Raw genomic sequence first — 55,698 nt, 5'->3', positions numbered from 1 at the left:
ATTCCCGGGGTGGCCATCCCGGGAATCGCATCCAGCCTCAGCGCCAATTAAGCATGAAACAAACAGACAATTCCTGTGCTTGTCACAGGAATCCATGCCTCAACGGTGAAGTTGCCGCACCCGGCAAAAAAGTATCGTTCCATCCAAAAGTGAAATGCCCTAATTCCGGTGCGCGCGTATCACCTTCAGGAAGGCATCGCCATAGCGCTCCAATTTCGACTGACCGACACCTGAGATGCCAAGGAGCGCATCGCGGGTCGTCGGTCGCTCGGTGGCGAAGGCAACCAGCGTCGTGTCTGGAAAGACGACATAGGGCGGAACCGAGAGCTCCTTGGCGATAAGCATTCTGGCCGCGCGAAGCGCCATGAAAAGCTCCATATCAGCGCCTTCCAGCGCGGCTTTGGCGTTTTCTGAACGCAGTGACCCGCCCTTCGCTGCCTTCCTCCCCGTGGGCCGGTCCTTGCGGAAGCGAACCTCGCGCTCGCGCTTGAAGACGGCGCGGGCCCCCGGCTCCAGTTTCAGCGCACCGAAGGCGCCATGATCGACGCTGACAAGGCCGGCAGCCAGGAGCTGGCGGTAGACCGACTGCCAGGTCTTGGACGCAATATCCTTACCGGCCCCGAAAACCGGCATGGTAGTATGGCCGAAGCGGGTGGTCTTCTCGTTCTCATTGCCGAGCAGCACGTCGATGAGGTGGCCGGTGCCGAAGCGCTCGCCGGTCCGGTAGATCGCCGCCAGCGCCTTGATGGCGGCATCCGTTCCGTCCCAGGTCTCCACCGGCTTGAGGCAGGTATCGCAATTGCCGCATTGACCCCCATGCGCCTCGCCGAAATGCGCGAGAATCGCCTGCCTGCGGCAACCCGGCGTTTCGCAGATACCGAGCAGCGCATTGAGCTTGGCGCGTTCGACGCGCTTGATATCGTCGCCTGAATTTCCTTCGTCGATCATCCGTCCGCGCTGGATGACATCGGCCATGCCATAGGCCATCCAGACATCCGATGGTAGCCCGTCCCGCCCGGCGCGGCCCGTTTCCTGATAATAGGCTTCGACGGAGCCGGGCAGGTCGAGATGCGCAACATAGCGCACATTCGGCTTGTCGATGCCCATGCCGAAGGCCACGGTGGCGACGAGGCAAAGGCCCTCCTCCTTCAGGAAGGCATCCTGATTGGTATCGCGAACGGCGCGGTCCATGCCCGCATGATAGGCAAGCGCGTATATCCCCTGCCCGTTCAGCCATTCCGCCGTGTCCTCCACCTTGGCGCGCGACAGGCAATAGACGATGCCGCTCGAACCCTTGTGGCGCGAGAGGAAACGCAGGAGTTGCTGCCGGGGCTGGTCGCGCTCGACGATTTCATAGGCGATATTCGGACGGTCGAACGAGGTGGTAAAAACTTCCGCCGAATGCAGGTGGAGCTTGTCGATGATATCTTCGCGGGTATGCGGATCGGCTGTCGCCGTCAGCGCCATCCGCGGCACGCCGGGATATTCCTCGGCGAGGTGGCCGAGTTCGCGATATTCCGGGCGGAAATCATGCCCCCATTGGGAAACGCAATGCGCCTCGTCTATGGCGAACAAGGCGATCCGCGCATTGCGGACCATGTCCTTGAAGGCGGATGTCACAATGCGTTCGGGTGTCACATAGAGAAGATCGAGTTCGCCATCGGCAACCGCCCGGCGCACCTCGACGAATTCCTCGCGCGTCAGCGAGGAGTTCAGCGCGGCGGCGCGCACGCCAAGTTGCTTGAGCGCTTCCACCTGATCCCGCATCAGCGCGATCAAAGGTGAAACCACAATCCCGACGCCATCACGACAGAGCGCCGGAATCTGGTAGCAAAGGGATTTTCCTGCACCGGTCGGAAACAGGACGACCGCGTCGCCACCCGACACGACCCGTTCGACGACATCGGCCTGCTTGCCACGGAAGGCGGGGTAACCGTAGACGCGCTTCAGGACGGCAAGCGGCTCTTTCGCCGCCTCGCCGTCAAATTCTGGATCGAAACGGGTATGTATCTGCACCATGGAATCGCTCTCTAGGGAAGGCCATCCTTATGGCATTCCGTAGCGCACGATTGAAGGCTGTGCTCAAGCATATTCTGCTGCCCACGAACCGTCTGCCTTCATTGGCTGACATGCTTTTCTCGACACGCGTTGCAACGCGGAAATGCAGAGCATTATATTTACCGCGGAATCCTATGAGGGGCTGCAGGAAAAATATGAGGAACTCCGTGAATGGGTAAGGGCCACGACCTCTTGGCAACATGCGGCAGCCACAAATGACGCTTTTGCTTGAGCGGCCATTTCGCACGTACTGGGTCTTCAACGAGTTTGCATATTTCTCAGTCTGGATGAACACAGTTGCGATTGGCTGGTCCATGACCCAGATGTCGGCGTCGACGTTCATGGTAGCTTCTGTCCAAGCGGCAGCGTCGCTCCCCGTCGCTTTCGCGGCGCTTCCCGCCGGCATCCTTGCCGATCGCTGGGAAAGACGCCGATTCCTCTTTTGGGTCAACGCCTGGATGACAGCGGTCGGCGCCGCCATGGTCATAACTTACGCAATTGGAGCGGTCACTCCCGCAATTCTACTCGTGTTCGCGGCCCTGATGGCAGTTGGCATGGGGGCAAATTTTCCTGCCTCGCAAGCAATGTCTGCGGATATCGTCGAGCCCCCAAAAATCATGGAGGCTGCAGCATTGAACACACTCGGCTCCAATTTGGCCAGGTCTTTTGGTCCCCCTGCGGGTGCGGCAATCCTGACGATCGCGGGTCCAATAGCCGTATTTGCCTACGGGATGTTATCGAGAGCTGCATTGGGAATTATGTATTGGTTTTGGCCCGCCTCTGAAAGTCGCCTTGTTGGGTTCGATGACCGAAAGCAACCGCCAATGAGTTTTGGCGGTATACTCAAGCAGCAGGCGTTTATCCCCACACTCTCGGTCACATTCTTATTATTCCTCAGCGGAAGCGCTTTTTGGGCTCTTCTGCCAGTCTATGCGAACACAACAATGCCGGGCGAATCCGCAAACTTGTTGGGTTGGTGCATGGGATCTACTGGGCTAGGTGCGGTCGTAGCGACGGGATTTCTGAAGCGGCTTAGGATGCGGATGTCGGACGGCTGGGTCGCATTTTTTCTTTGTATCGCGTGCGCTCTCGGTCTGGCGGGGTTGACGAAAGGAACCGGATTTTTGCAGGCGTTGGGAGCATGTGGGCTGTTCGGTATCGGATGGGGCGCGATGGTGGCTATTCTGAATGGTAAGACGCAGTCGATCTTTTCTTCCCAAGTCCGAGCAAGAGCCATCTCTCTTAACATCTTGGCAATGTATGTCGGTATGGGACTCGGTAGCTTGATAGTCGGCGTTTTAGCTGACCAGTTCGGGATATCATCATCCCTTCTAAGCGCGTCCAGCTTATTAGTCGCCTTGGCGCTGATATCAGCGTTTGTGCTTTAGGCATCGGATGACCGCTTGAATGGCTTTTCGCAGGCAGCCGGCCTCACGCGCGTACAGCTTTACTCATTCATTAAAGATGCCTAAAGCTGCTTTGCCTCACGGACAATTGAAGCGCAAACTGGTGCCAGGATGGTTACGGACGAAAAGTCTCCGCTGCTGCATATGCTGACCCTGCATTATGCCGATCTGGTCAGGCATCTGACCAGAAAGCTCGGCAGCGCCGCCTCGGCGCGGGACGTTGTGCAGGATACGTATCTGCGATTGCAGCACCTGCCAGCCGAAACGCCGGTTCACAGCCCGCGCGCGTATATCTTCCGTGTCGCCAACAATATCGCCGTCGATCATCTTCGCAGCGAGGCCTCCCGCGCCCGCTACTTCACCTCCGCGCTGGCTCCCGATCAGGCGCTGGACGAGCCGCCTGCCGATAGCGTCATCGATTATCGCCAGCGGCTGGAGATTCTGGAAAAAGCCGTTGCCGAACTGCCCGACCGGTGCCGCGAGGTGTTTCTGATGCACAAGTTCGACGGCTTGAGTCATATGGAAATCGCCGGCGAACTCGGCATTTCGCGCAGCATGGTGGAAAAACACATCATGAAGGCGCTTTCCCATTGCCGTGACCGCATGGCGGATCTTCTCGATTAATTTTAGCGACGGCGTGAGGGAAAGCGCCTCCGCAGCCGTCTTATTCTCAAAAGCGACCGAAAATTTCGGCTCCGCTCCATTTCAAACCCGGTTTCCGATGGCCAGAAGCACCAACACTATTGTCCGTGACGCGGCGCTTGCATGGTTCGTGCGGATCAATTCCGGTGACGCCACGGCGCAGGAGCACCGGGAATTCGAGCGCTGGCGTGGCCTCGATGCCGCGCATGTCCAAGAATATGAGAAGCTCGCCGGCGTCTGGTCCACTTTGGACGGCATCGCCGACCCCCGGCGAGTCACGCACACCCCCCTCACCTCGCGGCGGATGTTCCTGGGTGGGGGTGCGCTTGCGCTGGCGGGGGGTGTCATGGCGCTTAACGGCATGCCGGACTTTATCGCCAGCGACCACTATACCGGCACATCCGAGCTGAAATCGCTGACGCTGGCCGATGGCAGCGTGGTCGATCTGGATGCCGACAGCGCCATCTCTGTCAATTATACGGCGTCGGCCCGGCGGCTTCGGTTGCAGCGGGGACGCGCCTTCTTCAAGGTGGCAAAGGATGCGCACCGCCCCTTCATCGTCGAAGCCTCGGGTGGAAGCACCGCTGCCCTCGGCACGGAATTCGTCGTGCATCTCACCGATGACGACGTCATCGTCGCCGTTGAAGAAAGCGCCGTTTCGGTGGCGCCATCGCCCGGAGCGATGGATGCGCGGCTCCAAGCCGGCGAAAGCGTTTCCTACCAGAATGGCCGCCTTGGCGATATCAGGAGAGCAACATCGGCGGAAACCGCATGGCGGCGCGGCAAGCTGATTTTCGACGACCAGCCCCTGCGCCGCGTGATCGCCGACGTGAACCGGTATCGCCGCGGCACGATCCGCATCCTCGACAAAAGCCTGCTGAACTTGCGCGTCAGCGGCATTTTCGACATCCGCAATCCCGACGGCGTGCTCGACGCCATCACCGGAACGCTGCCGGTCAGAAGCACCACATTGACGCCCTATCTGGTGCTGCTTCGCCCGGCGTGAGCCACTAGAAACGCGGGCGCTAAGTACCCCCCTCTGCCCTGCCGGGCATCTCCCCCTCAAGGGCGGGAGATTACGCCTTCATGACCGCTCTCGCACCAATCGCAAACGTCGAAGTTAAGCCAATCTCCCCACCTGACGGGGAGATGCCCGGCAGGGCAGAGGGGGGTGAGAACGTGAAGCTATTCCATCAAAACAGCGCCCTCTCGACTTATCATGACTTTTATTTTCATATTTAGGTGAGGGACTCCCCGCCCGGACTCGTCATGCCATCGACAGGCGCATTTTGTTGCGCCACGGGGAACGTGTTCAAGAGTTTAAGAGGGACGGCATGCAGGGGACTGGAAGAGGTTTGACTGGCGCGATCGGCGCAACGCTGGCGCGTTTGAATGTGGCGCTTCTGGCAACGGCGGCAATCTATCCCGCCATGGCAAACGCCCAAACGGCGCAGCAGGCGACCACCAACCGGGTCAGCTACGCCATTCCCGCTACATCGCTCGGCAATGCGATTGCCCAGTTCGGCGAGCGCAGCAATCTGCAGGTGCTTTACCCCGCCGATCTCGCCCGAGGCCGCAATTCGCGCGGCGTTTCGGGAAGTCTCACGCGCGAGCAAGCCTTGGGCAAACTTCTTAGCGGTACAGGCCTCAGCTACCGCTTCACCAATGCCAAAACGGTGACGCTCATCGAGACGACCGGCGCGACCACGGGGGATACCGGTGCGGCAGCCGAGGGGGCGATCGTTCTCAACCCCATTACCATCGATTCCCGCATCGAGAGCGCCTGGGGACCGGTCAAGGGTTATGTCGCCAAGCAGGGCTCCACCGGCATGAAGACCGATACCCCCTTGATCGAAACGCCGCAGTCCGTCTCCGTCGTCACGCGCGACCAGATGGACACGATGAACATGGACAGCCTCAACAGCGTGCTGCGCTATACCCCCGGCGTGAACGGCAATGTCTACGGCACGGACAATCGCGGCATGGGCGTGCAGTTGCGCGGTCTTTCCAGCGCGCATGGCGTCTTCTACCGCGACGGCCTGAAACTGAAGGAAAGCCAGTATGTGTTCTTCACCGGGCTCGATCCCTTCGGCGCGGAGCGCTACGAGATCCTGCGCGGCCCCGCTTCCGTGCTCTATGGACAGACCGGTCCGGGCGGCATCATCAACTATGTGAGCAAGCGGCCGACCGAGGAGCGGATCAACGATGTTTCGTTCAGCGTCGGCAACTTTAACCGCAAGGAAGGACGGTTCGATTTCAGCGGGCAGGCGTCGCCGGAAAGCGACCTGTATTACCGCTTGGTCGGGCTTGTCCGAAAGGGCGATACCCAGATCGATTACGTCAATGAAGATCGCGTCTTCATCGCCCCATCGGTGACCTGGAAGCCCGATGAGGACACCAAGCTGACGGTCCTCTCCAACTACCAGCGCGACCGGTCGGGCTGGGCGATGCAATATCTGCCCGCCGACGGCACGATAAGGCCAAGCCCGCACGGCTTCGGCAAGCTGCCTTCGAGCCGTTTCGTCGGCGAGCCGGGGTTCGATACCTACAACAACACGCAGGCCTCCATCGGCTACGAGTTCGAGCATCGTTTCAATGAGACGTGGCAGATCAAGCAGAACGCCCGCTATGTCTGGATGAAGCATGATGAGGAAGGTGTTTTCGGTGGCGGACTGCAGGAAGATGGCCGCACCTATGACCGTTATGCCGATGCCGGCGGCAGCCGCTTGCATGGCGTGACCATCGATACGCAAGCGCTCGCCGATTTCGAGACCGGCGCTCTGGAACACAAATTCCTGATGGGGCTGGATTATTCCCGTTACAAATACCGCGATTTCGCCGCCGAGGGGACAGCTGAGCCGCTCGATATCTGGAATCCGGTCTATGGCAGCCCGATCGGTGAGTTGACGCCCTATCAGAACACCACCACCATTCAGGAGCAGATCGGCCTCTACGCGCAGAACCAGATCACGCTCGACAAATGGCACCTGACGCTTGGCGGACGTCAGGACTGGGTGAATTCCGAGGTAAGCGATCCGATTGCCGACCAGCATATAGAACAGAAGGACAAGGCCTTCACCGGCCGCGCCGGACTGGTCTATCTCGCCGACAATGGACTTGCCCCCTATATCAGCTACTCGGAGTCCTTCCTGCCGGAGGCCGGGTTCGATAGCGCCGGAAACCCGTTCGAGCCGGAAACAGGCCGGCAATATGAGGTGGGCGTAAAATATCAGCCTGTCGGCTGGAATTCCTTCATCACGCTTTCCGCGTTCGAACTGACCCGCCAGAACGTCATGCGCTCCGCCGGCGACGAGGTCTTCCAGACCGGTGAGATCACCTCTAGGGGCATCGAGTTGGAGGGCGTCGCCAGCGTTGCTTCAGGCGTCGATCTGCGGCTCGCCTATACCTATCTCGATACCGAGATTTCGAAGGCGACCACCGTCAACGAGGACGGATCGAGCAATCAGGGTAACACGCCATTCGGCGTACCCACCCACAGCGCATCGCTCTGGGCGAACTATAAGGTCCAGAGCGGCGCTCTCGAAGGTCTCGGGCTTGGCGCGGGCGTGCGCTATGTCGGATCCACTTATGGCGACGACGCGAATACGTTCAAGGTGCCTGCCGTGACCCTGGTCGATGCTTCTGTCAGCTACGATTGGAAGAACGTCCAATTGCAGCTCGGCGCCAGCAATCTCTTCGACAAGACCTACGTCGCCTCCTGCTTCGCCGAAAGTTTCGGCTGCTTCTATGGCGAGGGGCGCCGGGTGACCGGCACGTTGAAAGTTAGCTGGTAGGTTCGTGACTGCGTTCGAGGCACCCCCCTCTGGCTTGCCAGCCATCTCCCCCTCAAGGGGGGAGATTACGCCTTCACCGACGGTTGGTGCCAATCGCCAACATTGCTGGATGGGTGCGGTGAGCCATGCCAGCCAATCTCCCCCCTTGAGGGGGAGATGCCCGGCAGGGCAGAGGGGGGTATCTCCAGTCATCACAAGGCGGGCATTTCTTGGCGGGTTGGCGCTGGCATCGTTCGGCGGCAGTCCCGCCATTGCAGAAACGCGTCCGCGCCGTGTCGTGTGCCTCGAATGGACGTCGGCGGAGATGGTGATATCGCTCGGAATAACACCCATCGCCGTTGGTGACATAAGAGGCTATCGCGACTGGGTGGTCGAACCGCAATTGCCGGCATCCGTCATGGATCTCGGATCACGCAGCGAGCCCAATCTCGAATTGCTGGCGGAGCTTCAACCGGATCTCATCGTCGGCGCCTATGGCTATGGGCTGGACGCGAATGACTTCATCCGCTTCGCGCCGGTGTTCAATATCCCCTTTTATGACGGCACGTCTTCGCCCTACGCACAGGCCGTCGCGGAAACCCGGCGGCTGGGGACCGTGCTGGACCGTGAGCGACAAGCGGACCAATTGATTACGAATGTGGAAAATTCCATTGCCCAAGCGCGGACGAAGCTTGCCCCCCGCGCGGCGCGTCCGCTTTGCGTGGTCAGCATGTTCGATGACCGCCATGTTCGCGTCTACGGTGCGGGGAGCCTGTTTCAGGATGTGATGGACAGGCTGGGGCTCGCCAATGCGTGGGTTCGGCCAACCACGGATTGGGGCTTTGCGCAGGCCGGCATCGAGGAACTGGTCTCGATCGGCGATGCCACCCTGATTTCGCTCGATCCCATCCCGCGACATGTCCAGATCCGCATCGACAACAGCTCGCTCTGGAACAACCTTCCCTGCGTCAGGAACGGCAAGGTCATCAGGATTGCGCCGGTCTGGCCCTTCGGCGCCCTCCTCGCCGCGCAACGCTTCGCGGCACTTCTGGCGAATATATGAGCATGGCATCCCCTTCGATACCGCTGGCAGGCAAACAGAGAAAGCTGACCGTTCTGGTCGCCCTCCCCGCTTTGCTCGCGGCGGCCCTGACGATATCAGGCCTTTTGCAACTCCTGCCGCTGGGCCTCTGGTGGAACGCTGTTGCTTCAACCGATCTCAACAATCCGCAGCAACTGCTTTTCCGATACGCCGCGCTACCACGCCTTTTCATCGCGCCGCTCGTGGGCGCGGCTCTGGGATTGACCGGGGTGCTCCTTCAACAGATCCTGCGTAACCCGCTGGCGGAACCGACCACCATCGGCACCAATGCCGGGGCAAGCCTCGCCATAACGGTTGCCACGCTTTATGCGCCCTCAATGCTCGACGGCGGCAGGGTCTGGGTCGCGCTTCTGGGCGGAGCGGTAACGACGGCCATCGTCTTCATGACGGCACGGGGCCGTGCTTTCTCGCCGGTCGCCGTCATCATGTCAGGCTTGATCGTCAGCCTGACCTGCAGCTCCGCCGGCGCCTTGCTGATGGCGCTCAACCATGAATATTCCGAGGAACTGTTCATCTGGCAAAGCGGATCGCTCATCCAGAACGGCGATGCCGACGTCATATCCCTGATCCCCTGGCTCGCCGTGAGCCTCGTTGCAGCTTCCGCGATGCTGCGCCCGCTCATCCTGCTCGAACTTGGCAGCGAAAGCGTGCAGAGCCTGGGCTCTCGTCCCGCCTTGATCCGCATGGCGGGCTTGGGTGTGGCCATCGTCTTGAGCAGCGTCGTCGTCGCCTATGTCGGCGTCATCAGCTTCGTCGCGCTTGCCGCGCCCGCCCTCGTGCATCTCCTGGGCGCGCGATCCCTGCGTAAGCGGCTGATATGGGCGCCGCTGACTGGAGCCTCGCTACTGTGGCTGACCGACCGCCTCGTGCAGATCGCCCCTTTCCCCTCGGAAGTACCCACCGGTACGGCAACGGCCCTGCTCGGCGCGCCGCTGCTTCTGTTTCTGCTGGCGAGGCTGCGCACGATTCCCAGTCCGGCTCAATCCGCTGATGCATCCGTGCGGCGCGGCACATGGAAACATATCTGCATCGGTATTGCCGTACTCGTTGGTACGCTCCTCATTGCCCTGGCATTCGGCCGGGGCATCGGCGGCTGGCATTGGATCTTTTCGGCTGAGCTTTTGGAACTGCGGGCTCCGCGCGTCTTCACCGCGTTGGGCTGCGGCATCATGCTGGCGCTCGCCGGCACGCTGATGCAGCGCATGACCGGCAACCCGATGGCCGCGCCTGAGGTCCTCGGCATATCGGGAGGCGCCACCATCGGCGTGCTCGCGCTCATGCTGTTCACCGGGGGCATCGATCATATCGCAATGCTCGCAGCCGCTCTCGCCGGCTCATTCGCCGCGCTTGTCACATTGCTGGCAGTCGGTCGCCGCAACCATTTCTCCAGCGACCAATTGCTGCTTGCCGGCGTTTCGCTGACGACCATCGCCTCGACCTTTTCGGCGCTGTTCATCGCGTCCGGCGATCAGCGGGTCGAATATCTGCTGGCATGGATGGCCGGCTCGACCTACCGCGCCACATGGCCCGACGCCATCACTGCCGTGACAACAGCGCTCCTCCTTCTCGGAGTACTCCCCCTGACCGCCCGCTGGCTGGACATCCTGCCGCTCGGTGAAACCAGCACACGCGCCTTGGGCGTCACGCTGAAACGCACGCGCCTGATCCTCATGCTGCTGATCGCCATCCCGACCGGCGTCGCCACCCTGCTCATCGGCCCATTGAGCTTCGTCGGTCTAATGGCGCCGCACCTTGCTCGCACACTCGGCTTCCAGCGCGCCCTGCCCCAGCTTCTCGCCTCGGCGCTAACAGGCGGTTTCATCCTGCTGGCCGCCGACTGGCTGGGACGAACCGTGATCTTTCCATGGCAGGTGCCGGCCGGCCTGCTCGCCGCCTTCATCGGCGGACCGTATTTCATGATACGACGTTGGGCAAAAAGCGAATAAGGTTGCTTACATACTCCAATAATTAGCGCCATGGACGGACCGGCCAAAAACGCGGACTTAGGCATCCGATGGCAGTGCAACATATTCACTCTTGCCATTTCAACAATCGCCGATATCCTATTCAACCATGATGCGCCTGCTTCGCTCCTTTTTGATTCTCATGATCGCGCTTGCCTTTTCGGCAACGAGCACGAGCTGGAGCGTTGCGGGCACCTCCGGGGCATCGAACGGTGGCGCGGGACATCACGCGCTGAGCGCGGATAGTCACCCCCATGGGCTCTCCGGCGGGCAGCACGAACATGGCGAGCAGAAATCGGCCAAGAAGGCGGAATGTGTTCAGGCTGATCCCAATTGCGCCGGCAAGCACAAGCGTATCGATCTGACGAGTTCCTGCTGCGCTGCCGCGTGCCACACCGTCATTCCCGCCTTGGGATGCGATATGGCGGTCCTCGTCTTTGCACGTACCGTCGATCGCCCGCTGCTGGAAGCCGGGCTGGAGGAAGCGCCCTCCACGCGCCTCGATCGTCCCCCGAGATCGCTCGACGCCTGATCGTCGGCCGATCCCCTTTCACGACTACCGACTGCTGATGGATTTGTTCCGTCTCCGTTCAGAGCATGATTCCGAAAAGTCGCAGACTTTTGGAGTGATCATGCGCTGAAACAAAGCTGTCACCGGGTATCTGCCGACGGCCTTCACCGCTGCGCCATGCGCCGCTGAAGTATGCTGTTTAACGTCGCGCGCGCTGCCGCTCGACCGAACCGGCCGATTCCGAGGATACAATGAAGCCCATTTTACTGACGGCCGTCGCCGTCACCCTGTCCGCATGTTCAAGCCCGCCCCTCATCAGCGCCGGGGCCGATCCGTCCGACGCGGCCATACCCGTGCCCGCCATGCGGCATATGTCCGTGACGGCGGGAACCATCAATTATCGGCCCGTCGAGCCCAAGCCGTGGATCGAGCGCAATGAGCTGGTCGCTCCCAAAAAGGGGGGCGAATGATGGCGCAAATCAACGCATTCGCAGCGCTGCCATGGAAGCGGTTCGCCGCAATCGGCGCGGTTGCCGCCACGCTCAGCGGCTGCGCCAGCTTCACGCCGGATGGCGGCATGAGCCCGGTTGCGAGCCAGGTCAGCGCCGCGATCGGCAAGGACGCGGTCAAGATTACATCACCGGCGGAAGCCGCCGCTGTTCAGAGCCGCGTCAAGGCTCTGCTGGCGAAGCCCTTGACCGCCGACGGCGCCGTCCAACTGGCGCTCATCAACAATCGCGGCCTGCAGGCCGAATACAACGCGCTCGGGATTTCCGAAGCGGCCTATATCGAAGCGAGCCTGCCGCCGAACCCGGTTATCGGGGTGGAGCGGCTTGCAACGGGCGGCTCGCTGGAGATCGAGCGCCGGCTGGTTGCCGATATTCTGGCGCTCTTCACGCTGCCGAAACGCAGCGACATTGCCAAGACGCAGTTCGAGGCGGCGCGGCAGAAGGCGATCGAAGCCACCTTCCGCACCGCAGCGGAGACGCGTCGCGCCTATTACAACGCGGTCGCCGCCCGGCAAACCGTCTCGTTCCTCGAGCAGGCGCGAGTCTCGGCGGATGCTGCCGCAGACATCACCCGCAAGCTTGGCGAGACCGGCGCCACGAAAAAGCTCGACCAGGCGCGGGCCGGAGCTTTCTACGCGGAAGTGTCGAACGAACTGGCTCAGGCACGCCTGAAAGCGGGCACGGAGCGCGAGGCCCTCACCCGTATGCTGGGTCTATGGGGAGCAGATCTGGACTACAAGCTGCCCGCACAGCTTCCGGGTTTGCCGCGCATCCAGACGGAAAGCCAAGTCGAGGCGGAAGCGGTGCGCAAGCGCGTCGATCTGATCGCGGCACGGCTTGAGCTCGACGCCATGGCCAAATCGCTCGGGCTCACCCAGGCGACGCGCTTCGTCTCCATGCTCGATGGCGGCTGGCGCGGCAATACCGAGCGAGAGACCGTGGATGGCGAGCGGGAAAAGTCCTCACCGAAGGGCTTCGAGCTCGAAGTCCAGATCCCCATCTTCGATCTCGGCGAGACCAAAACCCGTCAGGCGCGCGAGACCTATATGCAGGCAGTCAATCGGCTGCTGGAGAAGGCCGTCAATGTGCGGTCGCAGGCGCGTTCCGCCTATCTCACCTATCGCGGCACATACGATATCGCCCGGCAATACCAGAACAGCATCCTGCCGCTGCGCCGGACGGTCAATGAACAGGCCATGCTCGAATATAACGGCATGCTGATCGATGAGTTCGAGTTGCTCACCACAGCGCGCGAAAGCATCGCCAGCAATGTCGCGGCGATCAACGCCAAGCGCGACTTCTTCATCGCAGACGTCGATTTCGAAACCGCGATCATCGGCGGAGGCGGCTCCGCCGGCGAAGCTGGCGAAGGCGCTGTCGTCGCTGCGGGCGGCGAGAGCGGCGGGCATTGAACAATGAGGTACGTAATATGACAGTTTCCCGTCGCAATTTCCTAGGCGCAGCGGCGCTGATCAGCGCGGGCGCGGTTTCGGGCCGCGTCCAGGCGGCTTCGATTCCCGAGGCCGCCACGATGAAAGAGCCCACCATGCAACCGCCCCTCGTCCCATTGAGCGGCCCGGATTACCAGCCGGTCGTCACCCTCAATGGCTGGACGCTGCCATGGCGGATGAATGGCGACTGGAAGGAGTTCCATCTCGTCGCTGAACCGGTAGTTCGCGAGATGGCGCCCGGCATGGTCGCGCATCTCTGGGGCTATAACGGCCAGTCGCCGGGTCCTACCCTCGAGGCGGTCGAGGGCGACAAGGTGCGCATCTTCGTCACCAACAAGCTGCCGGAGCACACCACCATCCACTGGCACGGGCAGCTTCTGCCCAATGGCATGGACGGCGTCGGCGGGCTGACGCAGCCGCATATCAAGCCGGGCCAGACCTTCGTCTACGAGTTCCAGCTCCAGAAGAGCGGTACCTTCATGTACCATCCGCATGCCGATGAGATGGTGCAGATGGCGATGGGGATGATGGGCTTTTTCGTGGTGCATCCGAAGGACCCCGCCTTCCGCCGTGTCGATCGGGATTTCGTGTTTCTCATGGCGGCCTACGACATCGACCCCGGTTCCTATGTGCCAAAGGTCGCCGAGATGACCGACTTCAACCTGTGGACCTGGAACAGCCGGGTTTTCCCCGGCATCGACCACCTCGTCGCCGCCAAGGGCGACAAGGTGCGTGTCCGCTTCGGCAATCTCACCATGACCAACCATCCGATCCACATGCATGGCTATGACTTCAAGGTGTCATGCACCGATGGCGGCTGGGTGCCGGAGGCGGCTGCGTGGCCGGAGGTGACGATCGACTGCGCCGTCGGGCAGATGCGCGCCTTCGACTTCGTCGCCGATGCGCCCGGCGACTGGGCGATCCACTGCCACAAGTCGCACCACACCATGAACGCCATGGGCCACAACGTCAGGAACTTCATCGGCGTCGACAAGAAGGAGATCGCCAAGAAGATGCGCAAGCTCGCGCCGGACTACATGCCGATGGGCTCCGCCGGCATGGCCGACATGGGCGAAATGGAAATGCCGCTGCCCGACAACACCCTGCCGATGATGACGGGCTTTGCCCAGTTCGGCGCGGTGGAGATGGGCGGCATGTTCTCGGTGGTCAAGGTCCGCGAGGGCCTGCCCAGCGGCGACTACAAGGATCCGGGCTGGTTCAAGAACCCGGAAGGAACTGTCGCCTTCGAGTGGAAGGGCGAGAGCAAGGCCGCCGTGCGGGCACCGGAACCGAGTTTCGACCCCGCGAAGACTACGGAATTTCAGGTGGTGAAACCGGGAAAACGCGCCAGTGGCGGCCACGACAACCACTAAAGTTCACGACAAAAAGGAGAAGACAATATGCAAGCAAAACGCTTTCTGCTCACGCTGATGGTGAGTGCGGCCTTGCTCGGACCGGCTCTCGCCAGCCCCGGACATGGGTCCGGCGAAGGCCATGACGATCGCGCCTATGGCGAACCGGGCAATCCGAAAAAGCCCGCGCGCATCGTGCAGATCACGATGAGCGATGCCGATGGCAAGATGCGTTTCATCCCCGATCGCATCGCCATCAAGAAGGGCGAGCAGGTCAAGTTCGTCCTGCGCAATGGCGGCGAGATGGATCATGAGATCGTTCTCGCCACGCTCGACGAGAATCTCAAGCACGGTGAAGAGATGGCCAAGAACCCCGACATGGAGCACGACGACCCGAACGCAAAGCGTCTGGCTCCAAGCAAGACGGGAGAAATCGTCTGGAAGTTCACCAAGGCGGGCGAGTTCGACTTCTCCTGCCTTATCCCCGGCCACCGCGAATCCGGCATGACCGGAACGATCGTGGTCAAGTGATCGAACGAAGGAAAAGGAATAAAACGATGCGTAAATTCTTGATGACGGCTGCAATCGCCCTGTTTTCGACCGTCGCGCTGGCGCAGGCCGCGCCGGTCGACGGGCAGGTGACCAAAATCAATGAAGCCCAGGGCAAGATCACCCTCAAGCATGGGCCGATCAAGAATCTTGACATGGACGGAATGACGATGGTTTTCGCCGTCGGCGACCCGGCGATGCTGAAGACCGTCAAGGTCGGCGACAAGGTCAAGTTCGAGGCCGACCGCGTCAACGGTCGTCTCACCGTGACGAAGATATCCAAAGCGAAGTAAACCCACCTCAGGGATGCGTGCGAACAGCGCATCCCTGTTTTAAGGAGAAACCGGCATGAAAATAGATCGCAGACGTTTATTGCTGCTTACAGGCGCAGTGCTCATCGCGCCGACGGGTGCAAGGGCAGTCAATCGTCCCCTTGTCACCATATATAAGGACCCGTCCTGCGGATGCTGCGGCGCCTGGGCCGAGCATATCAAGAAGGCCGGATTTCCGACAAAGATCATCGAGGAAGCCGATATCAGCGCGCTAAAGGAGCGGCTGGGCGTGCCATCCGCTGTCCAGTCCTGCCATACGGCCGAGGTGGACGGTTACATTCTCGAAGGACATGTGCCTGCGCAAGCGCTGGAGCACCTGCTCGCCACCCGGCCATCCATACGCGGCCTCGCCGTGCCGGGGATGCCCGCGGGATCGCCGGGCATGGAAGTAACGGGCACCGAGCCCGCGACTTATGATGTGATGGCGTTCGGTACGGCGGCTCCGACAATGTTCATGCGCTTTCGCGGCGCAAGCCCGGTGCGGAACTAGAGCATGATCCCGAAAAGTTGCAGACTTTTCGAACAAGATCATGCAGTTAAAACAAAGACTTAGAGCGGGATGCCCGATTCGGCTTAATTACATACCGCTCTAAGAGAGCCCTCTCCGGTCAGAAACAGTGTTTCCCCGACAAAGAGGCTGCTGACGCCACTCATGGCGCCTACAAGCTCGAATCCGTTCAGCCCCATATCGGTGCTGATGCCGTGGAGTTCGGTTTCCCGGCGGATTCGATGCAGGATACCGGCACAGTCAAGACCGAGGGCGCGCGCGAGCCAGTAATCCGCAATCATGCCATGACACAGGCATAAGGAGGGCTGTCTCTCGCCCAGCCGGGCAGTGACTATCCCCATATCGGCCTCATAGACATCATCAGGAATATAAGGCCGGCATTGCAGCCGCGAAAAACCTATTCCCACGGTGCCATGACACCAGGACGTGTTGCACCCGCCACCTTTGTCCAGCCGCCGCCAACCGGCATCGGTCCGGTAACGGGTCTCATGGGCAATGTGGCGCATGATCGTCGCGACCGCCTCCGGATCGTGTTGACCGAAATACGTCATATACTCGGCAAGCACCGCGGAAACCCCGGCTGTCCCGTGAGCGAAACCGAGCAACGTTTCATCATTGAGAAGAACCGGGGATTTCTCCTTTAAAAGCTCGAATGCGAAACCTGAGAGCTTCTCGATGACATCGGCAACGGGAAAGTCTCGATAGATACGGTGCAATCTCAGAAGCATCTGCAGCATACCCGCCACGCCGCCGATGATATCCAGATCCTTATAATCGATCCATTCGTTCGTGATGAGATGGCGGGACAAATTGGCGAGCTCGCGGTCAAGCGGCGGCAACAGTTGGGGCAGCCGATCCGATTGGGCGACACTCGCCGCCCACAAAACTCCGATGGTACCGGAGTAAGCACCCGGCGTGGCGTTCTTCACTTTCTCAAGCGCGCGGATCGTCTGGTTTGTCAGCACGCGTGCGAAATCGAGGAACCGTTCGCAGGATAGCCATCGTCCGACGGCATGGAAGGCAAGCGCGAGGCCGGCGGTGCCGTCATAGAGATCGATACCGCTCAGCCCCATGCGCACCGTGCTTTCGTCCACCATATCGACATTGCGCCAATACCGATAGTCTTCCAGAACCATCGCCCTGTCCATCAAGTGACCCAGCACGATACGTCCGAGTTCACCGAGCCACCGGTCGTCCGGGACGCCGGCAAGATTGTCATAGGCTGGTCCAAGCGCCACAGCGCCCTGCCGCTTGTTGGCGCGATAGATCAGGAAAGAAAAGCGGATATCTTCCGTCACCTGGTCGATGAATGCCCCTGTCAGACGCGAGAGTTCATATTCAACGTTCTGGCGTGGCGAGTGGAATACCGGCGTCGCCAGCGCTCGTCCGCGACCATCGAACAGAACGGCTTCGTCAAAGGGCATCTGAAAATAAGGGACATCTCCGCGCTCCAGCTCCTCCAATTCCGACGCCAGGATATCTCCGTCCTTCATATCGCAGGTTAGCGCGCGGATATCCCGGCGCGCTTCCTGATAAGCGAGGGATTCCGGGTGATAGACATTATTCAGAACCTTGATGTATTCCGCCGTCGCGCGGCGGACGATGCGAACCCAGGCGCCGCTCATGACCCGGGTGAGGATCTCCTGAAGGCTGGCCCGGTTTTCGTTGAAATAATTTAGGGTGTCGCGCAATCCCTCGACCAGACAGTCTTCGTACTGAACAAAGTCGACCGTCTCGCCCACAAGAAACACCTTGGAGCCGTAATCTCCCGTGACCCATTTCCGGGATTCCATCTTGAGCGCGCTGCTGCGCCGCTGTGGGTTGGCAAGCACCTCGATCGTCGTCATCGTGTTGGCTTGAGCGCCAAGCGGGCTGACCTCCATTTCGTCTTCGCTGAAACGGGCCGGCAAAAGCAGGGACGAGTAGAGATGATGAATTGCTGGGCTATGCTGTTCATATGCCAGCGTGCATGAAAACAGCGTTTCGAGATCGACGATAACAGGGTATTCGCCGCTGGCGATGATATTTTCCATGTGAAGATCTCTCGCGGCAAAGATTTGAGCGAAAGCCAGGATGGACCCGTAGCGACGATAAAAGGCGCGAACTTGATCCTGGTTCTCGCATTCCTTCCGGGGGATGGCTTCGGCCCACCCGTATTCCCCGCGGTTCAGAACACGCGGAGCGCGATGTTCGATCGGAGCGTGCTGGTTCCACCACGCGATGAAGTTGAAAAACCCCTCATCGATGGCGAGGTTTCGGGCCTTGTAATAGACTGTTCGGGCTTTCCCCTCGCCATCGGCATAGTCTATTCTCGCCGATTGCTGCATGCCTCGGTGCGGGTCTCCGACCAGACTGATTTTTCTGACCTCGCCGATGGATTCGTCACCGTAAAACTCCCGCGCAACACGTCCGATATCTTGTTCGATACGCTCGATGAGTTGGACGAGAGCTGTCGTATATGTCGAAATGTCCCGCTGCCATTGCTCCTCAAGGCCGGGATATTTGCGCAAGAGCAGGGCAAAATTCTCCGGCTTCATAACTTCGTCCACGAAGAATTCGAAGCGCTCGGCTTCCGTCCTTCCCTGGAGCAGGCCTTCCTGATCAGCGAAGTTCATTTCAACCATGAACAAGCGTTCCCACGCTTTGCGCGCGAGCGGCACGAAGGCCGTTTCGGCAAGGTCTTGCAGCGTCGCCTCCGGAACAAGCCGGGTTCGAAGCCGCTGGAGTTGATTGTAGCCGTCGATAATCAGATGACGGTAGAGGTCAGCAAAAACCTCCTGTTCGAAGGGGGAATCTGTCGATGGCATCTGCCTTCTCCTTTCGTCCCCCTTCTCTCCTCTCCAAAACTCAATTGGACGCTGGAATTGGGCTTGTTTCGATATCCCACGGAGCCTCATGAGGACTGAAAATCTCGATGGCGACATTGAAAGCAGCCTTGCCGTCGTTCACCGTGCCGTCGAAAGTGCAAACGGCTTTCCGGGGAGAAAGAAATTGCATGTCGTAGGTTGACTGCAGCCTGACAGGACGGCCAGGCCTGATCGGACCGGCAAAATTCCACCGGATGCCCTTGATGAACAGAAACTTGAATTGTCGTCCTTGCTGCTGGAGAATATAGGCAGATACGGCAAAGCCCAGGGATTGCAAAATTCTATCCAGCAACAGCAAGGAGACATTCGTCGGCTCGTAGCTATCGAGATCGACAATGCAGGACACGCTTTCAGCGTCGATCAAAAACTCCCTAAACGAAAACGTCTCATCCCTGAAATGATCGGTGAAATAGTCGTATTGGAATATCTGGCCGGCGATATCGACGGGGGCAGAGGATGCCCTCATAATTTCCATGGTCATGATAGACCTCGCTCACCATTGCCCGCGGATCTGAAAAATCCTTGTCAGTTCCTGCGGGACTGTAAACAGGCATTCCAGCAATAAGTATGATCGCCGGTACAAAGCGGGTTGTTTGCAGCGACCCGCTGACGGCGGCCGATCACCGCCTCGGCCAATTTGTCGTTGAATTTTGTCGAAATCATTTTTTTCTCCATTGTTCGCATTCTCGATTGTTCGCATGTGATGCGTGCCGTCAGCCGCGCTGGGTACCAGGCAAGACTAACGGCACGCACACCCTAGACACTCAAGATTCATGAGGACGCTTTGTTCGCCTCACCAATCCTGGCCTGATGGCAACGCCCCGCCTCTGTACATCCCGTGCTACAACCATCGCTGCAGAGCGCATTGTTTGTTTCAATCTGCATGCGGCGCCCAATGACGCTTGCAGCCAACTGTCTGTTGAAAGTGTTCGAGATCATTTTTTTACTCCGTTTCTCGGGCGTGATCGTGCGTTATTCGCCGATACGTCGGTGTCGGTGAGTAAACGACACAGTACACGCACATTATTCCGCCGCAGGACCGGATACTTCGCTCCGGATAGTGCGGCGGAGACATACCCTTTACTATGAAAGGGGAAACCATCTTCATTAATGAATCGGACCGAACAATGGCGAATATATGGTTTTAATAATGCGCCCTTGCGGATGAACTGCCCATGGATGTGGAAGCATGTAATGGCGGTCTTGACGCCCTCTCAGTCTTCGTCGCCGACGAACCGATAACCGACCCCCGGTTCGGTGCGCACAACCTTCGGATTACCGGGATCGCGTTCGATCTTGCCGCGCAACTGGCCGATGAAGACCCTTAAGTAATGCAAATCATCGCCATGCGCCGCCCCCCATATCGAAGTTAAAAGCGTCCTGTGCGTGACCACGCGGCCCGCATGGCGCGCCAGCATGACCAGGAGGTCATATTCCTTTGGCGTCAGCCGCAATGCCTCACCGTCGCGGGTCACGATACGCTTGACGATATCGATAGAGAGGCCATCGGCGATGAGCTGCGCCTGACCTCCCTCCATCTGGATGCGATGGCGCAACGCCGCGCGGATGCGCGCGGTCAGCTCCCCGATTCTGAAAGGTTTTTCGATATAATCATCAGCGCCCAGGTCGAGCGCGGCGATCTTTTCACTTTCCCGGTCGCGCGCCGAAAGGATGATGATCGGCACCTGTGACCAGGCCCGGATATTGGCGACCACATCCTTACCGTCCATGTCGGGAAGGCCGAGATCGAGGATAACGATGTCGGGTGCCGCCGTCGCGGCTGCCTTGAGGGCCTGCGTACCGTTTTCCGCCTCCAGCACTTCATAGCCTGCGGCGATAAGCGCGGGACGAAGGAACCGTTGGATTTGCGGTTCGTCATCCACGACAAGTATGCGTTCGGTCGTCATCGGCGCTCCTTGGTCTCGGCAACAGGAAACCGCATGGTCATACGTGTGCCGCGACGCTTCCACGCCGGACTCTCCGCCTTGATGCGCCCGCCCATCGCCTCGACGAAACCCTTGGCTATCGAGAGGCCAAGGCCCATACCGGGCGAGCGACCATCGGGTTTTCCTTTCCGGAAGAATCTATCGAAAACATGGCCAAGATCGGCTGGCGGGATGCCTTTGCCAAGATCGGTCACGGAGACCACGATCTCGTCCTCATGCCGCCGCGCATAGATGCTGACCGGCTCATCGCCGCCGAACCGGTTGGCGTTATCGAGCAGGTTAAACAGCACCTGACCCAAAAGCACGCCGTCGCCGCGCATCAACGGCAGATCGGGGGAAAGGCTCGTCTCGAAGACGCGGCCGGGGAAATATTTTCGCGCCCGCTCGACAGCCCCGTGCACAACATCGGCAACATCCACCCAGTCACGCCGGGCATTGATCGTTCCGGCCTCGATACGGGTCATGTCGAGCAGATTGGCGACAAACCGCATGAGCCTGTCCCCCTCCTCCTCGATCGATTTCAAAAGATCGTCGCGGCTCTCAAGAGACATCCGCTCGCCGAACTGGCGCAAAGTCGTCACCGCTCCGGTGATCGTCGCCAGCGGCGTTCGAAGATCGTGGGAGAGTGAGGAAAGCAGCGCGGCGCGGAATTTCTCCCCCTCCAGCCGTGCGGCCTGATCGAGACTTTCGCGTGAAAGCCGCGCCCGGTCGATTGCGATTGCGGTCTGGTCGAGAACCGCCGAGAGAAGGCGTTCCTCATCCGGCTCCAGCGGCTTGCCGTCCTGTAAAAATCCGCACACGCCGGCGATGCCTTGCGGGCTTTTCAGCGGCCTGAACTGAAATGGGCTGTTCGGCAGCGTGCCGGTGTCGTTCCCGGCCGCTTCCTTCTTTTCGAAGGCCCAGCGGGCGGCGGTCATATCGGTGACGCTTAGTTCGGTGTCCGGCGGCCAGGCCGCCATCACGGCGACGTCGCCATCTTTCGGCAGTAGCAACACCGCGCTGCGCCGGAAGGTCGTATGCATCTGGTTTACCGCTGCCCAGAGCACGTCCTCCGCCTTGGCGGCGCCGGAGAGTTTGCGGGAGAAATCGTAAAGCGCCTGCGCCGCCGCCGCCCGCCGCCGCGCGGTCGTAGCCTGTTCGCGGACGCGCGAGGCGAGCCCCCCGGCAAGCATCGCGGCGGCGAGGAAGATGAAGAGCGCGAAGACCTCGTGCGGCTTGGCGATGGTGAAGGTACCGACCGGCTCGATGAAACAGAAATTATAGGCCAGGGCCGATATGATCGCCGCTGAAATGGCCGCGAGATAGCCGGCATAAGCCGCCGAGACGAGCACGGCCAGCATATAGAGCAGCGAAATGTTCTGCAGCGGGAGGAACCGGTCGAGTCCCAGTCCCAGCGCGGTTGCCACGGTGACGGATGCTATGGCGATAGCAAGCGCGCGGGCGCTACCGGCGGCAAGGACCCTTTTGCCGCGCCTCGCCTTTGGTTTTGAAGCGGCGTCGCACTTATCGGTGACGAGATGGATACCGATTCCCGGGACCCGTGCCGCCAGGGCGTCAGCGAGAGAGCGGCGGAAGAGCCGATAAGGCAAACGGTCGCGCCGCGCGCCGATGACGATCTGCGTGGCGTGTTCCCGCCGGGCGAGCTTCAGTATCTCCTCGACAAAATCACTCCCGGTTATGCGACGTGTTTCCGCGCCCAATTGTTCGGCGAGGCGAAGAGTCTCATCAAGCTGCCGCAGTCCTTCGCTGCTTTTAGGCGCCGCCTCCACATGCTCCACCGACACGACAATCCAGTCGGCGTTAAGGCCGGATGCGAGCCTGGCAGCCGTCCTCACAACCTTTTCCGACAGCGGATCGGGGCCTACACAGACAAGGAGCCTTTCGCCCGTCGCCCAAGGGCCTTCGATGGCATTCTGGCGCAAATAGTCGACCATCTGGTCATCGACCCGGTCGGCGGTGCGCCTGAGAGCCAGTTCGCGCAGAGCCGTAAGATTGCCCAGCCGGAAGAAACGGTCGGTGGCGCGCCTGGCATTGTCAGGCAGATAGACCTTTCCTTCTTTCAGCCGCTCGATCAGCTCAGCTGGTGGCAGATCCACCAGAAGCACGTCGTCGGCGCGCTTGAGCACGGTATCGGGAATACGTTCCCGCACGGGCACCCCGGCGATCTGTGCGACAACATCCGATAGGCTTTCCAGATGCTGGATGTTGAGCGCCGTCCAGACATCGATGCCGGCGTCGATGAGTTCCTCGATATCCTGATAGCGCTTGGGATGACGGACCTCTCCCAGATTGGTATGCGCAAGCTCATCGACGATGATAATGCGTGGGCGCCGCGCCAGCGCGCTATCCAGATCGAATTCCTGGAGGCACTTTCCGTTATGAATCACCTCCCGGCGCGGCAGAACCTCCAGCCCGTGAAGCAGGGCAGCCGTTTCACTGCGCCCGTGGGTTTCGACAAGGCCGATGACGATGTCGATGCCCTCTTGCCTCAAACGCTGCGCGCGCATCAGCATGGCGTAGGTTTTTCCTACACCAGGGGCCGCGCCCAGAAAAACCGTAAGCTTCCCCCGCCGGTCCTGTTCGGCCAGCGCCAGCAGGGCATCGGGGTCGGGGCGGTTCGTCGGGTCGCGGTCAGCCATCAAGGTTTCGGTTCAGCCTTTGCAGTATCCAAAACGAGGTTCAGTCTTAGCACATTGACGCGAGGCTCGCCTATGATGCCCAATAGACGGCCTTCCATCGTGCTCTCAACCAGAGCGGCGACCTGGGTCTCCGGCAAGCCGCGCGCCTTGGCGACGCGGGCAATTTGAGCCTTTGCGAATTCCGGCGAGATATCCGGGTCGAGGCCGGAACCTGAAGCCGTTCCGGCATCGGCGGGAATTTCCCCCGCTACGCCTGCAGCGCGCAGCCGTTCGATGTCGGCGGCAACGCGCTCCTTCAGCTTGGCGGAGGTGGTGCCGAGGTTGGAGCCACCAGATGCGCTGGCATTGTACGGTTCCGGCCCCGTCGCCGATGGGCGTGGCCAGAAATATTTGTCCGACGTGAAGTTCTGCCCGATCAGTTCGGAGCCGATGACGGCGCCGTCTTCGCGGATGAGGCTGCCATTGGCCTGCGACGGCATCACCGTTTGCGCCACACCGGTGATCAGCAGGGGATAGGCGAGCCCGGTAATGACTGTCAGTGCCAGTGTCAAAACGATTGCAGGGCGGAGTTGTTGAAGCATGATCACACCAGATTGAGAGTTGAAACGGCAAGATCGATCAGCTTGATCCCGGCGAAGGGCAGGATCAGGCCGCCAAGGCCGTAAACCAGGAGATTGCGGCGTAGCAGGGCAGCCGCGCCGACGGGGCGATATTTGATGCCCTTCAACGCCAATGGAATGAGCGCAATGATGATCAGCGCGTTGAAGATAACGGCTGAAAGAATGGCTGACTGAGGCGAAGCCAGCCCCATGACGTTGAGGGCACCGAGCGCCGGGTACGTGGTTATGAACAGCGCCGGGATGATGGCGAAATACTTCGCCACATCATTGGCGATGGAGAAGGTGGTAAGCGAGCCGCGCGTCATCAGGAGTTGCTTGCCGATCTCGACGATCTCGATCAGCTTCGTCGGGCTGGAATCGAGGTCGACCATGTTGGCGGCCTCGCGGGCAGCCTGGGTTCCGGTCTGCATCGCAACGCCCACGTCAGCCTGCGCCAGCGCCGGCGCGTCGTTGGTGCCATCGCCGCACATGGCGATAAGCCGTCCGCCTTTCTGTTCCTTGCGGATATAGCCGAGCTTGTCCTCCGGCGTCGCTTCGGCGAGGAAATCATCGACACCGGCCTCCGAGGCGATTGCCGCCGCGGTGATCGGGTTGTCGCCCGTCACCATCACGGTGCGGATGCCCATGGCGCGCAAGGCAGCGAAACGTTCCTTGATATCAGGCTTGACGATGTCCTTCAGGTGGATAACGCCAAGCAGCCGGTTGCCGTCGGCAACGGCCAACGGCGTGCCGCCGGTGCGGGCGACCCGCTCGACCGACTGCCTGAAGGCGGCCGGAACCGTGTAATCGGTGAGGCCTGCAAATTTCAGCACTGAATCCACCGCGCCCTTGCGCAGACGGCGGCCGGCATGATCGACGCCGGAAAGCCGGGTTTCCGCGGCAAAGGGCACGACCGTGTCCATCTCGACGTCAGGCGCCTTGCGACTGAACTCTCCCGTGGCCAGCGCCACAATCGAGCGGCCTTCGGGTGTTTCGTCCGCGAGGCTTGCCAGCAGCGCGGCATGGCTAAGCTCCTCCTGCGTAACCTCAGGTACGGGCAGGAAATCGCTGGCCATGCGGTTGCCGAAGGTGATCGTGCCGGTCTTGTCGAGCAGCAGCGTGTCCACGTCCCCCGCCGCTTCGACCGCGCGGCCGGACGTGGCGATGACGTTGAAACGCACCAGCCGGTCCATGCCGGCGATGCCGATGGCGGAGAGCAGTCCGCCGATGGTGGTCGGGATGAGTGTCACAAGCAGCGCCGCCAGCACCGTAACCGAGAGTACGGTTGCGGAATAACCGGCAAGCCCCCAGAGCGTGACCACGGCAATGAGGAAAATCAGCGTCAGGCCGGAAAGCAGGATCGACAGCGCGATCTCGTTCGGCGTCTTCTGACGCTGCGCGCCCTCGATCAGCGCGATCATGCGATCGACGAAAGTGGAACCGGGAGCGACGGTGATGCGGACCTTGATCCAGTCGGAAAGAACCTGCGTACCACCGGTTACGGCGGAGCGGTCGCCGCCCGCTTCGCGAATGACAGGCGCGGATTCGCCGGTAATCGCGCTTTCGTTGACCGAAGCCACGCCTTCGATGACCTCGCCATCGCCGGGGATCAACTCGCCCGCCTCGACGAGAACGAGATCGCCGACCTTCAGCATCGTCGCCGGTATCGCTTCGGTCTCGCGCGAATTTTGCGACGCGAGCTTGCGGGCGGTCAGTTCCGATTTGGTGCGGCGAAGGCTATCGGCCTGCGCCTTGCCGCGCCCTTCGGCCACGGCTTCCGCGAATGTCGCGAAGAGCACGGTGAACCAGAGCCACGCGGCGATCTGGCCCGAAAAGAGCGGATCCCCACCTGCGGAAACGAGGTCGCGGATGAAGAAGACGCTCACAAGCGCCGCCACCATCTCGGTCACGAAGATCACCGGATTGCGGATAAGTTGGCGCGGGTCGAGCTTGACGAAGGCGCCTTTGATGGCCGGAACGAGGATCGACGGGTCGAACAGGCCGGGTGCGACGGGTTTATGGGACATGAGCTGAGTTCCTTAAAAAGTCTGGCCCGCGAGCATGGCGAAATGCTCGATGATCGGACCGAGCGCGAGCGCCGGGAAGAACTGGAGCCCGCCGAGAATGAGGATGATGCCGATGAGCAGGCCGACGAAGAGCGGCGTGTCGGTCGGGAAAGTTCCCTTCGAGGCCGGGGCACGCGTCTTGGCGGCAATGGAGCCGGCAATGGCCAGCACCGGAACGGCATAGGCGAAACGGCCAAGCAGCATCGCGATACCCAGCGTCGTGTTGTACCAGGGCGTGTTGCCGGAGAGGCCGCCGAAGGCCGAGCCGTTATTGCCTGCGGCGGATGTGTAGGCATAGAGGATTTCCGACAGCCCGTGCGGGCCGGGTGTGCCTATGCTGGCGACCGCCACGGGCAGGACAGCGGAAACGGCGGTGAAACCGAGGATGACGAGCGGCAGGATCAGCACGGCCAACATCGCGAATTTCATCTCGCGCGCTTCGATCTTCTTGCCGAGCAGTTCCGGCGTGCGCCCGACCATGAGCCCGGCCACGAAGACGGCGAGGATCGTAAAGACGATCATGCCGTAGAGCCCTGAGCCAACGCCGCCCGGCAGAACTTCGCCGAGCTGGATCAGGAACATCGGAACGAGACCGCCAAGCCCGGTGAACGAGCCGTGCATGCCGTTGACGCCGCCATCGGAAAGACCGGTCGTGACCGTGGCGTAGAGCGCCGTCATCGCCTGCCCGAAGCGGACCTCCTTGCCCTCCATATTGCCGAGCGCCGGATCGAGGCCTTGCGCGGACAGGATCGGATTGCCCTGCGTTTCTGCCCAATAGACGATTCCAGAACCGGCAATCAGGAAGATCGCGGTTACAGCGATGAAGGCCCAGCCCTGGCGGCGATTGCCGACGAGCTGGCCGAAAGTGTAGAGCAGCGCCGCCGAGATGGACAGCATCGCGAAGATGTTGAGATAGTTCGAAAGCGCCGTCGGGTTTTCGAACGGATGCGCGGCATTGACGTTGAAGAACCCGCCGCCATTGGTGCCAAGCTGCTTGATGGCCTCCTGGCTGGCGACCGGGCCAAGCGCAATCGTCTGCCTGGCGCCTTCGAGCGTGGTTGCATCGACGGATGCGCTCAGCGTCTGCGGCAGGCCCATCGCCACGAAGGCGAGCGCCACGACGATGGCGAGCGGCAGGAGCACATAGAGCGTCGCGCGGGTAAGATCGACCCAGAAATTGCCGATTGTCGAGACGGCGGAACGCGCGAAGGCCCGCGTGACCGCTAGCGCGATGGCAATGCCGGTGGCGGCCGAGACGAAGTTTTGAACATTGAGGCCCATCATCTGGCTGAGATGACTCATCGTCGTCTCGCCCGCATAATTCTGCCAATTGGTGTTGGTGACGAAGCTGACGGCGGTGTTGAACGCCAGATCCGGCGGCACATTGCCGAAGCCTTGCGGGTTCAAGGGCAAGAACGCCTGCAGCCTCAAAATGGCATAGAGGAGCGCAAAACCCGCGACGCTGAAGACAAGCATCGAAAGCGCATAGACGAGCCAGCCCTGCTCCCTTGCCGGATCGATGCCAGCGGCCTTATAGAGGCCATGCTCGACGGGAGCGAAAACAGGCGAAAAGATAGTGCGCTCGCCGGAAAAGACCCGCGCCATATAAAGCCCGAGTGGCTTGATGACGAGGAGGACGGCGACAAAAAGCAGGCCGATCTGCAGCCAGCCGATAACGGACATGATAATTCTCCGAGGAAGGGAGCGGTTAGAACCGCTCCGGGCGCACGAGCGTCACGATGAGATAGGCCGCGAGCGCGATGGCGACGGCAAGCCCAATGAGAGCTTCAAACATTGGAGCCTCCTAAAGCCGGCTCAGTACGCGAGCATAAAGGCCAAGGACGGCAAGGCTGCCGATGCCGGTCGCGAGAAAAAGAAAATCAGACACGGGTATTCTCCAGATCTTTCGAGATCCGGATGATGCACGCTCATCGAGTCAATTATCGATTGGGATGGTTCGGCGGCCACATAAGGAAAAGATAAAGAACGGTATTGTCAGGATGACCGGCGGGGACGGAGAAGGAAGACATCATTCCGACCGTTATTTCCGCCACCCGATCAGCCAGGCAAGATAGGGCGCGCCCGCCAGGGCGGCGAACAGGCCGAGCGGCAGCTCGTAGGGGAAGGTCAGCGTCCTTGCGCCAAGATCGGCAAGCGTCATCAGGAGAGCGCCGATCAGGCAGGCGGCGAGCACTTGGTCTTGCGCTCGGGCAAAGCCCGCTTTCAGGGCGATATGCGGGCCCATCAGGCCTACGAAACTTAAAGGACCGACCAGCATGGAAGCGGCGCCCGTGGCCAAACCTGCAACTAGGATGATCGCAAGCCGCGCCGGTCGCAGGGGCACGCCGAGCGCGGGAGGAACGGCTTGCCCCAGCGGCAATACGGAAAGCCAGCGCGCGAGCAGGAGGCTGATTGCCAGCACGAATAAGGCGAGCATCGCAAGAATGAGGGCGGAGCCCGGCGTCGCCGCCGAAGCCGAGCCGCCGAGCCACGCCAATATCTGCCAGGAACGCTGATCGCCGACCGCCAGCAGCGCGCTCAGCACGGCTGACGTGAATGAACTGACCGCGATGCCGGCAAGGAGAAGCCTCTCCGGCGCCAGGTGCCTCTGACTGGCATAGAGCAGCACGACGCCCATCACCAATATCGCTCCAAGGCCGGCGCCGGTGAACAGCGCCGCCATGCCAGCGGCGGGGAAGATGGTGATCGCCGCCGCAAAGCCGATGCCGGCGCCGCCGCTCACTCCGATGACCTCCGGGCTCGCCATCGGATTGGCCGTCAGGCGCTGAAGCAGCGTGCCGGCCATGGCTAGAAGACTGCCCGCCGCAGCCGCAGCGAGCAGCCGGGGCCAGCGCAGGGGGAGAAGATCGCGCACTTCCGTTGCCGGCAATATCTGCCAGCCATGCGCCATCTTTCCGATCAGAAGTCCGATGGATGCCACAGCCAGCAACAGGATGAGGGGCAGGACAAGCGCGCTGCGCCTCCGCCGGTTGATCGAAACCGCCCCGTTCTGCGGAACCGCGACGATGCTTATCCTGGGGAGAAGCCAGAGCAGGAGTGGAGCGCCGAGCAGCCCGGTTATCGCCCCTGTCGGGAAGGTCTCACTCGTCGTCGCCGCCAGCAACTGCACCACGCCGTCGCAGAACCATAGCAGTATCCCGCCAGCCGCAGCTGAGGCAAGAAGCACGGCAACGGGCCGCCGCAAGCCGCAGCTTCTGACCAGCGTCGGCGCGGCGAGCCCGATGAAACTGACCAGCCCGACGCTTGCCGCGACACCGGCTGCGAGGCAAACGGCGAGCGATGAGACCGCGAGCCTAAGCCAGGTGAGCGATATGCCGAGCGAACGAGCGCCCGTATCGCCAAGGCTGAGCAGATGGAGCGGGCGCGCCAGCAGAAGCGCGATTGCGCCGCCGATGACAAGTTCCACGGCAAGCCGTTGCGCAACCGACCAGTCCTGCTGGCTGAGCGCGCCGCCATTCCATGTGACGAGCGACATCAGATATTCCCCTTGGGAGAGCGTCAGTGCCGCCGACAAGGCGCTTGCAGTGATGCCGACCAGCAACCCCGATACGACCATCGAGACCGGATCGAAGGAGCGACGCCAGCCAATCGAAAAGACGATACCGGCGGCTATTGCAGCGCCGCCGAGCGCGACGAGTTCACGATGGCCGTCCAGCACCGAGGGAAAGAACAGCGTGGCGGCAACAATGGCAAGCTGTGCTCCCGACGAGACGCCTAAAGTTGACGGGTCGGCGATCGGGTTATGAAGAAGTTGCTGGAGAAGCGCTCCGGCGAGACCGAGCGCTGCCCCTGCCAGAACCGCCACCGCCGCTCTCGGAAAAAGACCATAGGCAAGGATGATCTGCTGCGTCGTCATCCGGTCCGGATCGAAGGGGAATGCGGGCCAGCTTGCCATCGGCAGCAATGATATGGCCGCATGGCCAAGCAGCGCCGCCGCCCCGATGGAAATAAACAGCGGGAGCACCCAATACGCGGCGGGTCTCAAATGGCCTCTCCGCTCGAAAGCAGGGCCTCATGCAACAATCCGGCAAAACGCATGCCAGCAATGATCCCGCCATAAGGATTGATGTTGGCGAGACGGATAACGCGGTTTTCTTTAACGGGCATGAGAGAGCGCCAGATCATGCTGTTCTCAAGGCCGGTGCGGGCCTCCACCGGAATATCGGAGACGATGACGATAATGGCATCCGGCTTGGCCGCCAGATTCTCCAGCGGCACGGGTGCGGCGAAAGTATAGCGGGAGCGGTCGGTCCATGCGTTCGCAAGGCCAAGGCGCTGGAGAACATCGCCAAACATGCTGTCGGCGCCGAAAGCACGGAAATGCCTGGCATCGCCGATATTGATCACATAGACAGGTCTTGTCGCGAAGGGCACGAGCGCTGCCTTGATGGCGGCGAGCGTCTGCTCCTGTTGTTGCAGCACCGCAGCGGCTTGCTCGCTTCTTCCGAGCCGGGCCCCAAGCGCCGATACCGCTTTCAGCGCTTTCTCGAAGGGCGGCTCGCCCTTGGCATAAAACGGAAGAGAGAAAACCGGAGCGATCGCCTCCAGACGCGATTGGTGGCGTGTATAGAAGGGTGAGATGAGGATGAGATCGGGTTTCAGGAGATAGAGACGCTCGAAATTCGGCGAGCCGCGCAAACCGAGATCGGCAACGCTACCCGGAATCACCGGCTCGACCGCGTCCTTCCGGAACTGGATGAGCTCGGTGGCCGCAACGGGCGTAACGCCCAGCGCCATCGCGGTCTCCAGCATGGCCCAGTCGATGGCCGCCATCCGGCTTGGCACGGCTGAACGCGCCGGCGTTGGAAATGCCAGGGCGGCAAGCAGGCCAAGCATCCGCCGCCGTCCCATCGCCATGGACATCATTCTCTCCGTCATGCTTCAAGTCTTTGTAGCCGCATGATCTTACCTGGAAGTCTGCAACTTTTCAGGATCATGCTTCAGCGCTCACCGGACCCCCTACCACCCGAAGCTCACCTTGCCCATCACCTTTCGCCCCTCGCCATAGAAACAGCCGAAGCTGCTGCAGCTCGAGACATAATCCTTGTCGGCAAGGTTGGTCAGATTAAGGGAGGCGCGAATGCCGTCCTTCTGATAGTGGAGCGCCGCATCGACGAGGGTGACGGGATCGAGGTCGTAAGTGTTGGCCGTGTTCCCATAGCGTTGGCCGACATAGCGGACACCGCCACCGATGCCGAAGCCTTCAAGCGCGGATCCTTCCTGGAACGTATAGTCGAGCCAGAGGCTAGCGGCATGTTCGGGAGCATTGTCAGGGCGATTGCCGTCATCGGCGCCTTCGACGATCGTGGCATCCATATATGTGTAGGCGGCGTGAAGATCGAGCCCTTGCGCAAGGCTGGCGACGCCCTCCAGTTCCAGCCCCTTGACCTGAACCTCGCCAATCTGGCTGCTCACCGGGTTTCCGTTGACGACCGTCGTGGTCAGCACGTTCTTCTGCCTGAGATCGAAGACAGCCGCCGAGAAGAAGCCGTTCCAGCCCTCCGGCTGGTATTTTATACCCAGTTCGATCTGTTCGCCGGTTGTCGGCTCCAGCAATTGCCCGCTTGCCGGCACAGGCACCGGTTCGAAGGACGTGGCGTAGCTGATATAGGGCGCAAGGCCATTGTCGAAGACATAGCTGAGCCCCACGCGACCGGTCGGCTTCCGGTCGTCCTTGTCGAGCGAACGCGTGACGCCGGCGGCATTGGTGGAGCCGCCGCCTGTGCTCGCCCAGTCATGCCGCAGCCCAAGCGTGGCGCGCCAATTCTCATAGGACATCTCATCCTGAACATAGACGCCAACCTGCGTCATGTCGGAATCAACAGCCGCATAGAGCGTCCTCGGCCCCAGATTAATCGGCCCCCCATATACGGGACTGAATGCATCAATCGGCGTTGCCGTCCAGAATTCGGTCGTCACATCATTGCTGAAATAGCGATAATCGAGCCCCATCAGAACGCTATGATCGATGCCTCCGGTCGAAAACTCCGCCTGCAAATTGTTATCGATGTTGAAGGTCTTGAGCCGTTCGTCCTGGAATGTCGCATTGCGGCGAATGGTGTGTCCATCAGGCGCCAGCCCGGCGGTCGCCATGCCGAGCGCCTGATATTGCCAATCAAAATCAGAGTAGCGGGCATTCTGCCTGAAGGTCCAGACATCGCTGAAGCGATGCTCGAATTCATAGCCGATATTCGCCAGCGTCCGGTCGGATTCGTCGAAGCTCTTGTCGCCGACGAAGAAATCGCGTCCCAACCGCTTGCCATCAGCATTCAGCGTCAGTTGCGGCGGGAGCCCCGATGGCGAGCTCGGATTGTCATGCTGCAGGCTCGTCAGGATTGTCAGCGACGTGTCTTCGTCCGGTTTCCATGTGAGGGCCGGAGCGATGAAATAGCGGTCATTGTCGAGGAAATCGGTCTGCTCTCCACCCTTTCGCGCCACGCCCGTCAGGCGATAGGCAAAGTCCGGGCTCCCGGCGAGCGGACCGCCGAAATCGAAATAGGTGCCATAGGTCTCAAAGCTGCCGCCCTGGACGCCGATCTCGCCGAAGCGCTCGAAGGTCGGGCGCTTGCTGATCATGTTGATCATGCCGCCGGGATTGCCCTGGCCGTACATCACCGAGGCCGGCCCGCGCAGGACCTCGACCCGTTCCATGCCGTAAATATCGAGAGCCGGAGCACCGGCCGTGCGCATCATCTTGAGGCCGTTGAGAAACTGGCTCTGCCGGCTGTCGAAGCCGCGGATCTTCGAAGAATCGAAGCGCGGGTCGGCGCCGAAGGGTGTTCCAACCACCCCCGGCGTATAACTGAGCGCCTGTCCGAGATTTTGGGCGCCTTGCGCCTTCATCTCATTGGCCGTGATCACGGAAATCGACTGCTGCGTTTCGAGAAGCGGCGTCCCCGTCTTCGTCGCCGTCGTGCTTGATCTGGCCACATAGCCCTTGATGGGCCCCTTGGGGTCTTCGTCCGCATTGCCTTCGACGACGATCGGCGCCAGCGTGATCGTGCCGCCGCTTTCCTGCGCCAAGGCGATTGAACAATGAAAAACCGCCGTGCAACCGGCAAGCGCCGTGGCTGCCAGCGTCGATCCCAATCCTGTAGTCCGCTTCACTCGTGCGACCCCTCGCATGATAAATATGACAATAATAGTCATCTTTAGAGGGTTGGCGCTGCCAAATCCAATAAGCGATTGGAGCAATTTTCAGAATTATCGCTTATGAAACTTGCGGTGTCTGATAGGCTGCACTATCGACCAGTCATGAGCATGATCGAGACACCCCGTTCCGCAGGCTTCGAACTCCGCCATCTTCGCTATTTCGTCGCCCTGGCGGAAGAGCGGAACTTCGAGCGCGCGGCCAGCCGCTTGCGGATCGCGCAGCCCGGCCTGAGCCAGCAGATATTGAAGCTCGAGGCGATCCTCGGAGTTTCCCTGCTCGACCGGAGCAAGCGTCTCGTACGGCTGACGGCGGCTGGCGAGGTTTTCTTCGCGGAGGCAAAGAAAGTGCTCGCCCAATCCAATGCGGCGCTGACCGCTGTCACCCGGACTGACCGTGGCGAAAGCGGACGGATTTCCATCGGCTATGTCGCCTCGGCGGCCTATTCCGGCGCGCTCGTCGGTTCTATCTCCTCTTTCAGGTCCGCCCATCCGCACGTCGAATTGCAGCTCACCGAAATGGAAATGCGGCAACAGCTTGAGCATATCCGCGATGGAGTACTGGATTTCGGCTATATAAGGCCGCCTATCGCGCTTCCCGACGGTATCGCCACGACAATCATCCTGAGAGAACCGATGGTTGTCGCCCTGGCCGAAACGCATGAATTGGCGAATGCCGGGGAAATCGATCTCGCCGCGCTATCCGGCGAAACCTTCATCACGCCGCGCCAGCCATCGGATGTCGGTTTTCACAGCAACACGATTGCCGCTTGCCGGGAGGCCGGTTTTCAACCGGCGGTCAACCCGCTCGGCCGGGATTTCACCGCGATCGGCAGCATGGTCGCCCTCGGCCTCGGTATCGCGCTGGTGCCAAAATCGCTCGATTGCCTCCGCTTGCCGGCAATCGCCTATGTCCCGATCTCGAAATCGCGCACCACTTCGGACCTCGCCGTCGCTTATCGCAAGACGGAAACCTCGCCCGCCATACGCGCATTGATCGCCCATTGCCGCCGCGCTCATGCCCTGCCCGCGCACCGGGGAATTTAACGTTTGCGGACGAACTCAGTGCGCAAGACCAAGCCTTTAATCCCCTCGAAGCGACAGTCAATTTCCTCCGGATTGGCTGTAAGCCGGATCGATCGGATCACCGTGCCCTGTTTTAGCGTCTGGTTCGCTCCTTTGACTTTTAGATCCTTGATAAGAGCAACGGAATCGCCGTCGGAAAGAACATTGCCAATCGCATCTCGAACGACCACTTGGCCCGTATCGGAGGATTCTGCTATCTCCGAAGCCGGACGCCACTCACCGGTTACTTCGTCGTAGATGTAATCATCGTTGTCGTTGGCCATGCTACCTCGGTTCGAAAGGAATGGTTTACTGCCGCCGTTCCGGAAGCGACCGGTACGACAACCATGGGGCAATACGCATCTTGAGATAGAACGTCAATCGCGGGCCAGCGCCACGACTGGATCGAGTTTCGAGGCATTGCGGGCTGGAATGAAGCCGAAACCGATGCCGATGAGGCTGGAGCAGAGCAGCGCCACGACGATGGACGTGGGCGAATAGATGAGATGGAACGGCGATCCGAACTGCGCGAACAACAGGCCGAAGCCCGCTGCCAGCAGGACACCGAGCACGCCGCCGATAAGACACACCAGAACGGCCTCGATCAGAAACTGCTGGAGAATATCGCTCTGCCGCGCGCCGATGGCCATGCGCACGCCGATTTCGTTGATCCGTTCCGAAACGGCGACGAGCATGATGTTCATCACGCCGATGCCGCCGACGAAGAGCGATATGGCCGCAATGCTGGAAACGAGAAGGGAGAGCATCGCCGTCGTCGCCTGAACTGCTTTCTGCAACGTTCCGGTGTTGAAGATCGAGAAATCCTTCTCTCCATGCCTTTTGGTCAAAAACTCCGTTATCATCTTTTCGGCTTCGGCGGGGTCCATCGTATCGGCGACGCGGACCATGATCATCTGCAGCGAACGCGAGCCCGTCATGCGGGTCTGGACGGTCGTATAGGGAAGATAGGCTTCCAGCGTCGTGGCACCGCCCATCCCCCGTTCCTCAGCCTTGACCACGCCGACGATACGCACGGGCACCTTTCCCAGAAGGATGATCTTGCCGATCACCGAACCGGTTTCATGCGGGAAAAGCGTATTGCGGGCTGTGTCGTCGATGTCGGCAACCTGCGCCAGATCTTCGACGCTGTGCTGGTCGAAGAAGCGCCCCTCCAGGAGCTTGCTGTTGCGGGTGGCGAAATATTCGGCGCCGACGCCATTGACCGAAACGCTGACCTCCTTGTCGCCGACACGGATGGTCGAGGACGTCGTGTTCAGCGGTGTCGCGGCCAGCACATAGGGCAGCTTGGCGATTTCGCCGGCGTCGCTCAAGGTCAGCGTGGTGATCTGCGCGGCTTTCAGATCGCCGAAGCCCTTGCCGGGGCTGATATAAAGCGTATTCGTGCCCAGATCGCTTATCTGCTTGAGAATTTGCTGCTGCGAGCCCTGCCCGAGCGCGACGACGCACACGACCGATGCGGTGCCGATAATGATACCGAGCATGGTGAGGAAGGTTCGCAGGCGATGCGCGTTCATCGAACGCAGGGCCATGGCGAAGGCCTCGCTGAAGCGATCGCGAATGCCGCCAAGGAACCGGGGCTTTTTGGGCTTGCCGTGCTTGACCGGACCTTCGGGCGAACTTTTTGAAGTATCGCCCTTTCTCGTATCGGAAATGATCTCGCCATCGCGAATTTCGATGATGCGTCCCGCCCGCGCGGCGACGTTGCGATCATGGGTGACGATGACGATGGTGTGGCCTTCGCGGTTCAACTCCTGAAGGATGCCGAGAACTTCCTCGCCGCTATGGCTATCGAGCGCGCCGGTCGGCTCGTCGGCGAGAATGACATCCGCGTCGTTGACCAGCGCGCGGGCAATGGAGACGCGCTGCTGCTGGCCGCCGGAAAGCTGGCTTGGCCTATGGTGCGTCCGGTCGCTCATGCCGAGCCGATCGAGAATGGTTTCGGCTTTTTCGCGTCTGGCGTCGCGGTTCTGCCCCGCATAGATCGCGGGGATTTCCACATTGCCGACCGCATCCAGTTCGCCCAGCAGATGGTACCGCTGGAAGATGAAGCCGAAATGCTCGCGCCTCAACTCCGCCAGTTCGTCGGGCTCCAGCTCGAATGTGGGACGGCCGGAGATGAGGTACTCCCCTTCGGAGGGCCGGTCCAGGCAGCCGAGAATGTTCATCAGCGTGGATTTGCCCGAGCCGGAAGCGCCGATGATGGCGACCATTTCGCCGCGCTCGATGGCGAGATCGACATGGTCGAGCACCGTCGTGAAGCCATCGCCGGATGGATAATGCCGGGAAACGCCCTTCAGCGAAATGAGTGGAGCTTTTTTCATGTCACAGCATCAGGGCGCCGCGCGACGAGACAGGCGCATTGGCATCGACGACCACCTTGTCGCCCTCCTTCAGGCCCGACAGGATTTCCGTGTTGATCTTGTCGGTAATGCCTGTCTCGACGGTTCGCTCTTCGAGCTTGTTGCCCACCAGCACCTGAACCGTCGCCTTGTTCGGCTGATCGGTGTCCTTGAGGGCGGAAACCGGTGCGATCAGGACATTCTTCGCATTGGCAAGAATGATATGGACCTCAGCCGTCATATAGGTTCGAAGCAATCCATCGGGATTGGGAACGTTGAAAATGCCCTTGTAATAGATGGCCGAAGCGGACGGCGAAGCGGAGGAGGCAACCGAAGCCGTCGTGGAAAAACTCTTGTCGTTGACGATGGAATCCGGCGCCGGCTCGATCTTTTCAAGCTTGGCGTCGTAACGCTTGAAATCCTGGCCGGCTATCGTGAAATAGAGCGGCATTCCTACGCGAACCTTGGTTATGTCCGCTTCCGAAATATCGGCTTCCACGGCCATGGTATCGAGCTGGCCGAGGATCGCAATGGTCGGAGCGCTCTGTTGGGCGTTGACGGTCTGGCCCTCCTGAACGACGGTTGCGAGGATCGTTCCACCGATCGGCGCCGTTATGCGCGTGTAAGTGAGGTTCGTTTCCGCGATCTGCACATCGACCTGGGCAGCGTCGATCGCCGCTTCGCTATTGGCAACCTGCGCCTGCTTGGATTTCACCGTGCTGACCGCCTTGTCGTAGTCCGCGCGCGCGACGGCATTCTTGCCGATCATCATCTGGTTCCGGGCGAGGTCCTCTTTCGCAAGTTCCAGATCGGCCATATTTTGATCGCGGGTGGCTTCGTTCTGGCGAAGCGTCGCCTGCGCCTTGTTCAGCTGGTTCAGCTGATTGGTCGAGTCGATCAGCGCGACGACCTCACCGGCCTTGACCTGCTGGCCCGGCTGCACCTTGAGCGACAGGATGCGCCCCGTCGCCTGCGCGCCGATGGCGACCAGCTTCTTCGGCCGCAGCGTGCCGGTGGCAAGCACCGAGCTTTCGATGTCGCCGCGCTTGATCGCGATTGTCGGCGGCAGCGGTTCTTCCCTGGTCAGGGAGCGGACGATAAAATATCCCGCGACCAGCAATGCGGTGAGGACGGCGAGCCAGAGGCGCCAGCGAAAACGGCGTTGCGGCTTGCGCTTCATAGCGGCCTCTTATCGGTTGCAAGCAGGGGCGCCGGAGCCGGTTGGACAATGTGCGGACCGGTAGGGCCATCGACGACTTCAGGTTTTTCGACGTCGATGAAACCGTCCCAGCCGCCGCCCAGCGCTTTTTGCAAGGCCACATAATTCACCACCATGTCCATTCTGGCCTGGCTCAGATTGGTTTCCGCGCTCAAGAGATTGCGCTGTGCGATCAGGACATCGGAAAACGCCTTGGTGCCGGCCTTGTACTGGTCGATGGTCAAGGCGACGATCTTGCGGTTATTGGCGACGATTTTCTGTAATTGCGCTGCCCGCAGGCGGTTCTGATTGAGCGAAACGCTGGCATTTTCCACCTCGCTCAGGGCCGTCAGAACAGCCTTGCGATAGGCAATCAGAGACTGATCGCGCACGGCCCGCGCGGCATCTACGTTAGCACTCAGTTGACCGCCATGGAAAATCGGCACGCTGAGGCTCGGTCCGAAATTCCAGCTGATCGTGGACAGCCTGGCGAGATCGCCGAAATTGGAACCGCCCGTATTGATGTTGCCGGTCAGCGAAACGCTCGGATAAAGCAGGGACTGCTTCTGCCCGACACTGGCCGTAGCGCTCGCATAGGCGCGTTCAGCCGCGCGAACATCCGGACGGCTCAGAAGCATATCGGCGGGGAGCCCGGCGGCAAGCCCGCGCGGGACGGCTGGAATAGGCCGCGCTTTATCGAGAATATCCGCTAGCGCCTGTGAAGAGGTGCCCGTCAGCACCGATAACTGGTTCAGATATCGCGCGTAACTGATCCGCAGAGCCGGGATTTGCGCCTGTGTCGAAGCGGCCTCGGTTTCGGCGCTCAGGAGATCGACTTGGGAAATCTGCCCGGCCTCGAGCCGGTTGCGCGTCAGCGCCACCGTTTGCCGCTGTGACGCCGCATTGCGCTGCGCGATGGCGATATCGGCTTGCGCGCCGCGCAAATTCGCATAGTTGGTGGCGATATCGCCGATCAGCGTTACGAGGGCCGCGCGCAATTGTTCGTTGGCGGATTCGGCATTGTAATAGGCCGCTTCGACGCTGCGCTTGTTGCCGCCGAAGAGGTCGAGCTCCCATTTGGTAATGAAACCCATGCTGAATTGGTTCGACGCTCTTGTCGCCCCGATGTCCGACCGCGTATAGCTGCCGTCACCATCGAGCTGCGGATAAAGTACGCCTCCAGCGGAGACGAAATTGGCGCGCGCCTGGCGCACTTTCGCCTTCGCCGTCGCAACATCGGTGCTGCCGGAAATGCCGTCCGCTATCAGCCGGTCGAGAACCGGATCCCCGAGGTTTCGCCACCACTCCCCAAGCCGGTGCGCCCGCGTGTCGGCCTTGCTATTCCAGCCCGCCGGCGCCAGAACCACCGGCTTATGGTAATCCGGACCGACCGCAACACATGCCGCCAATAAGAAAGGGGAAGTGAAAACCACCCCCAATCGCAGTATACGGCAATTCATTCGGCACCATGGCGGCATTGATATTCAGCGCTCTGAAAGTAAGGCGGGTTTCAGGCATGTCGATAGATTTCCAGTGCCAACGAAATCCCAGGGAGCGACCAGAATCAGGTGTAACACTACATTATAAGGAAGCGCGCGTCTCGCAACCAAATTGAGCTCCGCAATGTCCGTCGACTTTCATGTAGATCATGGAACGCGAAATTGAAAAACGAGCTACCAGCCGAGGCCCTCGGAGATTTTCTTCGCCGCGTCTTTCAGCAGAAGCGCGTAGCGCTGAACGTCGCTGTCGCTCGTGCGAAAGGCCGGGGCGGCGATGTTGACGGAAGCGATGACAGAACCGTCGAAGGCCAATACCGGCACGGCAACCGACACGAGTTGCTCGCTCACTTCGCCCTGGCTGACGCAGTGGCCCGCCTCCCGGATGCGCTGCAGCTCGGCCTTCAGCTTCGCCCTGTCGACGATCGTCCTTGCGGTGAATTTCTTGATCTCGGCGGGAATGAGCTGGTCCTGAACCTGGGGCGGCAGGAACGCCAGCAGCAGTTTGTAGGAACCCGCATAGAGCGGTCGCCGCCGTCCGATCAGGGAGTGCACACGCAGATCCCGCATCGGCTCGAATTTTGCGATGCACAGGGATTCGCCATTATCGATGATCCGCAGAAAGGCCGTCTCATTCACCTTCTGCCCCAACCGCTCAAGGATGGGATTGGCCACCCTGACCAGATCGACCTGCGTCGAGGCGGCGGTGCCGAGCACGATGGCGGTGTTGCCCAAACGGTAGGTGCCGCTTTTGTCCTTCCGAACCAGCCCGCGGTGTTCCAGTGTACGTAACATTCGCAAGATTCTTGGCTTGGTTTCGCTCAAGGCCCGCGCGATTTCCGATAGCCTGACATCCGGCTGCTTGGCGACATACATGAGAACACTGATCGCCGCGTTCACCGATTCCAGCACATTTTTATCGGAATTTACCCCAGAATCGCCCATTCACCCCCCTTTTCCGCTCTGCTTCCCCACGCGCGGCAACGTCGCCCAATCATGTTACGATGACTGTAACATCAGATTTTTGTGTTTGACACCCCCCTCCCCCGTTCCTAGGCTTCCCCTCCAAGAGCGGCACAAGCGCGCTCATCAAGCCGGCAGCAAGACCGGTCGCCTTGTTTACAAAAATGGAAGCGGGAACAATGAACCAATCGATATTGATGCGCGCAGCCTTTGCGCTGCTAGGAACCATCGCCATCCCGGCCTTGGCGGCGGCACAGGAAACACCTCTCACCATCGGCATGTCCACGACACCGACAACGCTTGATCCCCACGAGGACAGTTCCGCCCCCAACAATGCCACGTCTCGGCATATCTGGGACAGCCTCATCAACCTGACCGGCAAGTCCGCCAATGCGCCGGAACTGGCTACGCAATGGAAGACTGTCGATCCGACCCATTGGGAATTCAAGCTGCGCGAAGGCGTCAAATTCCATGACGGCAGCGACTTCAATGCCGACGATGTCATAGCCTCTCTGTTGCGCGCGCGCGAAAAGCCGAGCCAGGGCTTTGCGTCCTATACCCGCAGCATTGCGGGCGTGACGGCGAAAGATCCGTACACGGTCATCGTCGAAACCAAGGTTCCGGATCCGCTGCTCCTCAATTCGATCAGCCGCATCCGCATCATCAGCGCCGATTGCAAGGATGCGCCGGTGCAGGATTTCGACAATGGCAAATGCGCGACCGGCACGGGCGCTTTCTCGTTCGCTTCCTATGCGCCCGGCAGCAATCTGACGCTGAAGCGTAACGACAATTATTTCGCCGGCCCCTCGCATTGGTCTGGCGTCACCTTGCGCTTCCTGCCCGACGATGGCGCCCGTCTCGCCTCGCTTCTCTCCAATGAGATCGACATTATCGAAACCCTGCCCGCCGATGGCATGGCCCGCGTGGAATCGAGCGGCGATTTGCAGATCATCAATGGCCAGTCCTCGCGTTTCGTCTATCTCGGCATGGATGTCAGCCGCGACGCCTCGCCCTTCGTGCAGGCCGCGGACGGCAAGAATCCGCTCAAGGACGTTCGTGTGCGCCGCGCCATGCTGATGTCGATCAACCGTCCGGCAATCGTCGACCGCGTCATGCAGAAGAACGGCACGCTTGCAGACCAGTTCGTCGCCGAGGGTTATGCCGGCCATTCCGGCAAGGTTGAAAAGGTTGGTTACGATGCCGCTGCGGCAAAAGCCCTTCTGGCGGAAGCCGGTTACCCTGACGGATTCAGCCTGACCATTCACGGTCCTTCCGGACGCTACGTCAAGGATGCGGAAGTCCTGCAGGCCGTAGGCCAGATGTTCACCCGCATCGGCATCAAGACGAAGGTCGAGGTGCTGCCCTGGGCGATGTATTCGGATGCCTATGCGAGGGGCGATTACAGCGTCTACTTCGGCTCCTGGGGCGTCAATTCCGGCGAGACCACCAATCCGACGGTGGCCGTCGTCGCCACCCGCGACGAGAAGAAGGGCACCGGACGCTATAATGGCGGCGGAATCTCCGATCCTCAGATCGACGAGGTTCTCGCCAAGGCCAGTTCCACGCTCGCCGAAGCGGAGCGCGAGCCATTGCTGGAAGACTTGTCGGTGCGGACCTTCAACAATCTCTGGCTCCTTCCGCTGCATTACGAAAACGTGGTGCTGGGCGCGAAGAAGACCGTCGCCTACACCCCGCGCGGCGACAAATACACGCTCGCTTACGAAGTGAAGCCGGCGAACTAATCATTATTTGAGGGCTGCGCCATCAGCGGCCCTCTCCATTTCTCCAGGAGACATTCATGCAGGAACTCGGAACGGGCGAAGCCGTCGCCCGGGCGGCGGCCGTCTATGATTATGGCCAGACGGCCATCTTCGCCTCCAAGGTCGATCCCCGCCTCCATATGGTGCTCTATGTGCCGCCAACCGCCGCCGACGGGCGCAAGCTCGACCTCCTGGTGGCGGTGCATGGCACGGGCCGCACCTCGGCCATCGATTTCCGCGACGGCTTTGCCGAATTCGGGCTCTATAATGACTGCGCCATCCTGTGCCCGATCTTTCCCGTCGGCATCTTCGGTGACGGCGCGCGCTCCGGCTACAAATTTATGGAAGAAGGCGATATCCGCTACGATCAGACGGTCATCGCCATGGTCGCGGAAATGGCGGCCAAATACCGGCAGGACTGGGCGAAATTCGCCATGTTCGGCTTTTCCGGCGGCGGCCATTTCACCCATCGCTTCGCAATCCTGCATCCCGAAAAGCTCTGGGCGGCGTCCATCGGCGCGCCGGGCTCCGTCACGCTGTTGGACCCTACCCGCGACTGGTGGGTCGGCATCCGCGACATCGAGAGCCGTTTCGGCAAACCGTTCCGGCCCGAGGAACTCGCCAAGGTGCCGGTCCATATGGTCGTCGGCGATGCCGATCTCGAAACCTGGGAAATCACCCATAGACCGGGCGGCAAATATTACATGGACGGCGCGAACGACGCGGGCGGAACCCGCCCCGAACGCCTCGCCGCGCTGGCGCAATCCTTCCGCGATGCCGGTGTCGACGTGACGTTCGACCGCGTGCCGGGCGTTTCCCACGACCGGATCAAGGTGCTGAGCCAGGTCAAGGCTTTCCTCGCAAAGGTGCTGAAGGACCGTCGCGAAAAATGAAGAATGGAACGATTGTTGCGCCTCAACCCGAGGCGGTCGAGGCGGGCGCGGAAGTTCTGGAGCGTGGCGGCAACGCCGTGGATGCGGCGCTCGCCTGCGCCTTCACGCAAGGCGTGGTGGATCCGCAGATGGCCGGCATCGGGGGCTTCGGCTCCATGCATGTCTATATGCCGAAGAAGGGCGTGCACGAGATCCTCGAATTCTATGCCCGAGCCCCCCTCAAGGCGACGCCCGATATGTGGGTGGACAAGATCAGGCACCAGAGCCGCGACGGCTTCGGCTATGTCCTCGAGGACAATATCTCCGACATCGGCTATCTGGCGGTCTGCACGCCCGGCTCGCTCAAGGGCTACGAGACGGCGCTCCGCGATTACGGCACATTCGACTGGGCCGATTTGATCGCGCCCGCGATCCGCTACGCGCGCGACGGCTTCATGATCCGCAACCACATGCACTGGTACTGGACCAAGGACCAGTCGGACGACGGCTTCGCCAACACGCTGGACAAGCTGCGCTTCTCGTCCACGGGGCGCCGCGTCTATTTCCATGAGGACGGCCAGGTCAGGAATGTCGGCGACACCCTCGTCAACACCGACATGGCCCGAACGCTCGAAAGGATCGCACGAAGCGGCGGGGCGGACATCTTCTATCATGGCGAAATCGCCGATGAGATCGCTGATGACTTCAAGGCCAATGGCGGACTGATCGGTCGCGAGGACCTGGCCCGCTATGAATTGTCACGGGTTGCGCCGATCTGGGGCGAGTATCGCGGCAACCGGATTGCGTCGTCGCCGCCCCCGGGTTCCGGTTTCCCGATGCTGGAACTGCTGCACATCATGGAAGAGTTCGATGTGGGCGCGATGCGGCATGGCAGTACCGAGCATGTGCGCATCCTCTTCGAGGCCATGAAGCGCATGACCATCGACAAGGACGCCCATATGGGCGATCCGGCCTATGTGGAAGTGCCCTATGGGAAGTTGCTGTCGAGAGATCATGCCGCGGAACATGCCCGCTCGATCCGGGCGGAGAAAATCGCCAATGTATCGCGTCTCGATCGCTCCCAGCGCGACACGACGCATATTTCCGTAGTGGACAAGGATGGCAACGCCGTCGCCCTGACCCATACGCTCGGCAGCCCCTCGGGCGCGATCACGGACGGGCTTGGCTTCATGTATAACGGCACCATGAGCCGCTTCAATCCGGTTCCCGGCAAGCCGGGTTCCATCGCGCCGGGCAAGCGCCGGCCCAGCTCCGCGGCCCCGACGATCGTCTTCAAGGGTGACGAGCCCAGCATCGTCATCGGCGCGCCGGGCGGCAGCTATATCGCGCCTTCTGTTGCACAATGCCTGATGAACATGATCGATTTCGACATGCCCGTGCTCGAGGCCGTTTCCGCGCCAAGGGTCGTGGGCGTGTCGAACACCATAGACATCTGCAACCGCATCCGCCGCTCGGTGGAACGCGAGTTGCGGGCGCTGGGCTATAAAGTCGCGCGGTCGCCGCAAACCTATGCCTTCGCCGCGGTCCATGCGATCAAGATCGAGGACGGCGTCTCCAGGGGCGCCGCCGATCCGCAGCGCGACGGGGTAGCCATCTCCGTGGCGTAAGGAGGACTAGCATGGTTACATCCATCATCAGGCGGCTGATGCAGGCGCTGTTCGTCATCCTTGCGATGACCGTCATCGTCTTCATCGGCGTCAGCGTAATCGGCAATCCGGTGGACATCCTGATCAATCCGGATGCCAATCAGGCGGAGCGCGCCCGCGTCATCGCCCATTACGGCCTCGATCAGCCGCTTTGGAAGCAATATCTCCTGTTCCTGCAGGGCTTGCTGCGCGGCGATTTCGGCGACAGCTTCGTCTATGGCCGCCCCGCGCTTGGCCTCATCCTCGAGCGCCTGCCGGCAACGCTGGAGCTCGCCATCACTGCGCTCGTCATTGCGCTCGTCTTCGGCCTGCCCCTGGGGCTTTACGCCGGGCTTTATCCGGGCCGGATTTCCTCCCGAATCATCATGAGCGGCTCGGTTCTGGGCTTTTCGCTGCCGACATTCTGGGTCGGGCTCATGCTGGTCATGGTGTTCTCGGTGGAGCTTGGCTGGCTGCCCACCAATGGCCGCGGCCCGACGCTGGCGCTTTTCGGCGTGGAATGGTCCTTCCTGACATGGGAGGGAATGCGGCACCTCATTCTTCCCGCCTTCAATCTGGCGCTGTTCAAGACATCGCTGATCCTACGCCTGGTGCGCGCCGGGGTTCAGGAAGTGCTGCCGCAGGATTATGTGAAATTCGCCCGTGCCAAGGGATTGCGGGAAAGCCGGATCATCGCCGTGCATGTGCTCAAAAACCTGATGATCCCTGTCGTCACCATCATCGGCCTTGAATTCGGCTCGCTGATCGCTTTCTCCGTGGTGACGGAAAGCATCTTCGCGTGGCCGGGCATGGGCAAGCTCATCATCGACTCGATCAACCTTCTCGATCGGCCGGTTATCGTCGCCTACCTGATGATGATGGTGCTGCTCTTCGTCGTCCTGAATTTCATTATCGACGTTTGTTACACAATCCTGGATCCGCGGATCCGGCTGGATGCGAAGGCATGAAGCCATGACCGAACTGGAAGACACGACTATCGCGGCATCCGAACGTGGCCGGCTCAGGAAAGGCATAACGGATTTCTTCGCTTCCCCCGTTGCGGCTACCGGGTTCGTCACGCTCATCATCATCTGCGGGCTGGCGCTTCTGGCGCCATGGATTTCCCCGCAGAACCCCTATGACCTGATGCAGCTCGACATCATGGATGGAAGGCTGGCGCCGGGATCGGAATCCATGAGCGGCCTTGTGTATCATCTTGGCACGGATAGCCAGGGGCGCGACATCCTGTCGGGCATTCTCTACGGACTCAGGACCTCGCTGATAGTGGGCGTGCTCTCGGCTTTCGCCGCCGCCATCATCGGGACCACCATCGGCCTTATCGCCGCCTATAGAGGACGGCGCACTGAAACCATCATCATGCGGCTCGTTGACCTGCAACTGTCCTTGCCCACCATCCTGATGGCGTTGATGATGCTCGCTATTCTCGGCAAGGGCGTTATGAACGTGGTCATCGCGCTGATCATAGCCGAATGGGCCACCTATGCCCGCACGGTGCGCGGCATCGCCCTGGTGGAGCGGGAAAAGGAATATATCGAGGCGGCGCGCATGTTGCGATTGCCCGGATGGCGCATTCTTTTCCGGCACCTGCTGCCAAACTGCCTTGCGCCCGTCATCGTCATCGCGACAATGCAGGTGGCAAGGGCCATCGGACTGGAGGCGACCCTGTCCTTCCTCGGTCTCGGCGCTTCGGTCACCGAGCCGTCGCTCGGCATGCTGATCTCGTCGGGCTATCAATATCTCCTGACCGGCCTTTACTGGATCAGCTTCTTCCCCGGCATCGCGCTTCTCATCACCATCGTCGCCATCAATCTCGTCGGCGACCGGCTCCGCGATGTCCTCAATCCGAGGAGCATGTCATGACGCCGCTGCTGGAGGTAAGCAATCTCGTCACCGAGTTCGGCGGGGGCAAGGACCGGCCCGGTCTCAGGGCTGTAAACGGAGTGTCCTTTACGGTCGAGCGCGGCAAGGTGCTGGGCCTCGTCGGCGAATCCGGCTCGGGAAAATCCGTCACCGGCTTCTCGATCATGCGGCTTCTCGAAAAGCCTGGACGCATTGCCGGCGGCCAGGTGCTGTTCGATGGCGAGGATATCGCCGGGTATTCCGACGACGAGATGCGGCAATTGCGTGGGCGTCGCATCGCCATGGTGTTCCAGGACCCGATGACGACGCTTAATCCCGTCCTCACCATCGGTACGCAGATGATCGAAGCGGTTCAGGCGCACGATCCTGTGTCCAAAGACGCCGCCCGGCAAAGGGCGCGGGATGCGCTGGGGCTGGTCGGCATACCGAGCCCCGAGGAACGGCTGTCCGCCTATCCGCATCAATTTTCCGGCGGAATGCGCCAGCGGGTGGCGATTGCCATCGCGCTTCTCCACAAGCCGGACCTGATCATCGCCGACGAGCCGACCACGGCGCTCGACGTGACGATCCAGAGCCAGATCATCTCGGAATTCCAGCGCCTCACCGAGGAGGCCAACACGGCGGTGATCTGGATCACCCACGATCTGGCGATCGTCTCGCGCCTCGCCGACGAAATCGCTGTCATGTATGCGGGCCGGCTGGTCGAGACCGGGCCGGTGGGCCAGGTGCTGACCGATCCGCGCCATCCCTATACGGCAGGCCTGATCGCCTCCGTCCCGTCCCAGAACCGGCGGGGAGAACCGCTGCGCCAGATCCGGGGCATGACGCCGGCGATCGACCGCCTGCCGAAGGGCTGCAGCTTCCGCGCGCGATGTGATCGGGCGACGAATGGCTGCTTGCGCCTGCCTGATCTCGCGCCGGAAGGCGCTCGGTCCTTCCGCTGCTTCCACCCCGTAATGAATGAGAGTGCATCATGATGGCGACCGGTGCGCCCCTGATCGAAGCCAGAAATGTTTCGCAGCGCTTCGGCGCGAAACCGGATCTGGCCGCAAAAATCGCGCTCAAACTGAAACTGGCGAAGCCCGCCCCCGTCGTCCACGCGCTCGACGATGTCAGCCTCACCATCCGCGAAGGAGAAGTCGTCGGCCTCGTCGGCGAAAGCGGCTGCGGAAAATCGACGCTGGGCCGCGTCATCGCGGGGATAACAAATCCGAGCGCCGGTCACATCCTATGGAAGGGTGTGGATCGCGGTGCGATGACAGGCCGCCAGCGGCATGAGCTCGGTCTCGCCACCCAGATGATCTTCCAGAACCCGATGGCGGCGCTCAATCCGCGCATGACGGTGGAAGACCTGATCTGGGAGGCGCCCCACACCCATGGCCTCGCCCGGGCACCCGAACGAAACGCTTACGTCGATAGATATCTGACGCTGGCGGGCTTCGATCCGGCGATGAAGAAACGGTTCCCGCACCAGTTTTCAGGCGGCCAGCGGCAGCGCGTGAACATCGCACGGGCGCTCGCGGTCCAGCCCAAATTCCTCGTCTGTGATGAAAGTGTTGCGGCGCTCGACGTTTCCATCCAGGCGCAGGTCATCAACTTGTTCATGGAACTGCGCGACAAGCTCGACCTCACCTATCTCTTCGTCAGCCATGATCTGGGCGTGGTCGAGCACATATCGGATCGCGTGGCGATCATGTATCTGGGCCGGATCGTGGAGGAGGCTCCGGTCGAGGAAATATTCAGGCACGCCAACCATCCCTACACCCGGGCCCTGCTTGCCGAGGTGCCGCGCATCGAGCCGGGGAAGCGCCGCTTCAAGGCGGTCGAGGGCGAACTTCCCAGCCCCCTCAATCCCCCCAAAGGGTGCCATTTTCACCCCCGTTGCCCCCTCGCTACGGCCCGTTGCAGGGAGGAAATTCCTGTGAAGAGGGAGGTCGCACCGGGACATTTCTCCGCCTGCCACCTCAATTCTTAAGTCAGGCGCTTCGCGGATATTCGCCGCGGCCATTGACGCTGAGATGCCGAAGCATCCATACCATCGGGTGATTACCTTCCACCTCGTTTTCGCGCCGCTCAGCCGGCACATATGTGCAAAAGGCCAATGACCCTTTCGATCAGTTTCCGCGAGCGCATCGCTCTCTATGCCCTTTTGACGTCTATCACCTCGATCAGCATCGACGCGCTTCTGCCGGGGTTGCGGCAGATCGGAGCGGATGTCGGCGTCACGCCTCCCCTGTCGACCCAGCATGTCATATCGCTCTTCATCTTCGGAATGGCGTTTGGCGAGTTGTTTCTCGGGCCACTGTCGGACGCCATCGGGCGAAAGAAAGCGCTTGTCCTCGGCCTTAGCGTTTATGCCGTCGGCACGGTCATAGCCATGCTGGCCGGGTCGCTCGAAATGGTGATCCTCGGCCGGTTCCTTCAGGGCGCAGGCGTTGCCGGCCCCAAGATCGCGACGCGGGCCATGATCCGTGACCAGTTCGAAGGCGATGCCATGGCGCGTGTCATGTCCTTCATGTTCACGCTTTTCATTCTGGTGCCGATGCTGGCTCCCGCCCTCGGACAGGGCATTATCGCGGTCGCAGGGTGGCGCGGTGTTTTTCTGCTCTATCTCGTGGTGGCTGGCCTGCTCGGCCTTTGGCTGGTGCTGCGGCAACCGGAAACATTACCCGTCGATAAACGAATAGCCTTCCGCCCGAAGCTGCTCCTGACGAATGGCCGGCGCATCCTGTCGAACCGCCGCGTGGTCATGCTGATTGCAGCCACCGGTTTCGTGTTCGGCGCGCAGCTTCTCTATCTCGGCACGGCAGCCGATCTCTTCCTCGATGTCTACGGGATCGCGGAAACCTTTCCCTTCTATTTTGCGGCGCTGGCGGCGGGAATAGGACTTGCCTCGTTTCTCAATGGCAAACTTGTGCAGCGCTTTGGAATGGACACCATGGCGCGCCCAGCCTTTCTGGGCCTGGCCTCGACAGGTCTTTTAATGCTGCTTGCATCCACCCTTTGGGACGGACGGCCACCGCTTGCCGTTCTCATGCTGCTCGGCTTCGCCGCCTTTTTCGCTATCGGCGTTCTCTTCGGTAATCTGAATGCCATGGCCATGCGCTCGCTCGGTGAGGTCGCCGGTCTGGGCGCATCGCTGATTGCGTCGGGATCGAGCCTCGTCGCGACCTTGTTCGCTGTCGCGATGGGCGTGTTCTATGACGGCACCGCGTTCAATCTGTCGGCCGGCTTTTTTCTCGCGGGGGCCATTTCCCTCATTCTGTCCGAGCTGTCGGCGCGGGGCAGCGCCGCGCCGGTGGTGGCCGTCAGGTAGGATGCCAGCTGCGCGGCCCTAGAGCATGATCCCGAAAAGTTGTAGACTTTTCGGATAAGATCATGCAGCTAAAACAAAGACTTAGAGCGGAATGCCCGATTCAGCTTAATTGCATACCGCTCTAGCGTCCGCCCAAAAGTCCGCGATCGATCTGACGTTGCCGGTATTCCAGGTCGATCAAATCGCGAGCCTCCGAAAGATATGCGAATTCTTTCTCATCTCGAGAACGGCCGCGAAGAGCTTTTACGAAGCGTCTGATTGGCTTGATCATGGGGTACTCCTTGGCGGAAGTTAGCTTGTTCGTCAGAAATACATTGCCATGAACAGCGCTACTACTACGGAATTGTCCGATGCAGGCTTGCAATGCATGCATGGCTGGGAATTCCATATTTTTAACAAAGATAATGAACCATCTTGCCGGCAGTGCTCGCGGTCGGATGGTTGCGTCCGGGCTATAGCGAATTGGACATCAGAGCCTGCGCGACTTTCTGGGCCTGCACCCGGATATCCGGCACCGCGGTGATTTCCCAAAATTGCCCGGCGGTAAGCGCCCCGATTGCAAAAATGTCCTGATGTGGCTTTCCATTGCCGCGCAACACCTGGGAAGCCGCGTTAACGTCGATCCCGAAACCGAGCGTGTCGGCGCGCAGAAGTCCGCCCTGCCGCATATCCCTGAGCAGAGGCGAATGGTCGATCCCCGCCCGTTCCAGCCCCGTGCAATTGATGATGCGGTTTACCTGGAGCGCCAGGTCATCCGACCTTCCACGGGGACGATAATGAAGATTGACCCCTCCATTTTCTTTCGAGATGGAATGCAGAAGGCCGGCTTGAATAGTCACGGTCCCATCCCTGACCAAGCTATCGAACCGCTCAGAAATCGCCGGCGGGATGCGATGGCGATGAATATTCCACCATGGGAGCGCATGGCGTAGAAATCGTGCCCGCTGTTCGGCCGTCAATGACTGCCACAGTTGCCGGGTGAGCGGACGCAGCCCATCCATGACACAACGCCAATTCGCAGCGGCTCCAGCCTGCCGCCGCAGGCTGGCCAGGATATGGCTGATCTCCCGGCTAGCTTCGGGTAATTGTACCGGAACCGGGCCTGGAACGCTGGAGAGATGGGCATGAGGAAGCAGCCCCCGACGGGACAGGACGTGGATCTTTCCCCGATGGCCGTGCTGGCGGAGCGCAAGCACCTGGTCAATCATCGTGAGACCGGAACCCAGGATGCATAGCGTTTCGTCGGGCTTCACCTTCGAAAGCCAGCCAAGCCTCCAGGGATTATCGACAATAGATTGCCGCGCGCGTTCATCGACTCTATCGGACCCAAGCGGAAGTCGAGCATTATTCATACCCACGCATAGAACAACGTTCCGCGCGGTTAATTCGTCTGAATTATCCAGCCGAAACACGATCCCCGTTTCACTGCGTCCGAGGCATGCCGTCGCCTTCGCACGGATAAGGTCCAGCCTGGCCCGGTCGCGTTTCCTTAAAAGTGCCGCCAAGGTGTCCCGCAAATAGAGACCGTAATCGCTTCGCGGCGCAAACGCGTTCAGGGTAGCATTTTTCCCTCGACGGCGCAGCCAGTCGACGAAATCATCCGGGGATTCCGGAAAAACGCTCATGCGCGCTGCCGGCACGTTTAAACGATGCAGATGGAATTCTGACCGATAGGCGGCGCCTCGGCCAAACTCCGGATCGTCCCCGATAACAGCGATCGACCGTGTCGGCGGCAACAGCTGTAAGAGGTGTATCGTAACCGCAATGGCGGAAAATCCGGAACCGACAACCGCGATATCGTAGACCAAAAGATCACGTCCCAGCAACTGAGATTTAAAGCCCGTCAGTTTTCAAGGGTATACGCATAGCAGACGAGATGGGCCTAAAAAAGCCCACAAAAAAGCTACTCCTCGCATCGTGAAAGAACATTATTGTCGCTAGGCCTATAGCGAACCCCAATGATAGGACCGTCGTATAAAGTCCAAATGCCTTACCTCTTACCTCGGATCTGGTAATTGCGCTCAACCAAGTCTCACTGATCGGCGACCGCTGCGATTATTCCGTACTGCGGCGTAGAACATTGTAAGTAGAATAAAGGCGCGAGGCACAACGCTAAGCGGACAGGGAGCATAATGTAGGCATACCTGAATATCTTCGATCCCGTCCGCAATCCAGTTAGATTGGACTTGCTTCGGAAAAGTGGAGAGGTATCCCTGAGTTGAAAGGAAACCTGGATGCCGAAGCAGAAGAATTTTACGAAGGAATTTGAGAAGGAAGCGGTCCGGCTGGCGCAGACGAGCGGCCGGACGCAGCGTGAGATTGCACAGGATCTTGGAATTGGCTTATCGACGCTGGTGCGCTGGATTGGCCGGAGCCGGGATCAGGCGATGGACGATCCGGCGCATTCAGCCCAGAATGAAGATATGGCGGCCGAGCTGAAACGGTTGCGCCGGGAGAACGAAATCCTGCGGCAGGAGCGCGAGATATTGAAGCGGGCCGCAACTTTTTTCGCCAAGGAGGGAAGTCGATGAAGTTTCGTTTCATCGACCAGGCGAAAACGGAATTCCCCGCACACCGTCTTTGCAAGGTTCTGGGCGTCAGCCAGAGCGGCTATTTTGCCTGGAAGGATCGACCTGCCAGTTGCCGGCAGCAGAAGGACATGGTGATGCTGGCGCATGTGCGTTCGGCCTACGCGCTTTCTCATGAGACCTACGGCAGTCCGCGCATGACGCGGGAATTGCAGGCCAGCGGCTTTGCCATCGGTCGACGGCGAACCGCCCGGCTGATGCGGGAAAATGGCCTCTAGTAAAGCGTTTGTGAACCTGGATACCTAGTTGGGCCGGATTTTGTTTTAAATGTGATGTTATTATGCTGCGTAAAATAATACTTTACCTCATTTGTCACAGGAACCAAACCCCGTACCTAACGGATAGCTTCAATGCAATCCTGGTATATAATAAGAAACTATAATGATTATAAAATAAGCTACCATTGCGATTATAAACGCAAGGGGAATCCGCCACCGCGCCAACCTTGGCCGTTTTTGCGCCCATCTCTCAAACAAAGAAAACATCAAACCGATTATCGCTGCTATAATTAGAATATATATAAATTCTAATAACGAAATTCCTTCCTCTGAAAAAATAAGTTCTCCTACACTGATGCCAATCGCAGCGCTTACCGCAATAGAAAGCTGTTTTGCCCAAGCGATAGCCGGCCATCTTTGCTTACATTTTTCAAATAAATATAACGAAATACCCACTGCCGCCGCCCCAACAAGTGGAATCATAAAATGCCAAGATTGCAATTCGGATAACATAGCAATTCCCCTCCTTCTGGAAAGAAACCTGTGATTTTTCACAATAAAGCAACCATGACTATAGCGACAGTAAAGCATTTGTGACTAAGAAAACCTGATTTAGGCCTAAAATTGCTCTACAATTTTTCGCAAGATATCATATCAAGCGAAATTTTTACATGAATGAAAACCAATCCAAGCCAGCACTGCTGTCCTGGTTCACAAAATCAACCTTCAGGTATACTCCGTACCTCGTCGAACTAGCAGTCATTGCCATCGTTCTGCGTCTTCTGGGCTTGGTGCAACCGTTCGTATTCCAGGCGATTATTGATCGTGTGCTCCCCTTTCAGCGCGAGGCGACGTTATCACTTATTGTCGTCATCCTGATAGCGACAACTATTTTCTCCGCCACTTTAAGCGCCTTGGCGGCCTATCTCGGCAACCACATGGCGGCTGGTCACCGAATTGGCGCGGCGCATTTTTACGCATGTGCTCGATCTGCCTTTGCAGTTTCTCCAGCGCTGGCCGGTGGGCGAAACCCTCGCCCGCATCGGCGAGATCGACACGGTACGCGCTTTCCTGACGGGAACGGTGATGGGCATTGCGCTCGACGCTCTCTTCGCCGTCATCTATCTCGCGGCGATGCTGGCGATCAGCCCATTCCTGACGGCGGTATGCTGGTCACCCTCCCTCTGGAAATCGCAACATTCAGCGCCATGGGGCCGCTCATTAGGCGGCGAATGCAGGAAGCATTCTTGGCCGGATCACGGCATCAGGCGCGTCTGGTGGAAACGTTAGGCAACGACACCACAGTCAAGGCGCTGGCATCGGAGCGTCTTCAGACCGAGCGGTTTCAGGAGACGTTACGCCATAGCATTGCTATGGGCTTTCGGGTCACCAAGCTGAATATCCTGAATGGCTTCATTGGGGATATTCTGGGGAGTGCTTCTAATATCATCACGATCTATATCGGCTGTCAGCTCGTATTCCGCAATGAAATCACGCTCGGTCAACTGATCGCCTTTAACATGCTGGCCGGTTATGTCTCTGGCCCGATCATGTCTTTGTCTTCTCTAATGGGAGCAATGGCAGGGGCTGCGGATTGCACGCCTGCGCTTAGGCGATTTCCTGAATGTTGAGCCGGAAACAAAGACGGATAAACCGCCGCTTAAAATTGAGGGGCCATTGACCTTGCGGTTCCATAGGGTGTCATTCGGATATTCCCCCGACCGCCCTGTCATTCAGGATTTCAGCACCGATATAGGACCGGGGCGCCCAACTCTCATTATTGGAAACTCGGGCTGCGGCAAATCAACATTGGCCAAGCTTGCAAGCGGTCTTTACATGCCCGATAATGGTCATATCGTTGCCAATGACAGCGATCTGGCAGAGCACGAGGCTCGCAGTGTCAGGCAGACAATTGCCTATCTGCCACAAGAGGCCGACCTCTTTTCCGGGTCCATCCGCGACAATCTGCTGATGGCCAAGCCCGACGCGACAGATATGGAAATTGCACGAGCATTGGCTGGAAGCGCCAGCACTTTTGTTGCCGATCTTCCTAACGGGATACACACAGAGGTCGGTGAGGCTGGTGGACATCTCTCCGGCGGCCAACGGCAACGTATCGCTCTGGCAAGGGCGCTGCTTCAGGACCCTAAGGCGTTGATCCTTGATGAGCCGACGAGTTCGCTCGACCCGGGATCGGCGCATCTCATCATCAAGACGCTTAAAATGCTCGCCAAGGACAAGACACTAGTCGTCATCTCGCATGACCCTAAATTATTCGACAAGGACCCGGTCGGCGTGATCGATCTCAATCCACCCCGAACACAATCGGGAGGCCGAAAATGACCAGAAATAGCGATGAAAACACCGCGTCTCCCACGTTGCGATTGACAGCATGGCTACTGATCATTTTGTTCTCCGCAGTCGTTGTTGGCAGTTACATCGGAAGACCGAGATCGTAGCTCGCGGTCAAGGAAAGGTTATTCCTACCGGCAGGGTCCAGGTGGTGCAGCCGCACTCCAACGGAAAGATCACGAAAATCCTCGCAACTGAGGGACAAGCCGTCAAAGCCGGAGATGTACTCTTATTGATGGATACCGCGAGAAACGGAAGCGAGATCAAACAAATCGAGGCCGACATCGCGCGGCAACATCAGGAACTGGCGGTTGCACGGGCCATACTCGTTCCTCTATCCACCATTGATCCATCCGATGCGCGCTTCGTCGATACCGGAAAAGCAAATATTCGAAAAGAAAAGGTGGGAAACAGGGGGTATGGGGAGGAAAAACTCGTCATCGCCGTATGCCTGCGGCGAGGGCCGTCTAGTTTGATTTGTAGAGCATGGTCTAGGCTCATGCCTTATGACATGGTCTCCAGTTGTTTCCCCCATTGAA

General features: G+C 60.1%; 43 protein-coding genes and 2 pseudogenes. 25 read left to right on the top strand and 20 right to left on the bottom strand.

Features of this window, described 5'->3' with window-relative positions; translation table 11 throughout:
* Positions 1 to 159 precede the first annotated feature (159 nt).
* Positions 160 to 2,019, bottom strand: a complete 1,860-nt coding sequence (gene recQ / locus C7477_RS16285) for a DNA helicase RecQ (protein WP_110754063.1) — start codon at positions 2,017 to 2,019, stop codon at positions 160 to 162.
* A gap of 254 nt (positions 2,020 to 2,273) precedes the next feature.
* Here recQ and C7477_RS16280 point away from each other — a divergent pair, with 254 nt between their 5' ends.
* The 13 genes from C7477_RS16280 (at position 2,274) to C7477_RS16215 (ending at position 16,139) form a co-directional block, all read left to right on the top strand.
* Positions 2,274 to 3,446: an MFS transporter gene (locus C7477_RS16280; protein WP_181418451.1), complete on the top strand. Its 1,173-nt coding sequence runs from the start codon at positions 2,274 to 2,276 to the stop codon at positions 3,444 to 3,446.
* Positions 3,447 to 3,575: 129 nt separating this feature from the next.
* Entirely contained in the window at positions 3,576 to 4,088 is a 513-nt protein-coding gene (locus tag C7477_RS16275) for a sigma-70 family RNA polymerase sigma factor (protein WP_110754059.1), read from the top strand.
* A 97-nt stretch (positions 4,089 to 4,185) separates the two neighbouring features.
* On the top strand, positions 4,186 to 5,112 hold the full coding sequence (locus C7477_RS16270; protein WP_110754070.1) for a FecR family protein: 927 nt from the start codon (positions 4,186 to 4,188) through the stop codon (positions 5,110 to 5,112).
* A gap of 349 nt (positions 5,113 to 5,461) precedes the next feature.
* Positions 5,462 to 7,900, top strand: a complete 2,439-nt coding sequence (locus C7477_RS16260; protein WP_245411872.1) for a TonB-dependent siderophore receptor — start codon at positions 5,462 to 5,464, stop codon at positions 7,898 to 7,900.
* A gap of 217 nt (positions 7,901 to 8,117) precedes the next feature.
* Entirely contained in the window at positions 8,118 to 8,942 is an 825-nt protein-coding gene (locus C7477_RS16255) for an ABC transporter substrate-binding protein (protein WP_245411871.1), read from the top strand.
* On the top strand, positions 8,939 to 10,927 hold the full coding sequence (gene fhuB, locus C7477_RS16250; protein WP_210206159.1) for a Fe(3+)-hydroxamate ABC transporter permease FhuB: 1,989 nt from the start codon (positions 8,939 to 8,941) through the stop codon (positions 10,925 to 10,927). Before C7477_RS16255 ends, fhuB (C7477_RS16250) begins: the two co-directional genes overlap by 4 nt.
* Positions 10,928 to 11,054: 127 nt before the next feature.
* The gene (locus C7477_RS16245; protein WP_110754053.1) at positions 11,055 to 11,477 is read left to right on the top strand and encodes a hypothetical protein; all 423 of its coding nucleotides are present in this window, start codon (positions 11,055 to 11,057) and stop codon (positions 11,475 to 11,477) included.
* 230 nt (positions 11,478 to 11,707) lie between these two features.
* Positions 11,708 to 11,926: a hypothetical protein gene (locus C7477_RS16240; protein ID WP_110754051.1), complete on the top strand. Its 219-nt coding sequence runs from the start codon at positions 11,708 to 11,710 to the stop codon at positions 11,924 to 11,926.
* Positions 11,923 to 13,377 (top strand): TolC family protein, encoded by a 1,455-nt coding sequence (locus C7477_RS16235; RefSeq protein ID WP_425373586.1) that lies wholly within the window; start codon positions 11,923 to 11,925, stop codon positions 13,375 to 13,377. Before C7477_RS16240 ends, C7477_RS16235 begins: the two co-directional genes overlap by 4 nt.
* A 17-nt stretch (positions 13,378 to 13,394) precedes the next feature.
* Positions 13,395 to 14,789: a multicopper oxidase family protein gene (locus tag C7477_RS16230; protein ID WP_110754046.1), complete on the top strand. Its 1,395-nt coding sequence runs from the start codon at positions 13,395 to 13,397 to the stop codon at positions 14,787 to 14,789.
* Between the two features lie 27 nt (positions 14,790 to 14,816).
* Positions 14,817 to 15,299, top strand: coding sequence for a cupredoxin domain-containing protein (locus C7477_RS16225; protein ID WP_110754044.1), 483 nt, complete (start codon positions 14,817 to 14,819; stop codon positions 15,297 to 15,299).
* Positions 15,300 to 15,325: 26 nt separating this feature from the next.
* Positions 15,326 to 15,610 (top strand): copper-binding protein, encoded by a 285-nt coding sequence (locus tag C7477_RS16220; RefSeq protein WP_110754042.1) that lies wholly within the window; start codon positions 15,326 to 15,328, stop codon positions 15,608 to 15,610.
* Positions 15,611 to 15,665: 55 nt separating this feature from the next.
* Entirely contained in the window at positions 15,666 to 16,139 is a 474-nt protein-coding gene (locus C7477_RS16215; RefSeq protein ID WP_110754040.1) for a DUF411 domain-containing protein, read from the top strand.
* An 83-nt stretch (positions 16,140 to 16,222) separates the two neighbouring features.
* Here the strand turns inward: C7477_RS16215 and C7477_RS16210 are convergent, their stop codons facing one another.
* The 11 genes from C7477_RS16210 to C7477_RS16160 all read right to left on the bottom strand — a co-directional run bounded on the left by C7477_RS16210 (position 16,223) and on the right by C7477_RS16160 (position 33,420).
* Positions 16,223 to 18,964, bottom strand: coding sequence for a type 2 lanthipeptide synthetase LanM family protein (locus C7477_RS16210; protein WP_181418450.1), 2,742 nt, complete (start codon positions 18,962 to 18,964; stop codon positions 16,223 to 16,225).
* Positions 18,965 to 19,004: 40 nt separating this feature from the next.
* Entirely contained in the window at positions 19,005 to 19,505 is a 501-nt protein-coding gene (locus C7477_RS18815; RefSeq protein WP_146226113.1) for a hypothetical protein, read from the bottom strand.
* A 733-nt stretch (positions 19,506 to 20,238) separates the two neighbouring features.
* Entirely contained in the window at positions 20,239 to 20,931 is a 693-nt protein-coding gene (locus C7477_RS16205; RefSeq protein ID WP_110754036.1) for a response regulator, read from the bottom strand.
* On the bottom strand, positions 20,928 to 23,609 hold the full coding sequence (locus C7477_RS16200; protein ID WP_110754034.1) for a sensor histidine kinase: 2,682 nt from the start codon (positions 23,607 to 23,609) through the stop codon (positions 20,928 to 20,930). Before C7477_RS16200 ends, C7477_RS16205 begins: the two co-directional genes overlap by 4 nt.
* Positions 23,609 to 24,190 (bottom strand): potassium-transporting ATPase subunit KdpC, encoded by a 582-nt coding sequence (gene kdpC, locus C7477_RS16195; RefSeq protein WP_110754033.1) that lies wholly within the window; start codon positions 24,188 to 24,190, stop codon positions 23,609 to 23,611. Before kdpC ends, C7477_RS16200 begins: the two co-directional genes overlap by 1 nt.
* A 2-nt stretch (positions 24,191 to 24,192) precedes the next feature.
* Positions 24,193 to 26,235, bottom strand: coding sequence for a potassium-transporting ATPase subunit KdpB (gene kdpB / locus C7477_RS16190; RefSeq protein ID WP_110754031.1), 2,043 nt, complete (start codon positions 26,233 to 26,235; stop codon positions 24,193 to 24,195).
* A 12-nt stretch (positions 26,236 to 26,247) separates the two neighbouring features.
* Positions 26,248 to 27,957 (bottom strand): potassium-transporting ATPase subunit KdpA, encoded by a 1,710-nt coding sequence (gene kdpA / locus C7477_RS16185; RefSeq protein ID WP_110754029.1) that lies wholly within the window; start codon positions 27,955 to 27,957, stop codon positions 26,248 to 26,250.
* Between the two features lie 25 nt (positions 27,958 to 27,982).
* The gene (gene kdpF, locus C7477_RS16180; RefSeq protein WP_110754027.1) at positions 27,983 to 28,069 is read right to left on the bottom strand and encodes a K(+)-transporting ATPase subunit F; all 87 of its coding nucleotides are present in this window, start codon (positions 28,067 to 28,069) and stop codon (positions 27,983 to 27,985) included.
* A 246-nt stretch (positions 28,070 to 28,315) separates the two neighbouring features.
* Positions 28,316 to 30,280, bottom strand: coding sequence for a Fe(3+)-hydroxamate ABC transporter permease FhuB (gene fhuB / locus C7477_RS16170; protein ID WP_110754025.1), 1,965 nt, complete (start codon positions 30,278 to 30,280; stop codon positions 28,316 to 28,318).
* Positions 30,277 to 31,173 (bottom strand): iron-siderophore ABC transporter substrate-binding protein, encoded by an 897-nt coding sequence (locus C7477_RS16165; protein WP_181418449.1) that lies wholly within the window; start codon positions 31,171 to 31,173, stop codon positions 30,277 to 30,279. The genes fhuB (C7477_RS16170) and C7477_RS16165 overlap by 4 nt, the downstream gene beginning before the upstream one ends.
* A gap of 81 nt (positions 31,174 to 31,254) precedes the next feature.
* On the bottom strand, positions 31,255 to 33,420 hold the full coding sequence (locus tag C7477_RS16160) for a TonB-dependent siderophore receptor (RefSeq protein WP_110754067.1): 2,166 nt from the start codon (positions 33,418 to 33,420) through the stop codon (positions 31,255 to 31,257).
* 129 nt (positions 33,421 to 33,549) lie between these two features.
* Between C7477_RS16160 and C7477_RS16155 the strand changes: the two genes are divergently transcribed.
* Positions 33,550 to 34,491, top strand: a complete 942-nt coding sequence (locus tag C7477_RS16155) for a LysR substrate-binding domain-containing protein (RefSeq protein ID WP_110754021.1) — start codon at positions 33,550 to 33,552, stop codon at positions 34,489 to 34,491.
* Here the strand turns inward: C7477_RS16155 and C7477_RS16150 are convergent.
* The 5 genes from C7477_RS16150 to C7477_RS16130 all read right to left on the bottom strand — a co-directional run bounded on the left by C7477_RS16150 (position 34,488) and on the right by C7477_RS16130 (position 40,508).
* Entirely contained in the window at positions 34,488 to 34,793 is a 306-nt protein-coding gene (locus tag C7477_RS16150; protein WP_110754019.1) for a zinc ribbon domain-containing protein YjdM, read from the bottom strand. The genes C7477_RS16155 and C7477_RS16150 overlap by 4 nt on opposite strands.
* 93 nt (positions 34,794 to 34,886) lie before the next feature.
* Positions 34,887 to 36,851: a MacB family efflux pump subunit gene (locus tag C7477_RS16145; RefSeq protein WP_110754017.1), complete on the bottom strand. Its 1,965-nt coding sequence runs from the start codon at positions 36,849 to 36,851 to the stop codon at positions 34,887 to 34,889.
* Position 36,852: 1 nt separating this feature from the next.
* Entirely contained in the window at positions 36,853 to 38,049 is a 1,197-nt protein-coding gene (locus tag C7477_RS16140) for an efflux RND transporter periplasmic adaptor subunit (protein ID WP_110754015.1), read from the bottom strand.
* Entirely contained in the window at positions 38,046 to 39,527 is a 1,482-nt protein-coding gene (locus tag C7477_RS16135) for an efflux transporter outer membrane subunit (RefSeq protein ID WP_110754013.1), read from the bottom strand. Before C7477_RS16135 ends, C7477_RS16140 begins: the two co-directional genes overlap by 4 nt.
* Before the next feature lie 213 nt (positions 39,528 to 39,740).
* The gene (locus C7477_RS16130; RefSeq protein WP_110754012.1) at positions 39,741 to 40,508 is read right to left on the bottom strand and encodes an IclR family transcriptional regulator; all 768 of its coding nucleotides are present in this window, start codon (positions 40,506 to 40,508) and stop codon (positions 39,741 to 39,743) included.
* Positions 40,509 to 40,705: 197 nt separating this feature from the next.
* On the opposite strand from C7477_RS16130, the gene C7477_RS16125 reads away from it, so the two are divergent.
* From C7477_RS16125 to C7477_RS16090, 8 genes are all read left to right on the top strand, one after another.
* A complete protein-coding gene (locus C7477_RS16125; RefSeq protein WP_110754010.1) occupies positions 40,706 to 42,268 on the top strand; it encodes an ABC transporter substrate-binding protein in 1,563 nt (520 codons plus the stop codon).
* A gap of 56 nt (positions 42,269 to 42,324) precedes the next feature.
* Positions 42,325 to 43,179 (top strand): alpha/beta hydrolase, encoded by an 855-nt coding sequence (locus C7477_RS16120; protein ID WP_110754008.1) that lies wholly within the window; start codon positions 42,325 to 42,327, stop codon positions 43,177 to 43,179.
* Positions 43,176 to 44,786 carry a gamma-glutamyltransferase gene (gene ggt, locus C7477_RS16115; protein WP_110754006.1) on the top strand — a complete coding sequence of 537 codons (1,611 nt, stop codon included), beginning with the start codon at positions 43,176 to 43,178 and terminating at the stop codon, positions 44,784 to 44,786. Before C7477_RS16120 ends, ggt begins: the two co-directional genes overlap by 4 nt.
* A gap of 11 nt (positions 44,787 to 44,797) precedes the next feature.
* Positions 44,798 to 45,772: an ABC transporter permease gene (locus C7477_RS16110; protein ID WP_110754004.1), complete on the top strand. Its 975-nt coding sequence runs from the start codon at positions 44,798 to 44,800 to the stop codon at positions 45,770 to 45,772.
* A 4-nt stretch (positions 45,773 to 45,776) separates the two neighbouring features.
* On the top strand, positions 45,777 to 46,685 hold the full coding sequence (locus C7477_RS16105) for an ABC transporter permease (RefSeq protein ID WP_110754003.1): 909 nt from the start codon (positions 45,777 to 45,779) through the stop codon (positions 46,683 to 46,685).
* Entirely contained in the window at positions 46,682 to 47,662 is a 981-nt protein-coding gene (locus C7477_RS16100; protein WP_110754001.1) for an ABC transporter ATP-binding protein, read from the top strand. Before C7477_RS16105 ends, C7477_RS16100 begins: the two co-directional genes overlap by 4 nt.
* A complete protein-coding gene (locus C7477_RS16095) occupies positions 47,659 to 48,660 on the top strand; it encodes an ABC transporter ATP-binding protein (RefSeq protein ID WP_110754000.1) in 1,002 nt (333 codons plus the stop codon). The genes C7477_RS16100 and C7477_RS16095 overlap by 4 nt, the downstream gene beginning before the upstream one ends.
* Before the next feature lie 126 nt (positions 48,661 to 48,786).
* Positions 48,787 to 50,001 (top strand): multidrug effflux MFS transporter, encoded by a 1,215-nt coding sequence (locus C7477_RS16090; RefSeq protein ID WP_110753999.1) that lies wholly within the window; start codon positions 48,787 to 48,789, stop codon positions 49,999 to 50,001.
* A 121-nt stretch (positions 50,002 to 50,122) separates the two neighbouring features.
* Here the strand turns inward: C7477_RS16090 and C7477_RS16085 are convergent, their stop codons facing one another.
* Together C7477_RS16085 and C7477_RS16080 are read right to left on the bottom strand one after the other, a co-directional pair.
* Complete coding sequence (locus C7477_RS16085) at positions 50,123 to 50,272, bottom strand: DUF3563 family protein (RefSeq protein ID WP_110753997.1); 150 nt, start codon at positions 50,270 to 50,272, stop codon at positions 50,123 to 50,125.
* Between the two features lie 181 nt (positions 50,273 to 50,453).
* Positions 50,454 to 51,809 (bottom strand): FAD/NAD(P)-binding protein, encoded by a 1,356-nt coding sequence (locus tag C7477_RS16080; RefSeq protein ID WP_110754065.1) that lies wholly within the window; start codon positions 51,807 to 51,809, stop codon positions 50,454 to 50,456.
* 426 nt (positions 51,810 to 52,235) lie between these two features.
* On the opposite strand from C7477_RS16080, the pseudogene C7477_RS16075 reads away from it, so the two are divergent.
* Positions 52,236 to 52,804, top strand: a pseudogene (locus C7477_RS16075) (transposase); the annotation flags it as partial.
* A gap of 132 nt (positions 52,805 to 52,936) precedes the next feature.
* Here C7477_RS16075 and C7477_RS16070 read toward each other — a convergent pair.
* On the bottom strand, positions 52,937 to 53,320 hold the full coding sequence (locus C7477_RS16070) for a hypothetical protein (protein ID WP_110753996.1): 384 nt from the start codon (positions 53,318 to 53,320) through the stop codon (positions 52,937 to 52,939).
* A gap of 158 nt (positions 53,321 to 53,478) precedes the next feature.
* On the opposite strand from C7477_RS16070, the pseudogene C7477_RS16065 reads away from it, so the two are divergent.
* Together C7477_RS16065 and C7477_RS16060 are read left to right on the top strand one after the other, a co-directional pair.
* Positions 53,479 to 55,150 (top strand): annotated as a pseudogene (locus C7477_RS16065) (peptidase domain-containing ABC transporter).
* A 49-nt stretch (positions 55,151 to 55,199) separates the two neighbouring features.
* On the top strand, positions 55,200 to 55,697 hold the full coding sequence (locus tag C7477_RS16060) for a putative HlyD family type I secretion protein (protein WP_110753994.1): 498 nt from the start codon (positions 55,200 to 55,202) through the stop codon (positions 55,695 to 55,697).
* Position 55,698 lies beyond the last annotated feature (1 nt).

The sequence above is a fragment of the Paramesorhizobium leguminum genome (genome assembly GCF_003217235.1).
Lineage (GTDB): Bacteria > Pseudomonadota > Alphaproteobacteria > Rhizobiales > Rhizobiaceae > Paramesorhizobium > Paramesorhizobium leguminum.
The sequence above is the reverse complement of the archived record's forward strand: the minus strand, read 5'-3'. Positions and strand labels throughout refer to the sequence as shown.

What these genes read in the sequence shown, in the direction of transcription:
- C7477_RS16240 (WP_110754051.1), top strand. Translation starts at nt 11,708, where the DNA reads ATGAAGCCCATTTTACTGACGGCCGTCGCCGTCACCCTGTCCGCATGT.
- C7477_RS16225 (WP_110754044.1), top strand. Translation starts at nt 14,817, where the DNA reads ATGCAAGCAAAACGCTTTCTGCTCACGCTGATGGTGAGTGCGGCCTTG.
- C7477_RS16120 (WP_110754008.1), top strand. Translation starts at nt 42,325, where the DNA reads ATGCAGGAACTCGGAACGGGCGAAGCCGTCGCCCGGGCGGCGGCCGTC.
- C7477_RS16070 (WP_110753996.1), bottom strand. Translation starts at nt 53,320, where the DNA reads ATGTTATCCGAATTGCAATCTTGGCATTTTATGATTCCACTTGTTGGG.
- C7477_RS16270 (WP_110754070.1), top strand. Translation starts at nt 4,186, where the DNA reads ATGGCCAGAAGCACCAACACTATTGTCCGTGACGCGGCGCTTGCATGG.
- C7477_RS18815 (WP_146226113.1), bottom strand. Translation starts at nt 19,505, where the DNA reads ATGACCATGGAAATTATGAGGGCATCCTCTGCCCCCGTCGATATCGCC.
- kdpB (WP_110754031.1), bottom strand. Translation starts at nt 26,235, where the DNA reads ATGTCCCATAAACCCGTCGCACCCGGCCTGTTCGACCCGTCGATCCTC.
- C7477_RS16125 (WP_110754010.1), top strand. Translation starts at nt 40,706, where the DNA reads ATGAACCAATCGATATTGATGCGCGCAGCCTTTGCGCTGCTAGGAACC.
- recQ (WP_110754063.1), bottom strand. Translation starts at nt 2,019, where the DNA reads ATGGTGCAGATACATACCCGTTTCGATCCAGAATTTGACGGCGAGGCG.
- C7477_RS16145 (WP_110754017.1), bottom strand. Translation starts at nt 36,851, where the DNA reads ATGAAAAAAGCTCCACTCATTTCGCTGAAGGGCGTTTCCCGGCATTAT.
- ggt (WP_110754006.1), top strand. Translation starts at nt 43,176, where the DNA reads ATGAAGAATGGAACGATTGTTGCGCCTCAACCCGAGGCGGTCGAGGCG.
- C7477_RS16105 (WP_110754003.1), top strand. Translation starts at nt 45,777, where the DNA reads ATGACCGAACTGGAAGACACGACTATCGCGGCATCCGAACGTGGCCGG.
- C7477_RS16090 (WP_110753999.1), top strand. Translation starts at nt 48,787, where the DNA reads ATGACCCTTTCGATCAGTTTCCGCGAGCGCATCGCTCTCTATGCCCTT.
- C7477_RS16140 (WP_110754015.1), bottom strand. Translation starts at nt 38,049, where the DNA reads ATGAAGCGCAAGCCGCAACGCCGTTTTCGCTGGCGCCTCTGGCTCGCC.
- C7477_RS16085 (WP_110753997.1), bottom strand. Translation starts at nt 50,272, where the DNA reads ATGATCAAGCCAATCAGACGCTTCGTAAAAGCTCTTCGCGGCCGTTCT.
- C7477_RS16110 (WP_110754004.1), top strand. Translation starts at nt 44,798, where the DNA reads ATGGTTACATCCATCATCAGGCGGCTGATGCAGGCGCTGTTCGTCATC.
- kdpA (WP_110754029.1), bottom strand. Translation starts at nt 27,957, where the DNA reads ATGTCCGTTATCGGCTGGCTGCAGATCGGCCTGCTTTTTGTCGCCGTC.
- C7477_RS16220 (WP_110754042.1), top strand. Translation starts at nt 15,326, where the DNA reads ATGCGTAAATTCTTGATGACGGCTGCAATCGCCCTGTTTTCGACCGTC.
- C7477_RS16230 (WP_110754046.1), top strand. Translation starts at nt 13,395, where the DNA reads ATGACAGTTTCCCGTCGCAATTTCCTAGGCGCAGCGGCGCTGATCAGC.
- C7477_RS16165 (WP_181418449.1), bottom strand. Translation starts at nt 31,173, where the DNA reads ATGACGGAGAGAATGATGTCCATGGCGATGGGACGGCGGCGGATGCTT.
- C7477_RS16275 (WP_110754059.1), top strand. Translation starts at nt 3,576, where the DNA reads ATGGTTACGGACGAAAAGTCTCCGCTGCTGCATATGCTGACCCTGCAT.
- C7477_RS16095 (WP_110754000.1), top strand. Translation starts at nt 47,659, where the DNA reads ATGATGGCGACCGGTGCGCCCCTGATCGAAGCCAGAAATGTTTCGCAG.
- C7477_RS16245 (WP_110754053.1), top strand. Translation starts at nt 11,055, where the DNA reads ATGATGCGCCTGCTTCGCTCCTTTTTGATTCTCATGATCGCGCTTGCC.
- C7477_RS16280 (WP_181418451.1), top strand. Translation starts at nt 2,274, where the DNA reads ATGACGCTTTTGCTTGAGCGGCCATTTCGCACGTACTGGGTCTTCAAC.
- C7477_RS16155 (WP_110754021.1), top strand. Translation starts at nt 33,550, where the DNA reads ATGAGCATGATCGAGACACCCCGTTCCGCAGGCTTCGAACTCCGCCAT.
- C7477_RS16135 (WP_110754013.1), bottom strand. Translation starts at nt 39,527, where the DNA reads ATGAATTGCCGTATACTGCGATTGGGGGTGGTTTTCACTTCCCCTTTC.
- C7477_RS16060 (WP_110753994.1), top strand. Translation starts at nt 55,200, where the DNA reads ATGGCTACTGATCATTTTGTTCTCCGCAGTCGTTGTTGGCAGTTACAT.
- C7477_RS16100 (WP_110754001.1), top strand. Translation starts at nt 46,682, where the DNA reads ATGACGCCGCTGCTGGAGGTAAGCAATCTCGTCACCGAGTTCGGCGGG.
- C7477_RS16130 (WP_110754012.1), bottom strand. Translation starts at nt 40,508, where the DNA reads ATGGGCGATTCTGGGGTAAATTCCGATAAAAATGTGCTGGAATCGGTG.
- C7477_RS16200 (WP_110754034.1), bottom strand. Translation starts at nt 23,609, where the DNA reads ATGGCTGACCGCGACCCGACGAACCGCCCCGACCCCGATGCCCTGCTG.
- C7477_RS16210 (WP_181418450.1), bottom strand. Translation starts at nt 18,964, where the DNA reads ATGCCATCGACAGATTCCCCCTTCGAACAGGAGGTTTTTGCTGACCTC.
- C7477_RS16235 (WP_425373586.1), top strand. Translation starts at nt 11,923, where the DNA reads ATGATGGCGCAAATCAACGCATTCGCAGCGCTGCCATGGAAGCGGTTC.
- C7477_RS16215 (WP_110754040.1), top strand. Translation starts at nt 15,666, where the DNA reads ATGAAAATAGATCGCAGACGTTTATTGCTGCTTACAGGCGCAGTGCTC.
- C7477_RS16205 (WP_110754036.1), bottom strand. Translation starts at nt 20,931, where the DNA reads ATGACGACCGAACGCATACTTGTCGTGGATGACGAACCGCAAATCCAA.
- fhuB (WP_210206159.1), top strand. Translation starts at nt 8,939, where the DNA reads ATGAGCATGGCATCCCCTTCGATACCGCTGGCAGGCAAACAGAGAAAG.
- C7477_RS16160 (WP_110754067.1), bottom strand. Translation starts at nt 33,420, where the DNA reads ATGCGAGGGGTCGCACGAGTGAAGCGGACTACAGGATTGGGATCGACG.
- kdpC (WP_110754033.1), bottom strand. Translation starts at nt 24,190, where the DNA reads ATGCTTCAACAACTCCGCCCTGCAATCGTTTTGACACTGGCACTGACA.
- C7477_RS16150 (WP_110754019.1), bottom strand. Translation starts at nt 34,793, where the DNA reads ATGGCCAACGACAACGATGATTACATCTACGACGAAGTAACCGGTGAG.
- kdpF (WP_110754027.1), bottom strand. Translation starts at nt 28,069, where the DNA reads ATGTTTGAAGCTCTCATTGGGCTTGCCGTCGCCATCGCGCTCGCGGCC.